This window comes from Rhizobium leguminosarum (assembly GCF_019798305.1).
GTDB classification, from domain to species: Bacteria; Pseudomonadota; Alphaproteobacteria; order Rhizobiales; family Rhizobiaceae; genus Rhizobium; species Rhizobium leguminosarum_U.
Map to the genome: position 1 here is coordinate 1 of NZ_JAAXDD010000015.1, position 54,291 is coordinate 54,291.

The window sequence follows — 54,291 nt, forward strand, 5'->3', positions numbered from 1 at the left end:
AGAGCCTGTTCATGTGCGCCTTCACGGCAACCCGGCACAATCCGGATCTGGCCTCCTTCTATGCGCGCTTGCGCAGCAACGGGAAGCAACACCTGTGCGCCGTCATAGCCGTCGCCCGAAAACTCATCATTCTCGCCAACGCCATCCTCATCCGAAAGACCGAATGGACGCCACAGTACCGGCAAAATTGAAACATGGTTGCTCCCCGCTGGGGAGAAGAGATTTGTGGCAGCGCCTCACTTCCTCTCAAAGCGTCTGTTGTGGAACCGAAGCCAATCCGCTTGCTCCCTCTTCTCCCCAGCGGGGAGAGTGGCCCGAAAGGGTCGGTTTAAGGGGGTGAGCGGCAACGCCGCGAATGCGCTGAGCGTAAGCGAAGGGCAAAGCGCGGGCCAAAACCCTCTCACCCGCAGCCCGGCACATCCTCCAGCCGGTGCCAGACCGGGATGCCACGTTCCCGGGCGATGCGGACGTCGTTGTCGGCGCCCTTGGAATCGCCGGGCAGCCGCAGCACGCCTTCGCAGAGCTGCAGCAGCCGGCCGGCGACCGGGTGGAAGATCTCTTCGTAGAGCGCATCGCCGACCGACCGGCCGCCGGCGGCGTGCCAGATCGGCAGCGCCACCCATTCGCCGATCATCGGCACATGGCCGGCTTCAAACAGCGCGTGCGAGGGCGCTTCCAGCCGCTTCAGGTTGGCAGCCATCTTTTCCGGGTCGTCACCCGTCCCTGACCGATAAGGTCCGGCAATCAAAATCAACATGATCCACTCCTTCGCTCCGCTTATGCGTGAGCACTCCCGGCCTCATGCACGGGATTTCGTGAAAATGCACGATATTTCTTGAATGTCGAGTCACTTCGTGCAATATCGGGATATTCTGTTTAATCTCGTGCAGAGAGACGATGCTGACAACGCAACGCAAGACCCTCATTCTCGACATCCTGCGCCGTGACGGTCAGGTGATCGCCAAACGCGTCGCCGAGGATTTCGCGCTTTCGGAAGACACGATCCGGCGCGACCTCCGGGAAATGGCGGCAGAGGGCCTGCTGAAACGGGTGCATGGCGGGGCGATGCCGCTGGCGCCAGATCTGCCTGACTTCACCGCACGGCGCAGCGTCTCGTCACAGATCAAGGCACGGCTGGGGGCAGCGGCGGCGGCGATGGTCAAGCCCGGTCAGATGATCTTCCTCGACGGCGGCACGACGACGGCGGAGATCGCCCGGCAACTGCCGCGCGACATGCCGCTGACGGTTGCGACCCACAGCCCGACGATCGCCGCCGAGTTGGAACACCACCCGACGGCCGAGGTGATCCTGACCGGCGGACGGCTCTACAAACATTCGATGGTGGCGACGGGAGCGGCAGCGATGGCGGCGATCTCGCAGCTTCGCCCCGACCTTTTCTTCCTCGGGGTGACGGCCGCCCATCCAGTACACGGGCTTTCCACCGGCGATTTCGAGGAAGCGGCGATCAAGCGGCACATCGCCCGCTGCGCGGCCGAAACGCATGTGCTGCTGACTGAGGAGAAGTTCGACCTCGTCTCGCCCTGCCCGGTGCTTGGCATTTCCGAGGTGGCGGGGCTGATCGTGCCCATGGAGATGACGGCCGAACAGCTGAAACCCTATCGCGATCTCAACGGCGCAATCGCCGCAGCATGATGGTGCTGCGGGAGGGCTGCGGTGCTGCAGCATGCGGCAAGAAACTTGCGGCAAGGGCCGCGATGAAGGCCGCCAGCACGGCATAGGCCGGCGCCATACTGCCGGTTCCAAAGGTCAGCATCGTCTGCAGATATGGCTGCGCCAGCGCGATGATGACGGAAAGCGCCGGCATGTCGAGCAGGGTCCCGGCGATCCGCGACAGTTCCGGCATGAAGGCTGCGCCAGAAAGCGCGCCGTAGACCGCCGTCAGGCGGAGGGTGAGGCGCAACGGCACCGAGGCTGCAAGCGGCAGCACGTCGCCATCCTCCAGGGCAAACATGAGATAGGCTGCGAAAGTCGCCAGAAACAGGAAGGCGACGGGCAGTGCGGCCAGGGTGGCGGGTTGCGTCAGCGCCGCCGGATCCCCCGCCAGGAAGAGCAGGATCGGCGTGGAAGCGACGAACCAGATGGCGACGATCGGCCCCCAGAACCGGATGAGCGAGAGAGCGTGAAGACGGAGCAGCGTCGCCATGAAGAGCACGCCGATCGCGGTCCAGATGCAGGCGGGTTTGAGCACGCCCGATATTAGCCGGAGAGCCGGCTCGCAGGCGCCGGCCATGTCGCCGCAGCCGGACAGCTGGATCGTGAGCCAGGTGATATAATCGAGGCTCAGCGCGGCGAACATGAAGATGCCGATACCCATTAGCATCCACCAGAGATAGCGGCCTGCAAACATGCCCTGCCCTCACGGCTTCCAGGACTGTGCTCACGTCGCCGCGAAAGGGTGCATCCGCGATCGCGGGACGTACTCCTTTATATTAGGCAATTCTTATTTTTCTAATAACTTATATACGAAAGCTCGACTCATCCGGCCAAGGCGGAGGTGACCCTGATATCGCCGACATGGATGCCGTTCCAATTGCGCATCGGCGTTGCGGCATAGGCCATCAGGGCCGCATGCACCTCGCTTTCCGTCTCGAAGAAACGGGCGAGTGTCGCCGCCACCATGGCTTCGGCGGCGCGGGTCGTGCCATCCTCGCATTTGAGCGCGATGGCGATGCCCTTTTCCGGGATCGCCGCGCAGAAGACGCCTTCGGCGCCTGTCTTGCAGAAGATGCGGCCGGGAGCGATCTGCATCAGCGCCGTGCAGGCGCGGCCGGAGCCCGCGACATAGAACGGCTCGGCCATGCAGGCCTCGATCAGCCGGCGGGATGCCTTGGCGCGCAAGGGTTCCAGACCAATGCCGGTCGCCATTTTGGCGAAACCATGGGCAAGGCTGCGCAGCGGCACGGCATAGGTCGGAATCGAGCAGCCGTCGGTACCACAGCTATCGGCGCCAATCACGGCTCCGGTGAGGCTTTCGATCGCCGCGCGGATCTCAACCTGCAGCGGGTGGAGATAACCGACATAGCCCTTTGGATCGAGGTCCTGATGGCAGCAGGCGCAGATGAAGCCGGCATGTTTTCCCGAGCAATTGTTGTGCAGCGCGATCGGCGCCTCGAGCGTGCGAGCCTGCTGGATCAGGATCTTCTGGCTCATCGACCAGTGGGCGCCGCATTCCAGCGCCTGGGCATCGCGCCCGGCGCGCGACAGCATGGAGTGGGCCAGTGCCACATGCTCGTCCTCGCCATTATGCGAGGCGCAGGCCAGCGCCAATTCCTTATCGCCGAAGCCATAGGCATCGGCCGCACCACTCTCGACCAGCGGCAGCGCCTGCATCGCCTTGCAGGACGAACGCGGGAAGATGGCGGCCTCGATGTCACCCAGCGAGAAGACAAGCTTGCCGTCGCCATCGACTACAACCACCGCGCCGCGATGACGACTTTCGACGAGCAGGCCGCGGGTGACTTCGACGGTGACGGGATTGGTCATGAGCTTTTGTCCGGATGCTGGCGGGATAGCGCAGTCCATAACGCGTCACGCGGCGAAAGCCAACGGGGTTGACGCTTTGCCAGGCTTAGGCGGCCGCGCGGGTGCCTGCCTGATAGAGCACCGGGTCGATATGTGGCTGGATGTCACACAGATTCCGTCCTCCTCGGCCTTGTGCCGAGGATCCATGCCCGGTGCTGATAGATGCCAGCGTGGATCCTCGGGTCAAGCCCGAGGATGACGGAGGGTGGGGTGAGCCTCGCTGCGGGCTCGTTCGGCGATCACATCGTCCGAATATTCATCACATAAATTGACCGAAGCGATCGAAAACTATCGTTTCTCTGATAGGTCAGATGCAGCTAAGAGTGGTGCATCAGGAACCGCTCCCCATGCCATCCACCTTTTCCTTGATCCTTCGCGACAACAGGATCCGCATCCCAACCGTGACACTCGTCGCGCTGGCCTTCACCTATGCTTCGACCGCGCCCTACCAGTCGATCATCGGGGTCAATGAACTCGGCTTGAGCAATGGCGCCTATTCGGCGCTGGTGTTTTTCTCGGCAATCGTCAACGTCACGACCAGCCTGACGCTCGGCATCTGGTCGGACAGGCTGAAGGAGCGCCGGCCGCTGGTGCTGGGGCTTTCCGTTGCCGGCATGCTCGGCTTCGGGTCGATCGCGCTCATTGATAGCTCCGTGGTCTTCATCTTCTCCACGCTGTTGCTGGTGCCGATGAGCAATTCCACCTATTCGCTGCTGTTTGCCAGCCTGCGCGCCAGGACGAACCAGATGGACCGCGGCCAGGGGGCGGCGATCACTGCAACGGTGCGGGCGCTGTTTTCCGGCTCATGGGCGCTGGCGCCGGGGTTGATCGGCCTCTATCTCGTCAGTTCGCCGTCGATGACGCCGGCCTATGGGATCGCGGCCTTGGCAAGCTGCACCTGCTTCTGCCTGTATTTCTTCTTCGCACCCGGAAATGGCACCGCCGGCCCTGCCCCCGATCCAGTCGGCTTCTTTGCTTCGCTGAAACGGATCTTCGTGCCGCATGTGCTGTCGCGCGTCATCGTCATGGCGATGCTGTTCGGTCTGCAGCGGCTGAACAGTATGCTCTTGCCGTTGATCATCGTCCATGCGGCCGGCGGCACCGTGGTCGATGTCGGCTTCATGGCAGGCTTGACGGCCTTGCTCGAGATGCCGTTCATGATGATGTGGGGCTTTGCGCAGCGCCGCTTCCGAAGCGCGCATGTGCTCGCCTTCGGCGCGCTGATCTATTGCGTCTATCTGCTGCTGCTCGGTTTTGCTTCCGCGCCCTGGCACATCTATGCACTGCTCCTCGCCAATGCCTGCGGGGCGGCAGCGATCCTCAGCGTGCCGATCACCTATCTGCAGGACCTGATCGCGGACCGGCCGGGACTTGGAACGTCGCTGATCTCGCTGAACACTTTCATTGGGGTTGGCATCAGCGCCGGCCTCTTCGCCTTCGGCACCGCGATCACCGATTATTCCGGCACCGCCTTCGTCGGCGCGGCCGCGGATATCGCATCGATCGGCGTGCTGCTCTATCTCGAAAGCAGCCGGTGGCAGGCGCGGCAGTTGGCTTGAACCACGACGTTCCGATCGACAGGCGTCAACGTGGCGTGATGCGATAGGCGCAACGGCGGGCGCCGGCGAGGATGTGCTCGCTGCGCTCGACGCCGGCGCCGAGGACGGCGCGGAAGGTTTCGAGTTCGGAGCGGCAGAAGCCGGCGCAGGCGGTGGCGGCGGCGCAGATCGGGCAGTGGTTTTCGACCAGCATGAAGGAGCCGTCCGCTTGCCTCCAATGATCGGCCATATAGCCCTCGCGGCTGCGGATGCCGGCAAGGGCCTCGACGCGCGAGGCTAGGTCACCGATCTTGTTGAGTTCCTGCCGATAACGCTGCAGCGTCTCGGCCTCGCGGGCGGAGATCACGGTATCGAGGGCTGCGGGGCCGAGCTGTTCGACGAGCGTGCCGAGGAGATTTGCCGTCAGCTCGGCATGGCCATCCGGGAACTGGCGGTTGCCGCTGGCTGTGAGGTGCCAGAGCTGACGCGGCCGGCCCCGGCCAGAAGCGGCAACGGTGACCGGTTCCACCAGCCCCTCCTCCGCCATCTTCGAAAGCTGCTGGCGGGCGGCTTCGCCTGATATCCCGAGCGCATCGCCGATCGCGGCGGCAAGCTGGGGGCCGTCGGTCTTTATCAGGATCAGGATCCGGATGGCTGGAGACTGACGCATATTTTCCAAGTCAAGTCTTGTTTTAATCAGCGCTACGTGTAATTTTCCAATTTATAACTTGGAAAATAATCCTTCGCCAGTAAAAATTCTCGGGGGCCTCCCATGTCGAATATCGACCAGACTGCAGCCATCCCGAACCCCAGTTCCCTTTTCCGCCTCTTTCTGCCCGAGCACCTGCCGGCAACCTTGATGCTGGCCGGCGGCGTGACGCTTTATGCGGTGGAGAGTTACATCATGGCGACGATCGCGCCTTCGATCGTGCGCGATATCGGCGGCCTTGCGCTGTTTTCCTGGGTCACCAGCCTGTTCGTCGCCGCCGCCGTGCTCGGCTCGATCTTCGTCGCCATGCGGCCGCGCGGCATAGGGCTTCGATCCATCTATGTGATTGCAGCGCTGGTCTTCGGCGCCGGCTGCCTGATTGCCGCAGCCGCACCGTCGATGCCGGTGGTGCTGATCGGGCGCTCGGTGCAGGGTCTCGGAACCGGCGCGCTGGCAGCGCTCGGCTATGCCTTCATCCGCTTCGTCTATCCCGAGCCGCTGTGGCCGAAGGCATCGACGCTCTACGCGGCAATCTGGGGGGTCTCGACCGTCATCGGGCCGACGCTCGGCGGCTTCTTTTCTTCGGGTCAGACCTGGCGCTATGCTTTCATCGTGCTCGTGCCGCTCGGCCTGCTGATGGCGTTCCTGGCGCCGCGGCTGTTGCCCGACGTCGAGGACGACCGCGAGCAGGTAAAGACGCCGGTTGCCCAGATCGGCCTGCTGCTTGCTGCCGTGTTGATGGTCAGTGCGGCCGGCGCGATCGAGACATCAGGCGCGAATATCGCTTTGATCGCGGCCTCGGTCATCGCGGTGGCGACCATGCTTCTGATCGAGCGAAAGAGCCCGAACCGGCTCTTGCCGTCCGGCGCCGTCAGCCTCTCCCGGCCGATTGCACGGGTCTACCTGACGATGTTCGCCATGACCGTCGTGCTCGTCAGCGACGTCTTCATTCCCTATTTCCTGCAGACCCTGCATGGGGTGGCGCCACTCCTATCGGGTTATTTGGTGGCGCTCGTCGCCCTCGGCTGGACATTCGCTGCCTTCCTCAGCGGCTCGCTGACCGGCAGACGGGCCTATTGGGCAATCGTCATTGGCGCCCTCATCGAGGCGGCGGCGACCGCTTGCCTCGCCGTCTTCCTGGCCAAGGACAATCCCGAGGGGCATCTGCTCCTCATCGTGCCGGCGGCGATCGGCATGTTCATGATGGGCTTCGGCATCGGGCTCGGCTGGGCGCATCTGGTCGCCATGGTGCTGAAACTCGTCGCCGACAACGAGAAGGACAAGGCCTCCGCCGCGATCCCGACGATGAGTTCGCTTGGCGGCGCTTTTGGTGCCGCCTTCTCAGGCGTCATCGCCAATGGCGCCGGCCTCGTCGATCCCGGCGGCATAGCAGGCGCGCTTTCAGCGGCGCACTGGCTCTATCTGCTGATGGCGCTGCCCGGTATTCTTGCCGTCGGCATCTCGCTAACGCTAGAGCGCCGCGCGTCCGACCGGACGCGCTAAGGACGCTCTATCTCTTTGTTTTGGCGCAATTCCCGGCAAAAGCGCTTCACGCCTTGCCTGGCAAAACCGCTGCACACTTTTGCTGGAATTGCTCTAGCCGACGCGCAGCATGACCTTGCCGACATGGCTGCCTTCTTCCAGCAACCGGTGCGCTTCGACGACCTCTTCGAAGGCAAAGACCTTGTGGATGACGGGGACGACGGTGCCGGCGGCGAGCAGCGGCCAGACCTCGGAGAGCAGATCGTCGCGGATGGCGCGTTTTTCTTCCGCCGTGCGCGGCCGCATGGTGGAGCCGGTGACCGTCAGGCGCTTGACCATGATCGGCGAGAGATTGACCTTTTCAGCAATCGCGCCGCCAAGGAAGGCGATGATCGACAGGCAGCCGTCCCTCGCCAGTGAGGCGATGTTGCGCTCGAAATAGGCGGCGCCGATCATGTCGAGGATGATATCGACGCCGTGGCCGGTCTCGGCCTTGATCACCTCGGCGAAATCTTCGGTCCGGTAGTTGATCGCGCGTTTGGCGCCAAGCTTTTCGCAGGCTTCGCATTTCTCCTTAGAGCCCGCCGTCGCGTAGACCTCGGCGCCGAAGGCGCGGGCGAGCTGGATCGCCGTGGTGCCGATGCCGCTGGAACCACCATGGATCAGCACCGTCTCGCCTTCCGTCAGCCCGGCCATCTGGAAGAGATTGGCCCAGACGGTGAAGAAGGTCTCAGGCAAAGCTGCCGCCTTCACCGCGTCATAGCCCTTGGGAAAGGGCAGGATCTGGCCTGCCGGCAGCAGGCAATATTCGGCGTAGGCGCCACCATTGGCGAGGCCGCAGACCTTGTCGCCGACGGCATGGCCGCTGACGCCCGAGCCGACGGCAACGATTTCGCCCGACAGTTCCAAGCCGAGGATCGGGCTCGCATCCTTAGGCGGGGGATAGCTACCTTGGCGCTGGGCAATATCGGGGCGGTTGACGCCGATCGCCTCGGCGCGCACCAGGACCTCTCCGTCGCCGGGCACAGGAAGCGGACGCCTGCCAATCGCCATCACCTCCGGTCCGCCGAAGGACGGCAGATCGACGAAACGCATATCCTGAGGCAAAGGCATGACCGGCTCCTCCCTAATCGTAAGCAACCGGAATAAATCAGCCCCGCAGGCTTGGGAAGGCACGATGTGGCAAAGGCGTCAATTCGCCTCGCCCACGGCATAAGTGCTACAGCGTCCTTTGCGCGTCTAAAAAGACGCGCGGCGCTGTAGGAAATGGAAGACGAGACCTTCCTCGCTGTCCTTGGCGGCCGACTTGATGATGGCGATCTCGGCGCTGACGCGGTTGATATCGTCAACAACGAGGCCTTCCGGCAGTTCGATGACGCCGATCGAGCAGCGCATCAGCGGGAACAAAGCTTCGGCGCCGGTGCGGTCGTGACCGAGGATGCGGCCGGCGGCGCGGTCCTCGTCGGAATAGAGATCCCGCACATCCTCATGAAAATCGCTGATCAGCCGATCGAGGATCTCCGTCAGCTCCTCCTTGGTCCAGCCGACAATGCCGATGAAGAAATCGTCGCCGCCGACATGGCCGAGGAAATGGCGCTCAGCGAAGAAATAGCGGCGCATCAGAGCGGCAAACAGCGAGATCGCGTGGTCGCCGAGATGGAAGCCATAGGCATCGTTGAACGGCTTGAAATTGTCGAAGTCGCAATAGCAGAAGTGGCGGAGCTCATCGCCGTCGCGGCCGGACTGACGCATGTAATCGCGGATGGCGCGATTGCCCGGCAGGCCGGTCAGCGGGTTCTGGTCCTGTGCGGTCTTCAGCTGTTTCTCGTTGATGACCTTGATCAGCGATGCAGCGGAGACGACGCCGGCATAACGCTGCCTTCCATATTGGCGAAGATGGCCATCAGCTGCTCGGCGTCGCTGTCGAGGCCGACGATCGGCGCCATGTCGACGAAATGCGAGATGCTGCGCTCATACATCTTGTTCTTCAGGAGATCGCGACCGAAGGGCTGGTAGATATATTCCTTGAGGTGATGCTCGTGGATGATGCCGCGCGGCTCGTCATTGGCATTGAGGACTGGAAAGAAGGCCTGGCGCGGATTGCGGCGGAAGAGTTCGAAGACGCTGTCGATGCTGTCGTTCTCATAAACCGTGGGCAGCAGCTCGATCTGCTTGCGGATGAGGATTTCGTCGAGCGACTGGCTGCCCCGCTTGCTCTTGCCGAGCTCCTGCAGATGCGGGAAGGACGGCGCCAGCTCCGATATATGCGTCGTTGGGCGGGAGATGAACCAGCCCTGGACGAGGTCGACGCCATATTCGCGGCAGGCGATGAATTCGGCCTCGGTCTCGATGCCTTCGGCGACGACGCGTGTGCCGAGCACGTGGGCAATATTGACGATGCTTTTCAAGAGATGACGCTTGCGCGGGCTGCGATCAATCTCGGCGACGAAATGACGGTCGATTTTGAGATAATCGACGGGATAGTCGCAGAGCAGCTTCATCTCGCCATGGCCGACACCGAAATCGTCGATCGCCAGCTTGAAACCGGCCTTGCGCAGCCTGGAAACCAGGCCGGAAAATTCCGGCACGCTGGTATTGTCGAAACGTTCGGAGAATTCGAAGCAGACGGAGGATGGCGGGATATTGGCCTTGCGCAGGTGTTGCAGCAGGGTTTCGACCAGGCTTTCGCCATGCGGGATGAGCCGGACATCGAGATTAAGGAACAGCGTCGCGGTGGAGAAATTCGACAGCGTCGCGAATTTGGCGAGCGCGCGGCTGGCGACCATCTGTTCGAGCTGCAGCAGCTGGCCCAGCTGATGGGCCTCGTCGAGGATTTCGACCGGCGTATCATAGCCGATGCGGTCCTGGCCGCGCATCAGGGATTCGTAACCGAAGACCGTGCCGGTGCCGGCCTCGACGATCGGCTGGAAGGCGTTCTCGACCACGAGCTTGGCAAGGGTTACGATCTGATCGCTGGCGTAGCGGCGCAGGACATCCGGCGCGACGGTGGCAGCCAAGGACATCCCGGTTTTCATTGGGGCTGATCTCCACTGTGACTTGTTCTTTTCGTCCGGAACATGCCGCAGAAGGGTCAATGAACTCTTTCGCCAATGTGAAAGTTTTATGAAACGCGCAAGGGTCTTGCACGCGCTCCGCGTTTATTCAATTTTTCCAATACAATCAAACGCTTGTTCAGGCGGAGCGACGGCGCTCCGCCTCGTGATCGGCGAACATGTCGGCGACGCATCTGCCGCCTGACGGAACGCCCTCGTCGTCGAGAACATCGTCCCGGAACTCATTGAGCTTGCGGGTGCTATCCCACAGGCGGAGCGCCTCGCGGACGACCTCGCTGCTCGAGGCATAGCCGCCATTGTCGACCGCGGCGCGGATGCCCGCTGCCTGTTGCGGAGAGATGGAAACGGTGACCATCGGCATGAACTTCCTCCCTTTTCTGATCAGGCAGAACCCTGCCTCTGGGGGACGCATGACCATTTTTAGCATTCTCGGCGAACTCGCCGGTGCCTTGGTGCATTCGCACTCAGACCGTTCTTGCGCGGGACCGGCCTGTAACCCGTTAAGTCTAATCCCCTGTCCTAGTCTTGTCAAAAAAGAACGGGTCTTGTCAAAAAAGAACGGTCAGCGGCATCAGTTTGAACTGCGGATGCCGAGGCCGAAGGCGATCAACGTCGAGCCTTGGACGATGAGATCGGCGGCCAGGAACAGGCCGAGGATCCACAGGCTGTTCACCGGCCAGCCGAGCGCGATGACGAAACCGGCAAGAGCGGTGATGACACCGCTTGCGACGATCCAGCGCCAGCCCTTGGTGGGCTTCATGCGCATGCCGACCCAGGTGCGGAAGACGCCGGCGACGACGAGCGCCAGCGACAGAAACAGCGTCAGCGCCGCCGAAGTCAGGATCGGGTTGATGAAGGCGCAGATGCCGGCAAGCACATAAAGCAGGCCGCTCAGTATCCAGAACAGCACGTGATCCCAGCCGCGCACCTGGAAGGCATGGACGAGATAGATCACGCCGCCGAACAGCATCAGCATGCCGACATAATAGACCGAGACGACGGTGGCGAGCATCAGATTGCCGAGCGCGATCAGACCGCAGACGAGCAGCAGAACGCCGAGACCGGCAAACCAGATCCATTTCGACTGCAGCGAAGATGTCGGCGTTCCCTCGAAGACATCGGCCATGACGCACCTCCTGACACATTCGAATATGCTGCAGCAATTCGGCAGGGAAAGATCTGCATCCAAGCAAATCGCTAAAGATTTTTATTGATTGATCAGTCAATCAAAAATAACCTGTCGCTGATTTCAAGGAGTGGTCTGTTGCCGAAGGTCGGAATGGAGCCGGTGCGCCGCAAGGCGCTTGTCGATGCGGCGCTGCGGGTGATCGGCGATCACGGCTCGCTTGCCGTCACCATGTCCGACATCGCCCGGCAGGCCGGCGTGTCGCCAGCGCTGGCGCATCATTATTTCGGCAGCAAGGAACAATTGCTGATCGAGACGATCCGCTCGCTTCTCCGACAGTTGCGCAGCGATACGGTGGCTGCGCTCAAGGCCGCCAGGACGCCGCGCGCCCGGCTTTCGGCCGTCATCCGCGTCAGCTTCCACGCCGACCAGTTCGCGCCGGGCACAATTGCCGCCTGGCTTGCCTTTTACGCCGAAGCGCAGCGTTCGGAAGAGACGCGCCGTTTCCTGGTGATCTATGCCAGGCGGCTGCGCTCCAATCTGCTGGCTGATCTGAAAGTGCTGTTGCCAGCTGACGCCGCAGAACGCATCGCCGAAGGCGCTGCGGCGATGATCGACGGGCTCTATATCAGGCAAAGTCTGAAATCGGCGCCGATCGGCATTGAAGCCTCGATCGCGCTGACGGAAGATTATCTGAATGCGCTTTTGGCCATCGCCTCCCCCTCTCCCCGGAGCGAGAAGGGAAGACCACATCGAACCACCCAAGGACAAATGACATGAAAGCCCAGCCGAAAGCCTCGCACTTCATCGACGGCGAATATGTCGAGGATACCGATGGCGCCGTCATCGAGAGCCTCTATCCCGCGACCGGCGAGGTGATCGCCCGGCTGCATGCCGCAACGCCTGCGATCGTCGAGCGGGCGATCGCCGCCGCCAAGCGCGCCCAGCCGGAATGGGCGGCGATGAGCCCGATGGCGCGCGGGCGCATCCTGAAACGTGCAGCCGACATCATGCGCGAGAGAAACCGGGCGCTGTCCGAACTCGAGACTCTCGATACTGGCAAGCCGATCCAGGAGACTGTTGTCGCCGACCCGACCTCGGGTGCGGATGCCTTCGAATTCTTCGGCGGCATTGCGCCGGCCGGTCTCAACGGTTCGCAGATCCCGCTCGGCCAGGATTTTGCCTATACCAAACGGGTGCCGCTCGGCGTCTGCGTCGGCATCGGCGCCTGGAACTATCCGCAGCAGATCGCCTGCTGGAAAGCTGCGCCGGCGCTTGTCTGCGGCAATGCCATGGTGTTCAAACCGTCCGAAAACACGCCGCTCGGGGCGCTGAAGATCGCCGAGATCCTGCTTGAGGCCGGACTGCCGAAGGGGCTCTTCAACGTGATCCAGGGCGACCGCGACACCGGGCCGCTGCTCGTCAACCATCCCGATGTTGCCAAGGTGTCGCTGACCGGATCGGTGCCGACCGGCCGCAGGGTGGCGGCGGCTGCCGCCGGCAACCTCAAGCACGTGACGATGGAGCTCGGCGGCAAGTCGCCGCTCATTGTCTTCGACGATGCCGATCTCGATTCGGCGGTCGGAGGCGCGATGCTCGGCAATTTCTATTCGACCGGCCAAGTCTGCTCGAACGGCACACGCGTCTTCGTGCAGAAGGCGATCAAGGACGAATTCCTGAAGCGGCTGAAGGTCCGCACCGAGGCGATGCTGATCGGCGATCCGATGGACGAGGCGACGCAGGTCGGCCCGATGGTCTCCTGGGCGCAGCGCGAGAAGGTGATCTCCTATATCGAGAAGGGCAAGGCCGAGGGCGCAACACTCATTGCCGGCGGCGGCATTCCGAACAACGTCTCCGGCGAAGGCTATTACGTCCAGCCGACGGTGTTTGCCGATGTCACCGACGACATGACAATCGCCCGCGAGGAGATCTTTGGCCCCGTGATGTGCGTGCTCGATTTCGACGCCGAGGACGAAGTGATTGCCCGCGCCAATGCCAGCGAATTCGGCCTTTCCGGCGGCGTCTTCACCGCCGACCTCACCCGCGCTCACCGCGTCGTCGACCGGCTGGAAGCGGGCACGCTCTGGATCAACACCTATAATCTCTGCCCGGTGGAAATCCCCTTCGGCGGCTCGAAACAATCCGGCTTCGGCCGCGAGAATTCGCTGGCCGCGCTGGAGCATTATTCCGAGCTAAAGACGGTCTATGTCGGCATGGGGCCGGTCGTGGCGCCTTATTGAATTGAAGAACAACTGCCCTGCCCTTTGCCCCTCACCCTAACCCTCTCCCCGCGCGCGGGGAGAGGGGGCGTGCCCTAAAGCAGCGTCGAGATTAAGGAAGGCGGCGCGGCATATCCCCTTCGCCCCGCAAGCGGGGAGAAGGTGCCGGCAGGCGGATGAGGGGCAGGCTCTGGGAGACACAAGACGCAGCCAGATGATGGCAGGCTCTAGGAAAGACAAGACTATGCAAGCAGATTTCGTCATCATCGGCTCGGGTTCCGCCGGCTCCGCCCTCGCCTATCGCCTCTCCGAGGACGGCAAGAACAGCGTCATCGTCCTCGAGGCGGGCGGCAGCGATTTTGGGCCGTTCATCCAGATGCCGGCAGCCCTTGCCTGGCCGATGAGCATGAAGAGATATAATTGGGGTTATCTGTCCGAGCCGGAGGCGAACCTCAACAATCGGCGCATCACCGCGCCGCGCGGCAAGGTGATCGGGGGCTCCTCCTCGATCAACGGCATGGTCTATGTGCGCGGTCATGCAGAGGATTTCAACCGCTGGGAGGAGCTCGGCGCCAGCGGCTGGGCCTATGCCGACGTGCTTCCCTATTTCAAGCGGATGGAACATTCGCATGGCGGCGAAGAGGGCTGGCGCGGCACAGACGGGCCGCTGCATGTCCAGCGTGGCGGCTTCACCAATCCGCTGTTCCGCGCCTTCGTCGAGGCCGGCAAACAGGCGGGTTTCGAGACGACGGAGGATTATAACGGCAGCAAGCAGGAAGGCTTCGGTCTGATGGAGCAGACCATCTTCGGCGGCCGCCGCTGGTCTGCCGCCAATGCCTATCTGAAACCGGCGCTGAAGCGGGACAATGTCAAGATCGTCTATGGCCTTGCCCAGAGGATCGTCATCGAGGACGGACGTGCCACCGGCGTCGAGATCGAACGAAACGGCAGAATAGAGGTGGTGAAGGCGAACCGCGAGGTGATCGTCTCGGCCTCCTCCTTCAATTCGCCGAAGCTCTTGATGCTGTCGGGCATCGGTCCCGGCCAACATCTGCAGGACATGGGCATTGCGGTGAAGGCTGACCGGCCGGGCGTCGGCGCCAATCTGCAGGACCATATGGAATTCTACTTCCAGCAGGTCAGCACCAAGCCGGTGTCGCTCTATTCCTGGCTGCCATGGTTCTGGCAGGGGGTGGCCGGCGCCCAATGGCTCCTCTCGCGCGGCGGGCTTGGCGCCTCCAATCAATTCGAGGCCTGCGCCTTCCTGCGGTCTGCAGCAGGGCTGAAGCAGCCCGATATTCAGTACCATTTCCTGCCGGTGGCGATCAGCTATGACGGCAAGGCGGCGGCGAAAAGCCACGGCTTCCAGGTTCATGTCGGCTACAACCTGTCGAAATCGCGCGGCAGCGTGAGCTTGCGCTCCGCCGACCCCAAGGCCGATCCGGTGCTGCGCTTCAACTATATGAGCCATGTGGAGGACTGGGAGAAGTTCCGCCACTGCGTGCGCCTCACCCGCGAAATCTTCGGGCAGAGCGCCTTCAACGATTATCGCGGGCCGGAGATCCAGCCGGGAGAAGGCGTGCAGAGCGACGACGAGATCGACGCCTTCCTGCGCGAACATCTGGAAAGCGCCTATCACCCTTGCGGCACCTGCCGGATGGGCGCCAAGGACGATCCGATGGCGGTGGTCGATCCGCAAACGCGGGTGATCGGCGTCGATGGCTTGCGCGTCGCTGACAGCTCGATCTTCCCGCACGTCACTTATGGCAATTTGAACGGGCCGTCGATCATGACCGGAGAGAAGGCGGCCGACCATATCCTCGGCAAGCAGCCGCTGGCGCGCTCGAACCAGGAGCCGTGGGTCAATCCGCGCTGGGCCGTCAGCGACAGGTAGTCAGTGGTAATCTTCTTCGCGCTGGTGACGGACGGCGAGGACAATGACGCTCGTTTCATTCATCACTTTGAAAAGAATGACATACCCGGCTGAACCGAATGGCACGACGAGCTCGCGCAGCAAAGGATCGTCCGCAGATGCGCGTCTGGCCATAAGCGGGAAATCCTGGAGTATCATCAGCGCTTTTTGGATGGCGTTGATCGCACGTTCCGCCAAATCCGGATCATGTTCGATCAGAAAATCGGCGAGCCGGTCCAGATCCTCATAGAAGGTCTGGGTATACTTTAGCTCGAAGGTCATTTCTGCTGCGCTGCTTTACGGGCTTTCGCCTTTTCAAGCTTTTTGCGCACCAACGCCTGAATGTCGTCCGTTGTGTAAAACACACCAGTCCGCTGCGCGTCAGCCAAGCCAGCCAGACCGCGCGCGATGAACTCCGCTTGGGTCTTTCTATAATCGATCTGGCGGCGAAGAGAGTCCTCTATCAGCGACGACAAGCTCTCGCCTTCTTTGAGAACGCTTTCGGCGGCAGCGCGCAATTCAGGATCCACGCGAAGGGACGGGAGAGATGCCGTTTTCATGACTTCCTCATGCGTTGCAATTGCAATGCAATATGATGGATCGTCGTGTTATATTCAACTCCCCTCCACTATCAGAGAAATCCGATCCAGCGTCCCGCCACAAGTGCGGCGATCCATATCGCCGCCGACAGAGCCGCCGATACTCTTATGGCAGGACGTAGAATGCCGACCGTGGTTGCCGTTCGCCAACCCTGCCCAGCGTGCACCACCAGCACGTTGAGTAATCCAAAGGCAACCAGTCCGAGCTTGGCGAGGAAGGCGGGATTGGCGGCATATTCGACCGCCCGGACGCTGAAGAGGCAGAAGCCGGTGACAATAGCCGCGGCAAGGCCGACGCCGGCGCAGCGTGACAGAAACGGCGCGACGATCTCAACCGGCACCTTGTGGACGAAGCCGGCGAGCCTCAGATCGAGCGGCAGGATGGCGCCGATGAGAAGGCCGATCGCCACGATATGGGCTGCGTTGACGAACATGTAGAGCGTTCCGGAGCGCCGGAGCGCGAGCGCAGGCGTGGTAGCCGACAGCCATTCGAGAGTGTCCATCACGACAGGTCAGTTCGCCCAGAGGTCAGTTCGTCTTGATGCGGTCGGGATAGATATCGTAGCGCTTCTCTCCGATAGTGAGACGCACCGCCTTCATCCGCTTCTCCTTTGCATCCTGCGAACGGTTTCCAAGGGCCACCACCTGGTCGCCGGGCTTGGCCACGCCTTCGACGAAGCCGGAGCGTTCCGTCTGGCGCGGATTGCCGAGCTCGATAAGCCAGACGCCGTCATCGGCGGTGGCGACATCGAGCGTCGGATGTGGTCCGCCCATGGAGATCTTCTCGATGGTGCCACGCAGTTCGATCTGGTCCGCCTCGGCCCAGGACCAGCCGTGATGAGCGGCCGCGCCTGTCGCTATGGCCGCCGAGAGTATGGCAGCAGCCAGTATCCGCTGTGCTGAAATCATAGACATGATATTCTCCCTACCAGCATGAGCAGGCAGTTGGAGCATCGGAGCCGGAGGAAAAGGTATTTCACCAAATCTTGAGAAAGAGGCGGGCGTATGCTCAGGCCAGCAGCCGGGTGACTTCGGCGCTGTGCTTTGGGGCGATGGCATCGGCGATCGTTGTCGAGAACAGCACCTTGCGGGTGGCGTCGGCGACTTTGGCGAAGACGTGGCGGATCTGGCAATTCTGTTCACCGTCGCAATCGTCGCATCTGCGGTAAGCAGTGATCGAGAGGCACGGCAGCGGCGCGATCGGGCCGTCGATGATGCGCAGGATCTCGCCGAAGGTAATCGTGTGGGCGGGCTTCAGCAGGAGATAACCGCCCTGCTTGCCGCGACGGCTGACGACGACGCCGTGATGTTTCAGGTCGAGCAGGATCTGTTCGAGGAACTTTTTCGGGATCTTTTGCTGCGCCGCGATATCGGAAATCATCACCGGTTCGTCGGCATCGGCATCAGCCAAGACCGTGAGCGCTCGCAGCGCATATTTCGCCTTTTGCGTAATCATTTTTGACCATCGACACACACAGGCGGCGCGAATTTCCGCACCGCTACGGAAGTACTTTCACCTCTATGGCACAACCAGCATGAACGGAATTTGAACGCGCCGGAAAAACCCTTGAGAGACAAGCGTTTTGGCCTTGTTTTTCGCCCTCGGCCAAGCGCGCTTAATCTATGCCAAAAGCGCGCCTTCTGCACCATTTTCGGAATCACTTCAGATTTCGGATTGACAGGCTGCGTGTAACTCTACTATTTCTATAGACATTCGAGCTGCCGATGTGGATTTTCATCCGCAGGCGGCTGCTTTTCTGCATCGCGGCAGCTTCGGAGAGATATTTGCTCCTCCGGCCGCAGCTTTCGAAATCCCTTTTTCTGTCCGATCCATGCGGGAACTGCGATACTCCCGTCAACAAAGGACAGGAATCTCATGACTGCTATCAATACGATTGCGGAAGAAGGGCCGATTGCGGAAGCCGAGGCGCTGAACGACAGACTGACAGGCCTCGACCTTGCCGGACGTCTGTCGCTGGTCTCCGGTCTTGGCGGCCGCGTGGTGTTCACGACGTCGCTCGGCATCGAGGACCAGGTGATCACCGCCGAGATCGGCACGCACCGCCTGCCGATCGATATCGCGACGCTGCAGACCGGCCGGTTGTTTGCCGAGACGCTGTCGCTGATCGACGAGACCGAAAGTCAGTACGACATCCATATCCATCGTTTCGAGCCCGAGAAGGCCGATATCGACGCCTATGCGGCGCAATACGGCCTCAACGGTTTCTACGAGAGCGTCGAAGCCCGCCATGCCTGTTGCGGCATGCGCAAGCTGAAGCCGCTTGCGCGTGCCCTCGAAGGTGCTGCGATCTGGATCACCGGCCTGCGCCGCGGCCAATCGGCCAACCGGGCCGAAACGCCCTTTGCCGAATACGACGCCGAGCGCCACCTGCTGAAGGTCAATCCGCTCGCCGACTGGGACCTGGAGGCGATCAAGGCCTTCGTTTCCGCAAATGGCGTGCCGGTCAATCCGCTGCACGCCCGCGGTTATCCCTCGATCGGCTGCGAGCCCTGCACCCGGGCGATCAAGCCCGGCGAGCCGGAACGTGCGGGCCGCTGGTGGTGGGAGCAGGACGAAACGCGCGAATGCGGCCTGCATGTCGCCGAAGAGGCCGCAGCGATCGCCGCACAGTAAATCACCCCACGGCTTTCCCAATCAGGGCGCGGCGACCGCCGCAGCCTTGGGAAAGTCAACATTCCCTGGGAAAGCCAACATCAAGGAATTGCTTTGCGGGCACCCGCAAACGACCGATAGCCTGGAGTAACACATGCCCGATAGCCGTCCGGATACGGAACTCAGCAATCCGCAGAGCGCCAAGGCGCCGCTCGACCCGCATCTGAAAGCGCTGGAAAACGAATCCATCCACATCTTCCGCGAGGTTGCGGCCGAATTCGAGCGTCCCGTCATGCTCTATTCGATCGGCAAGGACTCCTCAGTGCTGCTGCACCTGGCGCGCAAGGCCTTCTATCCCGGCCGCGTGCCCTTCCCGCTCTTGCATGTGAACACCGGCTGGAAATTCTCCGAGATGATCGCTTTTCGCGACGAGACCGCGAAGAAGTATGATCTCGATCTGATCGAGCACATCAATCCGCGCGGCAAAGCCGAAAACATCACGCCGTTTACGCATGGATCGGCCGCCTTCACCGACATCATGAAGACCGAGGGGCTGCGCCAAGCGCTTGATGCCGGCCAGTTCGACGCCGCTTTCGGCGGTGCGCGGCGTGACGAGGAAGCCAGCCGCGCCAAGGAGCGCATCTATTCCTTCCGCACGCCCGACCATCGCTGGGATCCGCGCAACCAGCGGCCGGAACTCTGGAACATCTATAACGGCATGATCCGCAAGGGCGAGAGCGTGCGCGCCTTCCCGCTGTCGAACTGGACCGAAGTCGATATCTGGCGCTATATCCAGGCCGAGGACATTCCGCTGGTGCCGCTCTACTACGCCAAGAAGCGGCCTTTCGTGGAGCGCGACGGCATGATGATCCTGGCCGAAGATCCGCGCCTCGAACTGCTGCCCGGCGAAGTACGCCAGGAAGGCATGATCCGCTTCCGCACCCTCGGCGACTTCCCGCTGACCGGCGCCATCCGCTCACAGGCCACCACCCTCGAAGAGGTGATTGCCGAACTCGAAATTGCAACGGTGTCCGAACGCCAGGGCCGCGCCATCGATCGCGACCAGTCCGGGTCCATGGAAAAGAAGAAGCGTGAAGGATATTTCTGAGATGACTGCAGCCCAAACCGCCGTCTCGGCCGCCACCGTCGTCAGCCTGCCCGCCGCCGAGCCGCTCAAGGCTCAGCGCGATACCAGGCCGCTGCGCCTCATCACCTGCGGCAGCGTCGATGACGGCAAGTCGACCTTGATCGGCCGCTTGCTCTGGGACACCAAGGCGGTCAAGGAAGACCAGGCCGCCACCCTGCAGCGCGATTCCACCGGCAAGCAGAACGATCTCGGCCTGCCCGACTTCGCGCTGCTGCTCGACGGCCTGCAGGCCGAGCGCGAACAGGGCATCACCATCGATGTCGCCTATCGCTATTTCTCGACCGACAAGCGCTCCTTCATCGTCGCCGACACGCCCGGCCACGAGCAATATACCCGCAACATGGCGACCGGCGCCTCGACCGCCGATCTCGCCATCCTGCTCGTCGATGCGCGCCTCGGCATTCTCGAGCAGACGCGCCGTCACGCGACGATCGCCTCGCTGCTGGGGATCAAGCAGTTCGTGCTTGCCGTCAACAAGATCGACCTGACGGGCTACGACCGCGCCGGCTTCGACAAGATCAGCCATGATTTCCGGGAATTTGCCCTATCGCTCGGCGTCAAGCAGATCACCGCCATTCCGATGTCGGCGCTGAAGGGCGAAAACGTCGTCTATTCCGGCCAGGCCGCCATGCCCTGGTATACCGGCCCTTCGCTGGTGGAGACGCTGGAGCTTGCCACCGTGCGCTCGTCGCAGACGGTCGGCTTCCGCCTTTCCGTGCAGCGCGTCTCGCGTCCCGGCGAAAGTTTCCGCGGCTATCAGGGCACGGTTGCCGGCGGCTCGGTCAAGCCGGGCGACAGTGTCATGATCTTACCGTCGGGCATGGTCGCCAATGTCTCGAAGATCGTCACCTTCGATCTCGTCCGCAACGCAGCCGTTGCCGGCGACGCGATCACCCTGGTGCTCGACCGCCAGGTCGATGTGGCGCGCGGCGACATGATCGTCTCGATCGACGCCCAGCCGCAGGTCGGCCTTGCCTTCGACGCACAGATCGTCGCGCTGCAGCCCGAGGGTATCGAGCCCGGCAAACGCTACTGGCTGAAGAGCGGCAGCCGCCGCCAGCGTGTCCAGGTGCAGCCGCTCAGCCAGTTGGAGCTGAAGACCGGCACCTGGAACGCCGCCCAGCGGCTCTACATGAACGCCATCGGCAAAGTCCGGCTCATCTTCGACGAAGCGGCGATCTTCGACCCCTATGAGCAGAACCGGCTTTCCGGCTCCTTCATCCTGATCGATCCGGAGACCAACAACACGGTCGCCGGCGGCATGGTGACCGGCAAGCGCAGCGAACTTGGCGGCCTGCACAATGGCGAAGCCCGCGTCATCCTCTCGCTTCCGGCCGATCTGGCCGAGCAGATCATGGCCAGCGAACTCTTCGCCAGCCGCAGCCACGAGGCCGAGGTGCGGCGCATGACGGCCGCCGAAGCGGCCGACCTCTGGTCGAGCGCTGCTAGCGATATCTGAAATAGGTAAGGGGCCAGCAAGGCTGGCCCCTTATGCGGGGCCGGATCCGCCTGCTGCGCCCGGCGGAGTCTTCGCGAACGGCGCTGTCGCAAATTTCAGTGATGAAATTGATCAGATCCTCGGACGGTGCGGCAAGCTCTCCACGCCCGTTATTGGCCCTTAGCGGACTTCCGCCGCCTCCAACAAGCAGGTGAGAGACGCGGAAGTGGGTGGGGTTCGCCAGACCGTCTTCAAGTCAGAAACGGCATGATGTCTACACCGTCACCAGGAAACACATTGAAGTGCGGATGGTCCTGGAATAGGCGAGCGGCGGCATCAGCGGTTTCCGCCTCCACGACCAGGTAGCCACAGAACTGGTTCTCAGCTTTTTGCACCCCGTCCTTCGTCACGCGTGTCGTTTTGCCCACCATGCCACCGCGATCAAGAATGCATGCAGCATTATGTTCCTCCCAGGCTGACCACTGGGGTATGCCGGCGGCATCGACGGCATCCTGCTCGGCTTTAGGCAAGCTTCGGAACGACGCGAGGGCTTCTGGTTTCATGGTGTAGACCGCAAGAAATCTGGGCACCGGCGTTACCTCCATCGGTTTCATCGTCATCAGCTAACATGCGGCGCGTGGCAAATCACTTCTTACAGTACAACTGGTGGTGCGGCGTAGGATGGCGACTGGCACGAATCCGCCGAAAACTGGACGTGCTGTGACAGCAGGGCGAGAAACTCAAAGCGACTGGCGAAACCGCCGCAGTGATCAACAGCAATGACTTTCCCTATCAATGTGATCGAGCCGCTCTGTGTGCCACTTCCGCTACGCGGCCCCACGCCGCTTGAACACAAAATTGGCAGGTCCCCCAGCTCATTTTTGAGTCGGCCTCTCCGGCCGCTAAAAAACAGAATCTGCAGAAACCGGACTTTTTCAATTCAATACTCGCTGTTTTCCGCTTGCCCGCGGGCCAATGTGGGGTCATTCTTAGATCGGATCCTGGCGGTGCGGTAAGACGAGAGGTCAGGCCTTGCAACACTCAATCTAGACCTCGAAGCATTTGACGTGGCGCCTTTTCTCGACTGATCCCCGAGCGAGGAGGTTGTCCATGTCCACGCTCTATGTCGACCATCCGCTACAACCGGGCGACCGGGTCCCGAACGTTGTGTTTGATGCGATCTCGCGCGAGGGGAAGATCGCACTTGATGATTTTCGTGGCCGAAGCCCATTGTTGATCGGTTTGTTTCGAGGCCTGCATTGTCCGTTCTGCCGGCGGCATGTCGCGGCCATGGCATATCTCAACCCGGTGCTGCGTGAGAAAGGCGTCCAATCCCTGGCGGTGGTAAACACCCCGGTCGAGCGCGCACGGCTCTATTTCCGTTACCATCCGATACCCGATCTTCTTGCTGCTTCCGACCCGGTACGGGCTTCGCACCAAGCCTTTGGCTTACGCGAGGTCGGGATCGACACGGCCATGGCGATACGGATCGATCTTCCGGGCGAGTTGCCCGAGCCTATGGGGGTGATGGCAATGGACGAATTTTTAAACAAGAAGGAAGGATATCAAATTACGGAAGCCGATCAGCAGATGATGACTGCCGACCACGGGCAGCTTGTCGGTCAGTTCCTAATCGACCGGGAGGGTATCGTACGCTGGAGCTTCACTGAAGTTCTGGAGGCTGGGCTCCAGACATTCCAGGCACCGAATTCCCAGGAATTGATGTCGGTTGCTTCCCAAGTCGTGCATTGACAACGAAAACTCGCTCGACGACCTAACGCCCGGGTGGTGCTCACGAGGGTATCCGATAAAGTCCTGAAAGGCGCCGCCGACGATGCGACGGGGCCGATGAGGGCTCCGCATCCGCTTCCGGCCCGTAGCGGTCAGATGGCTTTCTTCTAGACTTCAACATTTCCGCGATCTACATTTGAGCTTCTGTGAGGCTGAAATTATATCGGGTCTCAGCCCCTTCGCATCGCCCACCCTCACCATTTGCGGTTCGGGCCTGCGCTTTCCCCCATTCAACTTAATTTCAACGTGCAAGCGGGAGGAGTTTCCATGGCCAATGCCCAATGCGCCTGCGGCGCTCTGAGACTGATACTCAGCGAGCCGCCACAACTGACAGCTCTCTGCCACTGTTTGGCCTGCCAGCGCAGAACGGGTGCGCCGTTCAGCGCAAATGCTTTCTACTCGATTGCCTGTGTCGAAATATCTGGAACATCTACAGAATTCATTCGTACCGCCGAGAGCGGTCGCAAGGTTCGAATGCATTTTTGCCCAACATGCGGCTCGACCGTCTATTGGAAGGCCGATGCTGCGCCGTCCTGGATCGGGGTGGCGGTAGGCTCCCTTGCCGACCCGGCCTTCACGCCACCTGCCCTATCAGTCTTCGAACAATCGAAACATAATTGGGTGCAACTTGACGAAACGGTAGAACACTTTCAAAGCCTTCCAATCCGCCAATTGGAATGAATCGACTCGGGAAGGTCGGTGAGCGCGAACTTCGGCTTTCGGCATGAAGCGGACTTTGGATCATCGGCAGCGGAAGTTCTTTCACTGCCTGCTAGACAACCACTTCGCGCCGACCATTGATCGCTGACAACACCGCTGGCTTCGGACCGAACCGTCTCGGCAGATAGTCGCGCAAAACTCAGAGTGATCGTTCGAAAAGAAGCTCATTCTCCTTTTCGCCGACATGTTCCCAACCAGCCGCTCGATAAAATCTCTCGGCTCGGGTGTTTGGATCGGTGGTGAGCCAAGCGCGTTCGATGCCCGCAGATTTGAGGCAGGCGCAGGCTTCGGCCAGCAGAATCGAGCCAATTCCTTTTCTTTCGAATCCGGGAGCGACAAAGAGCGCCCAAATGTTTCCGTTGCGTGGGTCAGCCGCAGAAAAGCCGACCAAATCGCCGTTCTCTTCCCAAACAGCCACACCCGGATTTCTCACATACCACTCATAATCATGATCTGTGACCATTGAGGGGTTAGCCAATACGTTTTCGACGACGGAAGAACGGACAACTTTGAGCGCCATGAGGTCACTCGCGACCGCTTTTCGGAGCATGCAACGATCTCTCGATAGCTTTGTGAAGGCTTGCAGAATGCCTCTTTATGGCGACCTGTTCAATGACTGCTTCCAGCCCACTGCGGCCGGCAACTGAGCACTACTTCCCCAAAGCGTTTTTCAGCGAATCGACGACGACGCGGACGGAGGGGACGTCTTTGATATCCGAATGCACAACCAGCCAGACCTCTCTTGTCAACGCCTGTTCGGTCTCGATGCGCTGGAGACCGCTGGACTCCGGGGCGGCGAAATCGGGGAGCATGACGACGCCGGCGCCAAGGCTTGCGGTTGCGGCCTGGAATTCCAGAACGGACGACCTCACGGCGATCGGCCGGCCGGCGGCCAGTTGGATCAGCCGCAGCTGTTGCGGCGAGGCGTTCATGGTTTCGTCGTAACCGATGAAGGTCCAGTCCGACGGTGGAACCGTTTCGAGATAGGTCTTTGATGCGTAGAGATGGAAGCTTGTCTCGCCGAGCTTGACGATGGCGTAATCGCCGTCCTCGGGACGCGACATTCGCACGGCAATATCCGCCTCTCGTCTGTTGAGGGAGGCGAGGCGCTTTTCTCCGACAAGCGTGATCTCAACACCGGGATGGTCTCGCCTGAGGGCCGCGATCGGCTTTGCCAGGAGCACGCTTGAGAGCGCGGGAGGCGCGCTGATCCTCACATGGCCGCGCAATTCCGTGGCGCTGCTGCGACCAAGCTGCTCGATTGCCGCGGTCTGCGCCGCGACAAGAGCAGCGTGCCTGGCAACCTGCTCTCCGTCCGAGGTCAATATGATGCGCCTTCCGCGGCGGTCCACGAGCTTGCGTCCCAGACTGGCTTCAAGCGACGAAATGCGCCGGCTGATCGTCGCGTGTTCGACGCCGAGTTGCTTTGCGGCACCAAGCAAGGTTCCGGACTGCGCGAGCGCCAGGAAATGCCGAAGGTCGTCCCAGTCGATCTTTGTGAATTCTCTCCCAATCATTGTGAATCAATAGGGAATTTTCACACATTAAGCCATCGGATAATTTGTGCCCATGAAGGAGCACTGGAGATGACCGACCAAATCATATGGCTGAACGCCCCCGGTGACGTCACCCAGTTCCATGTCGAGGAGCATCACCATTCTGAACCTCCCGGCGATGGCGAGTTAAAAATCCGTCATCAGGCAATCGGAACCAACTTTCTCGACGTCTATCACCGCAAGGGCATCTACCCCATGCCTTCTTACCCCTCGGTGATCGGCGCCGAGGCGGCGGGTATCGTCGAAGACGTCGGCCCTGGCGTCTCCATGTTCCAAATGGGTGACCGCGTTGCTTATGCCGGGCCTCCGGTTGGCGCCTATCGCTCCACGAGGAACATTGCCGCCGAAAGGGCGATCAAGCTTCCGGATGCCGTTTCAGCGAAAACGGCAGCGAGTTCGCTCCTCAAAGGCATGACCGCCTACATGCTGTTGAAGAAGACCTATGATGTGCGCGCAGGAACCCAGGTTCTGGTCCATGCGGCCGCGGGCGGTCTGGGGAGCATCCTCGTTCGTTGGGCCAGATCGCTCGATGCCACGGTGATCGGGACGGTCGGCTCCTCCGAAAAGGCTGCCCTCGCCGCATCTTACGGAGCCGATCACCTCATTGTTGGACGAGACGCCGATATCGTCGCGGACGTGAAGCGGCTGACGAACGGGCTTGGTGCCGACGTCGCCTATGACGGGATCGGCGGCGACACGCTTCTCAAGAGCATACGCTCCGTCCGCCCATTCGGCATGGCTGTCACCATCGGTCAGGCCGCCGGTGCTATTCCACCAGTGCCCGTCGAGGAACTTCGCCCGGGCAAGGCGCTCTGCCATCCGAGCATCATGGCCTGGTGCGCTGACGTCGGACAGTATCGCGAGGCTGCTCTGGCTGCCGTCGGCGCGATGGAAACAGGGATCGTCTCGCAGATCGGTGCCGAATATCGTTTGGCCGATGTTGCGAAGGCGCACGAAGAGATGGAATCCGGACGCTCGGCGGGCAGTATCCTGCTGATCCCTTGATCGGTCAGAGAAAGAGCGCCGGCAGAAGTCCATGGGCCGCTTTAGGCGCTTCCGATCCAGAGGCGAACCGATTTGTATCGGCGCCTGGCCGGCAGCCATCTATCCATAAAATGGCATTATGTTATGCATTTCAGATTTCTACAGCAATAGAACCTGTTGCGATAAGGTGCCCGCCATTGAGGTGGGCTCTCGGCACAGGTCGACCGCTCTCCCGCAAAATGACGCCCGGCACCGCAGTCGGCGTCAATGACAGGGAAAGGTTCAAAACTCTATGTCTGCACATGAAAAACCACTGATCGCGATTGTCGGTGCAACGAGCAAACAGGGGCGCAGCGTCGCCGCGGCACTCCTTGAGAGCCAGCGTTTCCGGGTGCGTGCTTTCACCCGAAAGAAGGATTCGCCTGAAGCGTTACGTCTGGAGGAATGCGGTGCTGAAATCCTAGCCGTCCCTCTCGAACTTGGCCGTCAAAGGGACCTCGTTGCCGCCTTCAAAGGCGCGGATGGCGCATTTCTGATGACACCGCCGATCGCCCCGCCGGAGACGATCGAGGCTCCTCTCGGCAGGCAACTGGCGGATGCCGCCGTTGAGGCCGGCGTCGGGCATATTGTTTTCAGCACGCTTGAGAATGTCGACAAGATCACCAGTGGCACGAAATATGCACCGCATTTTACCGACAAGGCGCGCGTTGCAGACTATATTCGCGGCCTGCCGATCTCTCATTACTTCGTCATGCCGGCATTCTTCTACACGAATCTGCTCGAATATTATGTGCCGCGCATGGAGGGCGATACGCTGCTCCTGCCGGTCTATCTTCCTGAAGATTTCCGAGCGCCTTTTGTCGATCCGCTGACGGCGACCGGGCCGGTCGTGCTTGAAATTTTCGCAAACCCCGAGCGTTACAACGGCAAAACGCTGCCGATCGTAGGCGACATCATTTCTCCGCGCGAGATGGTCGAAACCTTTCAGCGCGTGACCGGGCTCAAGGCCGCGTATCGAAACGCTTTCACCCGGGATGGCCTGCTGCACTATTTTCCAGAGTTTGGCGCCAACGAACTTCTCGTTCGAGAGATTCTGGGGATGGTCGAATATGCTGTCGACTATGGCTATTTCGGCAAGGAGCACGATCTTGAATGGAGCCGTCGCCTGAACCCCGACACGCTCAACTGGGAGCAGTTTCTAAGGAAGACGGGGTGGCGTGGCGATAAGCGGTCCTTCGGACTTTGAAGCATGTTGCGTAAATATGGCAGCGATTTGCGATAACGACATGCTCATAAACAAAGACTTACGACGGCCGGATTCCCGGTAATCTGGAAATCTCGGCGACGAGAAAGTCGACCAGAAGCCGAACGCGAGCAATGGCTGCACGCTCCGGAACGATCAGCAAGCTCACCGGAACCGGTAAAGGACGATAGTCGCCAAGCACGACCTCGAGCTCGCCGTCATCCAGAAGATCGTGGACCAACCAGAGGTGTGCGGGACCAATGCCGCGTCCGGCGGCAAGGGCTTCGCGCGCCGCAAGCCCGTGATCGACGCGCAACTTGCCGCTGACAGGGATCATCAGGCTTGTGCCATCAGGAGAGGAAAGAACGAGCTGATCGCTGCCGGCCACATTGGACATCACCACGGTTTCGTAGCGTGACAGATCGGCTGGGCGTTCGGGCCGTCCATGGACGGACAAATAGGTCGGAGCGCCCACCAGCAGCCGATGGCTTTCTCCGAGCGCATGAAGTTTCATCGCGCTGTCGGCGAGAGGCCCGAGACGGAGTGCGACGTCGACGCCTTCGCGAACCAGGTCGATACGCTCGTCCGTCAGGTTGAGGTCGACCCGGATGTCCGGATGCTTGTCCTGGAAATCAAAGATCAGGCGCGTGATGTGCATCACGCCGAGCGCTGCCGTACAGGAAAGCCGAACAGCGCCCGCGGGGGCCTGACGGGCATCTCTTGCTTCTTCAGCAGCCTGTTCGACCAGGCGTAATATCTGCAGGCAATTGGTATAATAGCGGCTGCCTTCATCCGTAAGGGTGACGCGGCGCGTGGTGCGGCTGAGAAGCGGTACGCCGACAGCCTGCTCCAGTTCATTGAGGTGCCGCGTCACGGTGGATTGACCGATACCCAGCTCTCTTGCGACCATCGACAAGTTGCCGCGTTCGGCGACGCGGACAAAGGTGCGCATTCTGTCGAGAGACAGTCCCGTATTATCCATTTTTCAGCACAGTGATCATCATTCCCTCGATATAGGGAATGATCTGGGCTGTGCCTAGCTCGAGCATATGCCGACAGTTCAGTGGCATTTCATTCGGCAGATCGTCTCGGATTATCGCGTCGAGCCGCGTGGGATGATCGAGAAGCCGCAATCGACCTTGTCTTCGCCGGGCGGTTCGTCGCGGACGGCGCGCAGCAGCATGTCGGCGACGCGGTAGCCGATTTCGTAGCGTGGAATCTGCACGGTCGTCAGCGTCGGCTGGGTGAAGGCTGAAAATTCCAGATCGTTGAAGCCGCAGATGCCGACATCCTCCGGCACGCGGATGCCGCGCGCGGTGCATTCGATGAGGACGCCGAGCGCCAGATCATCGCTTTGGGCAAAGACGGCATCGATATCGGGCACGCGCTGCAACAGACGGGCAAACAATTCCCTGCCAAGGCCGGTGCTGCTTCCCTCATTTCCGCCAACGGCAAGATCGGGATCGAAACGGCCGGCTTCCCGCATCGCGGCCTGATAGCCTTCCTTTCGGCGGCGCGAGCGAATATCCGTGCCGCGGCCGATGAAGCCGATCCGCTCATAGCCCCTCGACAGCAGGAAGCGGGTGGGTTCGGCACCTGCCTCATGATGATCAAGGCCGACGACCAGCCTTGCCGGCTCCTGGCTGAGATCGGTGATATGGGCGATCGGACAGGTGGCATTCTCGATCAGCGGCAGGAGATCACCATAGGATTCGGCGCCGGCGATGATGACGCCGGCCGGCTTCTGCGTCAGGAAGGACCTGAGCTCGCCGGCCTCGCCGTCGGCGTGGTGGAGCGTACTGGAATATTGCACGCGGAATTCGGTGGCGCGCAGGCAATCCTCGATGCCGATCATCAAGCCGGCAAAGCCATGCTGGTGCAAAGCGGGCGTGATGACACCGATGATGCCGTTATGACGGCCGGCCAGAGCCCGGGCGGCAAGATTGGGGATGTATCCCATCTCGTCTACCGTGCGCAGGATGGTCTGGCGCAGATCCTCAGAGACGATTTCAGGATTGCGAAGCGCGCGCGAAATCGTGATCGGGCTGACCCCCACCTTCTTCGCCACATCGCTCAACTTCACATGCGCGCCGCGCCTGGCTTTCCGCCCCCGCTCCACTGCTGCCCTCATCCCCCCTTTATATGTCCCGCGAGACTCGCCTGCCCTCGAATCGCGGCCTTTACTTTTTGAAGAAGAAATAATTTAGAGTCTACTAACATTTTATATTCGCAACAGAATCCGGAATACAATTCCAGAAAGAGCAGCAGGATCGTCTGACGGCAAATTACGAGCGCATGCGGCGATCGGATCACCGCCTCCGTGACTAAGTCTATTTTATTGTCGAATAAAAACATCGCGGGAGGACGAGAAGCCAGGCAAAGCCGGCCGGAATATCCGAGGGCGTGGCAGCCGGCCCGAAAGCATCGGGGCGAAGATTAAATTCCAGTCATATCTTACAAATCGGCAATATAAACATGATCAAACTTTAATTTGTAAATCGGATTGGTGGGATCATATGAATCCCGAGCGCCAATTCTTCTCTCACCCGGTCGCCGCCCCTCGACGACTGCGCGTTTCCAGGAGGAATTGGGCGCCAAACGCCATCCGACGCCAGGTCCCAGGACATGGAACCACGACGCCATCCAAAGCCAACGCTCTCGCCAGGGACCACCGTCCAAGGGATCAACACTCCGCAACCATCGCACTGCCGCCCTTGTCGGGGCCGCCATCATCGCCGGCGCAGCCTGCCTGCCCTTCGCCATCAGCGCCTCCAATGCCGTTGCCGCGCCTTCCGACGCCGGCGGCGTTCTTGCCCCCAGCGGCTCCTTCGCCTCCATCGTCGATGCCGACAAACCTGCCGTCGTCACCGTCACCACGACTGTCAAGACAACCGATGTCAGCGCTGGAGAGCAGGAGTCGCCGATGGACGAGCAGTTCCGCCAGTTCTTCGAGGACCAGGGCATCCCGCTGCCGCGCCAGGCGCCGAAAAACCGGCCGTCGCAGCAGGCAATGGCGCTCGGCTCCGGCTTCATCATCAGCCCCGACGGGGTGATCGTCACCAACAACCATGTCATCGACAATGCCGTCGACATCAAGGTGACGCTGGATGACGGCACCGAACTGCCGGCCAAGCTGATCGGCACCGACCCGAAATCCGATGTCGCCGTGCTGAAGATAGAGGCGGGCAAGCCGCTGCAAACCATTGGCTGGGGCGATTCCGACAGGCTGAAGCTCGGTGACCAGATCCTGGCGATCGGCAACCCCTTCGGCATCGGCACCACAGTAACGGCCGGCATCGTCTCGGCGCGCGGCCGCGACCTGCACAGCGGGCCCTATGACGATTTCATCCAGATCGACGCGCCGATCAACCACGGCAATTCCGGCGGCCCGCTGGTCGACCGCAGCGGCAATGTCGTCGGCATCAACACCGCCATCTATTCGCCGAACGGCGGCAGCGTCGGCGTCGGTTTCGCCATTCCCTCCGATGAGGCGAAGGCAGTCGTCGCCAAGCTGCAGAAGGACGGCTCGATCGATCACGGCTATCTCGGCGTGCAGATCCAGCCGGTCACCAGGGATGTCGCCGATGCCGTCGGCCTCGACAAGACCGGCGGCGCGCTGGTCGCCGCCGTCACCGACGATACGCCGGCGGCCAATGCCGGCCTGAAGCCCGGCGATATCGTCACCTCAGTCGGCGGCGAGAGCGTCAAGACGCCGAAAGACCTGTCGCGCCTGGTGGCCGACCTTTCGCCGGGTGCTAAGGAAGCTCTCAGCGTCTGGCGCGACGGCAAGAGTATCGATCTCAACGTCACCGTCGGCACCAATCAGGACGGCCAGAAACAGGCCGCGGCCGAAAGTCCCGCCAGCAAAGGCGAGAGCAGCGGCCAGCCGAGCCTTGGCATCGGCCTTGCCGACCTGACACCCGACGTGCGCCAGCAGCTCAACCTGCCGCGCTCGATCAGTGGCGCGGTGGTCGCCAAGGTCGCCCCGGACAAGTCGGCGGCTGCCGCCGGCATTCAGTCCGGCGATGTCATCGTCGCGGTGAATGACAGACCGGTCCATAACGCCCGTGACGTCAAGACCGCGATTGCCGACGCCGGCAAGGCCGGCCGCAAGTCGGTGCTGCTGCTCGTCGAACGCGACGGCAACAAGACCTTCGTCGCCGTGCCGTTTGGGGCAGCGTGACGGTCGCCCGAGCTTTTGCCGCATACAGGAAAAGCCTGCCTGAGGCGGGCTTTTCGACGGACCGGTGCGGAAAGACCTTGGAGCCAAGCACCGCTCAGTCGGCGAAGAAATCTTTAGGACGCCACCCGCTCTTCTATTTGCTGCTCAGGGAGATTTCAGCTTCGTGCTCTTTGCGCGCATGCGGAATCTGCCGCTTTGGCGGTTTGCTTCCTGCTGTTTTGCCGCATCGGATTGGCTGCGTTGCGCGGCCTCCAATTGCTGCCGCGTCGGAAGATCATGGTCGTAGCTGGAAGCGCTGAATGCGGTCGCGTTATCGAACGCACCTTTGTGTGGACGCGCCAGACCATAGGCTTGCCTGTCGGCGCTATCGATCCCCTCCTCCGCCGACGATGACCGCGCTTGACGCGCCTGCGCTATGAGATCGTCTGCAGTCGGGCTTAAGGTTGCGATTTTCCGCAGGAAGGCGATGATTTTGCTTTTCCTGGCCCTGTCCTTTTGATCGGCGGGAATCCCAGACATGTCTTCTTCCTTGTCCGTCATGTCATCGCGACGATCGATCGAGGGGTATCGGCGACATCGCGGCAGGCCCGTTCACGGGATCTCGGACATTCGTTCAGGCAGTCTGGTTTTGGGAAAACGATAGCCTGACGACCGCAGCGATGCGTCCGCACGCCCGGACGCCGTATACCGCGCGATCCGATAGGCTTTCACCGGGGCGCCGCCGTCATCCTGCCATCGGGCAAAGGAGGCGTCTTCCATTGCCTGCGGAAGCGGGCCCGAACTCAACTGTGTCGCGAGATACATTTTCAGCGACGACCTCAACGCGGCCTCATCGACGATGCCCATCTGGAAACAATCGATGAGGAAACTTGTGGCGGTGATCTCACCCTCATCGGCCGCGTGGGTTTCGCCGCCGCGAAAGCCGGCCTTTCGCAGGATACGATCGAGCATCCTCAAATTGTCGACACCGAAAAACTGATCTGATGTGGAAGACATGGCGTCCTCCTTCGTTGGGGCTAGGGTTGACTGGCGTCAGGGTTTACTGCCGCGCCCCAAGCAGCGGTGCCCGTATCGTGCCCGCCGATGAATCAGCTTGCGCTCATTACCACCTCACCGCAACCTCATTCGGCGGCAGCCATTGATAATGCCGTGGCGGAACCCATTTTAGTGACAGGAGGATTCGCATCATGCAGTTCAACGATGAAGCGACCCTCACGAAGCCGTCGGCACTGCCGATGGAAAGGCGTGCACTGGTCGATCACCTGAGGGAGGCGATCGCGCGCTTGACGCACGGGCTGGCAGCCGCCGGATTGGTGGAATTCGTGCCGCCACTGCTGGAGATCAACAAAGTCCTCCGCGATATGACGGACGAAATTTCCCGTGCGGATTCGCTCTATTCCGATGAGGTTATCACGGGTACGATGCGCTTGATCAAGACATCGGAAGCTTTGCTTGAAAACCGGGTGATCGTGCAGACGATCCATTAAGATCTGCCGACGCTCGGACATGCAGGCAGGCTGATGGCCAACCATCTGGCATCAAGCTGCTCGCTCCCTCGTGCATCCATCATCATCACCGGTGCCCGAGTTCCGCAGGTCGGCCGCGCCCACTTCCAAGGATAACCGCAATGACACTTATTTTCCCCAACAGAAGCCGCAGCTTCGACGAAGCGCGAAAAGGTGTCCGCTTCACCGGCTATGACGGCATGTTCGAAGTCAGGTTTCTGGTCGAAGAAGCAGCCCTCGGCAGCGCGATCACCCACAATTCTTCCGAGGCCGCATACCTCAATGCCTTTGATGCCGCGCGTTCTTCCATTCAGGAAGCCGCATCGCGGGCCTATCAGCATAGGCGCGGAAACAACTTCACGCTCACGGCCGCAGATTTTCGTTGACCGCTGGCAGGCGTGCGGTCGGCGAACTGAAGCGGCGATCATCCTGCTACTGCCGGATGAGACAGGGGGAGAAAAGAATGGTTTCGACACGATACCGCCCGAAAGACTTGAAGCTGGCACGTCGCCATATCGTGAAGGCGGCGCATCGCGTTGCCGATCAGGAAATGCTGATCAGGAAACTATTGCGCAAAGGCAGACCCTCCGGATCGGCCTATGCGCTGCTCAGCAGGCTCTACGACGATCAACGGCGGAAGCTCGATCGGCTGAAACTGATCGAAGCAATGGTTGAGGTAGAAGCGCAATTCTGTATGGAAGTGCCCAGCAATCCTGGCACCTGCGCGCCGCCCCTTGCGATCGTGCACAGCAGCGGGATCTCACTGTCGGACCGGCAATCCGCCACGCCTTGCAGCGCAGATGTTTGGCGCCCATATCTGGTGTAGTGGCAGTTTGTGAACGGGTGCTGCTTCCCGGGGTAATCAGAGTTACCCGGCCCCAACCAAAGGAGGGCATGATGTCTTCCACGGTAAACATCCATTCGTGGAAACGCGTGGCTCAGCATATCGGCAGGTTCCGGTATATCGACTTTCTGGTGAAATCGACACCGGCAATCTGTCTTGCCTTTATCGTCTATATCATTCTCAACGATGTCTTCTGGTAAGCGCTGGAAGACTGTTGCGGCGAGCCAAGACGCTCTGCTGCCGATCGAGCCAAGGGCTGAAACGCTGACGGAATTGGATAATGCGATGCAACTGCGAGAAATGGGTGAACAAGACTGCCTCGCCTTTCTGGCAGGCCACACCCGTGGCCACCTGGCATGTCTCGGCGAAAAATATCCCTATATCGTTCCCATTCAGTATGCCTATGAAAAAGACCGGCTTTTCATGTTTTCCATGCCGGGCCTGAAGGTTGATCTATTGCGGGCCCATTCACCCGCCTGTGTTCAGGTTGAAGAATTCGGCGAAAACCGAACGTGGAAGAGCGTGCTTGTTCAAGGCACCTATGATGAGCTGCCCGATACGCCGGCCCGGCATGACGAACGCCTCCACGCCTGGTCTCTGCTGCAAAAGCAACCGTTTTGGTGGGAACCCGGATCGCTTGCTCTAAACTCGGAAAACGAAGACAACCCTGCTCCCTCCATATTCTTCGGCATTTCGATTGACGTGGTATCGGGACGGCAAGTGGTTTAAGGTGGCGTCTTCAGACCTGCCGCGCCTCCACCATCGATTCACGGCGCGGCTTTGCTGCACGATATATGGAACTCCAGACAGACACGGCTAAGCGCTGTCCGATACCAGCCTTCCCATAGGGGCGCGGATTGCTTGATGCATCTTACCAACGCGGCTTGCTGAACCAGCATCGCGTTCAATGCCACACGACCACCCACAGGGAAAACGATGACAGACACACCCGAGAATGAAGCCCTTTTCAACATCACCGGACACTATGTGCAGGAATTGAAGGCCGTTCTTCAAAGCGAGAGCATTGTCGAAGGCTCCGACTACGAAAACAGCGCCTTCGACGAAAAACGACGCAACGAAGGACTTCACCTGCTGCGCTTCCACAAGACCGGGATCGCAGCGCAGGCGACGCAGATCTGGGAAAAACACAAGACGGCCCGGGCGCATCGATAAAACGGCACGAAGCCGGTTCTTCGACCGATGCCGGTTTGAGAGTGCCGGTTCTCCGATCCTCGTTGCGGAGAGAATAGGCGCCGAGATGACCTGATGTCCGGCGCCACATTGCCTTGAAAGGAAAAATCATGACCAATGACACAACGAAAAAGGCCCAGCCGGCCAAAGCGGCCGCGACTGACGGGCCCTACGACGTCATCTACTTCGCGAAGAAACACCGCATTTCCAACGAGGATGCCAAGGGCATCATCGAAAAGCACGGCGCCAATCGCAAAGAGGCTGACAAGGCCGGCCGGCGCATCAGCGTCTGAAGCCGCGCAGGCGTGAATGCATGCCGTCGTCCCAAAACCACTGCACAGTTTTGAGCGACATGCATGACAGCGCCGCGCGTCTTTTCAGACGCGCGGCGCTGTAACACTTTGGATCGACGCATCGTGCTTCCGAAGATCGATTCCGATTTTCGGGCCGATGCGTTAGCCGCGGCTGGCCCGCATCTGCTTTCGATGCCACGATGCAACATAAGCGGACGAATTAACCCTACTGGCTTACCTTAATATCAGCATGCGCTTGAATACATCGGGGCCTATGCCATCGTAGCTTCAGGAAAACACTTCTGGTTCCTGAAGCAGCTCGCCGGAACCGTTGCCTGCCTTTCCGTGGAAAGGCCGGCTTCCATGCATAGGGGCCGAGCTCAATCAAAATGGAGGGTATGTCATGAACAATGTCTTGGAATTTCGTGCAAAATGCCCGCATGTCGAAACTCTGTCCGACTGTCGGGAAGCGCTTGAGCCGGCCGTCATGAAAATCGTCAGCGACGCCATCGGCAAGGGATATACGGCGGCTGAAGCCGCCATGGTGGTTGCCGATATCGCCGACGATTACATCCTCATGCTGTCGCGGCGCCCACGGCATTGACACGCTTTCGTGGCCCGCACCTGTGCCTTCGTGGGCCAGCGCAGGTGCTGAGGTCGACGCGGATCGGGGCCTCTTCGAAGGCGGGAACTTCTAACGCCGAGGTGACGAACGACCGCTGGCGACAGCCGGGAGCAAAGCGCCTACCATCGTGCTTGCATCAGTGGATCGCGCAGCAACTGCAGGGGTAGCAGTGGTACAGGAGACGAGACCTGCCGCGCGATCCGCCGCCAAAACCCCTGACCTTGTCCGAAGTTCCCCCGGAAAAATGCGACGCCACGACCCCGCAAAGTTCGCCGAGGGATCATCAACAACCTGCCCGGGCACGTTGCGACCGTCACACTGATAAGCTCCCGCCGAGCGAAAACCGACAGGCCCATCGCACCGCCAACGAAAACCCCGCCGGAGCGGGGCTTTCAGCGAATCCAGATGGAGCAAGCCGAGCAGTTCGGTCCAGGTCCCAAACAAAATCGATTGTTGAAAATCCGGGCAAGACAAGCTCTTTCACCCGCCTTCGCGGCACTTTCCGTTTCGCTCAATCTTTGAATCATTGCCGTAATGCGGCGTGAAGCACTCATCTGCGCCGCCTTTCGCGACCCCCTCACGTAGGAGAGCGGTTCAGCTTTCGTGGACTGAACCGCTCTCACCTTCTGTTCGATGGCTTCCTGGAGAACGTCTTCTGGACTAACGCCACTTGGGTTGGGGCGGCGGAGCATTGGCGTGGATTTCATGGAGCGGCGCGCGGGGGCCGAGAAGCTTCTTCAGCTTCTTCTCCTCCGCCGGGCCGATCCCGAACTTGCGGCAATGTTCGGCAACATCGTGCTCTCGCGGGCCGGGAATGCGAACTTGGCGATTGTTCATGGTCTTCATGTCTGTTTCCTCCTTAAGAGGAAAACCTGCACGCCGCCATTTTGTTCGTTAGCATATGCTAAAATTTGATCTTTACAGAGGGTGGCAAGAATTTCGTGTAGCCAGGTTTCGTTTGCTCCGTCTCTTGAAAGCTCGCGGGCTTCGCCGCGTTCTGGAAAATTTCAGAGATTTGTATCGGCAGCTGGAACTTTTCCGCCGCCGCCGAGTTACGCGCGAGGATGATGGGAATGCACGCCCCAATCCGCCTTTCCATCCTTGCCCCGCTCACGCGGGGCTTTTTTTGCGCCGGCGCGACGCCAGGCGACAATTAGCTGACGTCGGTGCGTCGGAGACCGGCAGCCTGCAAATCGTTGAGGCTATCCCTCGTGCATTTGCCGGCGGCAGCAGAACGATTGCTGCGATGAATGGAAAAATGCGGTCGGCCGGGAACAATAGCCTTGCGCCGGCGTAAGGGCGCCGGGTCGTGCGGAGGCAGGTTTAACGACCATGCACTTCGATTTCTCCGTGCGGCCCACCAACTCCCAAGAAAACCAAACTCGCCCCGCTTTGGTGGGGCGTTTTTTGTAACAACGCTCTGTGCCCTGCGGTGGAACTCGTCTGAAGATCGGGAGGAACAATTTGTCGCGCGCGGAGTTAGGCGGGCCATCTCAATTGATGGAGGAACACAAATTGCCAAGATATTTTTTCCACGTCCGCAGGAATGATGTCTTCGAGGAAGATTCGGAAGGCATTGACCTCGCTTCACCTGAACTTGCTTGCGAGGAAGCAACCCTTTCCGCCCGCGAGATCGTTGCAGAGAGGATCCGTACCGGCAATCCGGCAGACGGAGGCGCGTTCGAGATCATGACTGAGGACGGCTCGCTGGTCGCGACAGTCCCCTTCCGATCCGCTATCCGCCTGGACTAAATCACCTAAACGCGCGGCAGCGGGCAACGCGCTGCAGGAGATTGGCTCGTGTCGCGCTGCGGCTCTCCAGGACATCGTCGGTCATTGCAATTGTCAAAACCGCACAGAACGTGAAATCCCTGAACCAAGGGATTAACCTCGCGTTTGTCATTCAGCAGGCGGTTGGAGTCATGACAATGATGATGCAGAGCGGAGTGAAGAACAGGCTGTTGCGCTCTTTTCCGAGGGATGCCTTCGAGCTTCTCGCGCCGCTTCTCGAGCCCATCGATCTTCCCGTCAACCGTTCGCTCGTGCGGCCGCGCCAGCCGATCGAGCATGTCTGTTTTCTTGAAAGCGGCCTCGCCTCGATGGTTGCGGAAAGCGCCGACGGCAAAAGCGTTGAAATTCGCCACATCGGTCGCGAGGGCATCGCCGGCTACCCGGTCGTCCTCGGCGTCGAGCGAACGCCGAACAAGACCTTCATGCAGGTGCCGGGCCACGGACTTCAGGTGGCAACGGAGGATTTTCTTCCGATCCTTGACCATCCCGAGGCGCGGCAGCTGCTGCTGCGCTATGTGCATACCTGCGAACTGCAGCTTGCCCACAGCGCGCTGGCAGCGGCAAAATTCAACATGCATCAGCGGCTGGCCCGCTGGCTGCTCATGTGCCACGACCGCATCGACGGCAATGATCTGCCGCTGACGCACGAATTCCTGGCGCTGATGCTCGGCGTCAGGCGGGCGAGCGTCACCGATGAGCTGCACATTCTTGAAGGCATGCACGCCATCAGATCGACACGCGGCAACGTCCGCATCACGGACCGCAGCAAGCTGATCGAGATCGCAGGCGGCTGCTACGGCGTGCCGGAGCAGGAATACGAGCGGCTGATCGAGATCCCGGGGCCGCAAAATGGTTCATTCCCTCGAGCGAAATATGAAGGGGCGGACAGCATCGGGATCGCATCCAGCAACATGCCCTGATCAGGTTTCGGCTGGCGGTAGGGCGGCCACTGGCGTTGCGCCAGGCCGTTCACCGCGATGAAATGGCGAAGTTCAATTGATCTTCAACCAATGCCTGAGTGCTGCCACCGCGCCGTCGCTGGCATAGGCAATGATGCCGCCGATCGTCAGCCCCGCAAAGGCGATCAGCCCCGATATCCCGTACCCGATCGTCTTCATCCGTTTCCACTCGTCAAGCGCCGGCGCGACTGCCTCCTGGTTCTTCTCGACGGTCTCCTTGAGGGTTTTGATTTCCTCACGGATCTGCGCGTCCGCACCGCCGCTGATCGCCATCCTGGTGTCGAGGTGGGCGATCTGCCTGGCCTGCTCGTCGAGCCGCTTGTGGAGCACGGCGCGGCTGTCGTGGGCACTCACCTTTTCGTCGCTCACCTCCTTGCGCAGAAGCGCGACGTTGTCCTCGATGCCGGTCAGCCTTCCCTCGACGCGCCCGAGAGCGCGGAGAATATCGTCATTGGATGTCATCTATCTCCCCTCTGGGGATGGAACGTTTTCAACCGGAGAATGTTGAATCCTAGAATTTTGCGTAGAAGTTTACATGCCGCAAGACAGCGTCGATCGGTATGGCGCGAGGCAAGGCCATGAGAATGTTATTGATGATCATCATCGGGGTTATGGTCGCGTCGATCCTGAGCATTCCGGTGATCAAGCCGTTCATTCAAGGCAGCGGCAAGAGCGAGACACCGCCGCCGGTCATCCAGCAGCCGGAGCCGAAGTGACGAAGGCTCCGCTCGCCGGCTCTGCCTCAAGCGTGCCGCTATCCTTCAGATTGCATCCTCGTCTTTTTTGCGCGACACGCTTAGGGGTAAAATTTCAGCTTTTCCGACTGGGGAATGCGGCTCACGGTCCGCAGGACCCCGTGGAGCACGGGGTGGACATAGGAGCTGGTGTCGAGGTTCATGCCGTGGGCCAAGAGGGTCGCATTGTCCTGGACGTTGGTGGCGAAGATTTCGGAGACCTTGTAGTCCGCCGTTCCATCGCCATTGTCCGCTCTCCCGATCAGCGTGCGCGAGGTCCACAGGCCGGGCTGGTATTCGAAGATGATGCGGGATCCCAGAGGCACCGCAGCGGGCAGCGTCATGGTGTCCCATGTGGTGACGCCATCCTGGTTGCCGGGGTGCCCGACGACGTTGCCCAGAGGAAACAGCTCGGCCGCCGGACCCTTGGTCGGGTCGGCGTCCGACATGAAGGCCGGCACCATGTCGATGACCCCGGCGTAACGCGCGCTGGCCTTGATGCTGTTGTTGACGGTGGCAAGGGTGCCGGTCACAGGGTTCCACAGGGTCGCGACCGCGAAGCCTGCCACGGTGCGGCCTGCATCGGTGGAGGCGAAGGTTGGCATGAGGGTGATGCCGACCACGTGGGTGCCTGCCCCATAGCGGGTCTTCACGCGGTCCACGAGGCCGAACTTGGCGTTGGACCAGGTGCTTGCCGTCGCGTTGTTATCGTTGCGGCCCGACTGGTCGAGCACGAAGGTCCAGATCGGCTTGCCGCCGTTATAGGTGGTGGCGATGGCATCGATCATATTCCAGCGGAGGGTGGCCGAGGTGGCCAGCTCCTGGACCGATTTCGAGCCGGGGACGCCCATGACGAGCGGGATGCAGCTTCCCCAGACGGGATCTCTCTGGTCGAGCCAGCGCCGCCAGATACCCATGTTGCGGCGCGCATCGGCCGAAGCGGCAAGCTCCTGCCGCTCCACCAGGGAATCGGCCAGAACCAGGGGAACCGGCCTGCCGTCCCACCCCTTGGCCAGCACCATGGCGGGGCCATAGGCGAGCGGCTGGGAGTTCGAGACGTTGCCGGCCGTGTTGTAGAAGGCATCGGGGTCACGGTCCGGGGTGCTTGCCGCGTTGGCCGCCGCAAGCGCCTGGACGGAGGCGAGATCGGTTGCCGCCCAATATTTCTCCCCGCGGTGGCGCTGGCAGCGATAGCCGCCGATATAGCTATTGCCCACCGAGCCATGCCAGACAGTTCGGATCCCGAAGATGGACCAGGCCGGCAGAGGCGCGGAAAGCGTGACCTGGCCGTAGACAATGCCCGTCGCTGCCGTGACGGTCGCGGCTGCAAGCCCACCGAAAAGCACCGGATATTCCGTGCCATCGGGATGGATGAAGAATACCTCGTCGATCTCGATATTCGCATTCGGGTTCACCGTCTCCTGAGGCGCGGTGCCACCCTCGGTCAGTCCAAAGCCGGTAAAGGGGATGAGGAAATCATTGGTCGGGTAGTCGGGCGAACCGAAGAACAGCTTCGAACATTGATAGTTCAGGCCGGCCGCGTAAGTCTGCGTGAAACCCGCCGGCCAGCGGGTGCCGGTGGCGGCCGGCATATAGCGGCTGGCATCCGGCACCCATGGCGGGGGTATCGCAGGGGCCCCGCCCATCGGCTTCGTCAGGGCAAGCGAGATGGCATTCATCATCGGCGTGTTCCGTATCTGCTGGTGAGGTCGTCGTAGAATTGAGTGGTGCGCCCCTGGCGGGCATTGGCGCGGTCGAGCGCCTGGCGCTCGCGGGCGAGGATCGCGATGGCAGGCTCGCCCTCGACGACAGGCGCATGCGATTCTCGCCGGCGCAGATCATCGGGTAATGGCGGCAGGACGATGCCGGCCGCCGCCTGCCCCTTCGTCATCGCCGCCTTGTTCAGGCGCTCAGTGGCGGAGCAGCCACTGACGATCAGCAGCAGTGACAGCGCAAGCGCGGTTCTTTTCCGAAAGCTGAAGCTCATAGGATTGGATCTCGGTTTCGAGTGTGTCTCTGGCCGCCTGCTCGGCGGCTTCTGCGGCCGCAAGGCGCTTGCGGTGCTCTTCGCCGGCCTTAGCCGCCGCATTGCGCTGGCGCTCCATCTCGGCCGCCTGGGCCTCGGCTGCGCTCTTTTCGGCAACAAGGACATAGCCGGCGCGCGCCTGCCTTGCCGCCGAGGGATAGCCGATCGAGACGGCGTAGAGGTGATAGAGCATCAGGCCGGCGGCGATGCCGGCGCCCATCTTGAGCGTGTCGAGGATAGAGAACATCAGATGCCCTCGAGGCAGAACTGGCGCTCTTTCTGCCGGCGCCGCGTCAGGCCCGGAAAGACGATGCCGGCGGCGCGGTTCCACTTCAAAAGCGACTCGCAGCCCTCGGCCGCCCTGCCCTCATTGATGAGCTTGATGGCGCTCGAACCGCAGGCCGCCTTGACCCCGATATTATAGGCAAAGGAGGTCAGCGCCACGAACCGGGCATCCGGCAGGGGCACGCGCACGCAGCTTTCGATGCCCCCCGAGTAGGTCCTGAGCTCCAGCGCCAGGAGCGCCTTGCACTGCTCCACCGTCTTGCGGTCCCCCGGCTTCACACCATTGGTGCTGCCATAGCAGATCGTCCAGGGCTGCCCTCCGGTCGCGGGATCGGGATAGGCATTCTGACGCAGCCCCTCAAAACTTCCGACGAGCGCCACGGCCATGGCCGCGGCGGCACTACCCTTCTGCAGGCGGTTTGCCATTCAAGTCTCCTGAGATTTTCTGCTGGACGAAGATGCGGGCGATGATCGCCGCAACGGCCAAGAGGCCTGTGATCGCCGACATGGCGAGCTGGATGTAGATGTTGCGCGACACCCAGGTGGCGGCGACGAAGGTGTAGATCGGCTCAACGATGATGAAGAGCAGCGCCAGCGCCATCAACCGCACCGACCAGGCACGCTTCAGCACCTCGCGCCAGTTATGGACGAGCATGGGGTGGGCTCCGGATTCCGAATGTTGGCGAGGCACCCGGCCCCTGCGTGGAGACGGAGTGAGAGTTGACGTTCAATAATACGTGGTGGTCTTCCGTCGAGCGGAAAAGGACGGGTGTGTAGTCCCTGAGTGTGATGGTGCATCATTGATCCTGGGTCGTCAGGAAGAGGACGCACTATGGGAAATGTTCTTCACGGCAGCGCCCGCACGACGCCGCTCTTCGAGCCATCCTTACTGGCAATTGACAAAGAGGAAAATTTTTCATTTATGCCGGGCGGTGCCCGCGGCGGCAGGGAGAACGATCACTATCCGGTCTTGACGATCGGAATTGAGACCGCGCCGTGACGGGTCGTTGCTGTTTGAGTTTTTCATTTCCGATCTGATGGTTCGCGAGCTTACATCGATGCCGCCCATGAGCGGGAACGCACTAGGGGGAACATCCGGTCATGACTGTGCTCGCCGCCTGGCTTGTCATTGCAGCGATTTTACTATTCGGTCTGACCCTTCATCGTGCGCTTGTGCTTCGGTTGAACCGCGGCGTTGATCCTTATTTTCGTGACGGAACGGATCTGCTTCTTAGCGGCGTCTTGCCGGGACTTGCGCTCGTCGGCGGTTTGGCAACTGCTCTTGGGGCGTTTCATTTGTTGCGCGCGGAAGTCGTGCTGCCCCTTGCTGCCATGTTGATGATCTGGCGCCGGGATGATGTGCTGGCGATTCTTGGCGATTTGCGCAATTTGTCCGCGGTGGGCGTGCGGGCGACTGCCAAGGGCAATCCATTCCCGCTTTTAGCCTCAGCTGCATTTATTGCTTTGATTGGGGTAATGTCGGTTACAGCGTCTTTCCCGGCAGGAACAGCTGACGTTTGGGCTTTTCAGATCCCACTCGCCCAAAGCATCGTTTCCCATGGCGGATTCGTCTCGCCGCAGATGAACAGCAATTTTTACGGAAACATACCGCTTTTCTTCAATGTACTTTTTGCTTGTTCATTATTGTTCGTCGACCACTGGGTCGCTGCAGGTCTGATGAATGTGGCGATCTTCCTCGGATTCCTGCTGTTACTCACAAGTTGTGCCTACCGCTGGCGGGCCGCTGGATTATTGCTGGTTTTCTTCCTGATCGCGTTCCAGGGCTTTTTTACACCAGGCGCCGCAGTTCCTCTAACAGACCTTCCCAGATCCTGTTTTTCGGTTGCCGCCGTCCTTTATCTTTGGCGCTACCTTGAGACCCGCAGGCCATCAGAGATCGTCTCTTGTGCTTTGCTCTTGGGTGGGGCAGTCGGTGGCAAATATACCGAGCTACAGATGGTTGGATTGATCGGCTTGGCACTCATGCCTTCGTTCTTTCGCGGCAAACTGCCACTTTCGCTTTTTTTGACCTGCCTGACCGCGTTTTTATCCCTTGCTGGCTACTGGTACGTCAAAAATCTTATTGTGCTGGGGAACCCGATCTATCCTTTCTTCTTTGGGCATCCCGGCCTTTCAGACGAATGGATGGCGGCTTATCGCGTTGAACTCGGCCGTGCAATGGATCCGGCAAGCCGGGTTTTCGTCACCGATCTGACGACCCCCCAAGGCTGGCACGATTTCTTCTTCATCCTGTATTATTGGTTTCTGGATCAACGCCAATATGCGATCGTCGCTCTCGTCCTTATCGTCGGTGCGTTGCTTGTGTCATTTAGAAGGATTTTCCTGCTCGTCGCGATGACTGCTGCGATGTTCATCATCTGGTACGCCGTCATGTTCAACCACATACGATGGGCAACGCCAGCTTACCTACTGTATTTCTCCACTGCGTATATCGGCGCGAGCTTGATTGCCGAGAAAATTGTAACGAGCAGTGCTGCCCAGTCGGGTGGAATTTTATTCGAAATGTCGGCACGTCTGCGGGAAGGACAGAGGGCCGTAAACGGCCATTTGTTTGCGTTTGCGGTGGTGCTCGTTACTCTCTATGTGTTCTGTCTTCCTGCCGTCAAATTCATGTCTCGCCCCCAGCCCAAACGCCAACCCTATTCCTGGATGGAGCAGGGAGTGATGGATGTGCTTATTGGCCGGCAAAAACTCGATGATTTTCTGGGAGCCCAGCGTGAAGGTTACATCATCTATCGCTATGTCGCGGCAAATGATTTGAGGATCGTATTTCAACCATTCGATACGGGTAGTACTTTATTTGCGGCCGCCTATACGGGAGGCAGAGATAAGGGATGGTTGCTGCCGCCTTATACCTTTCCTGAATCCGAAAACGATGTGGACGCCTTCATCAAGCGCAATCACATCCGGTACTTTATCCGGGTGACAGAGAAACAGCAGTTGGTGGCCGAGCGCATAGGCGCCGCCAAGTTTGCGTTGGCGGAAAAAACCATATCGCGAATGTTGCCGGAATCGACTTTGCTGCTGAAAGACGGATTTGGGTGGGAACTGTACCGATTCAACGGTTTTCCTCCACAATGAAATCGGACGCGTCTTCCGCAATTTGTTTAGGTGTTTGGTCCCGGAATTGAGCTGGTCCGGATTGATTTTGAAGATTGAGGGGTCTTTTGTCCAGGCATCGCAGATTGCCTGGTAGGGCGTTCGCCATCGCAATTCCTTGAGGTGCTTGGCGCAGCTATAGGCTGTGACGAAGGTAAGGACATGGGCTTTCAGGCTTTCGAGATCGTCGTAGTGGTAGATCTTGACGGTGGCATCCTTGATTGTTCGGTTCATGCGCTCGGCTTTCGCGACTTCTAACTTCATTGCCTCCTTTGGTGATTTCGTCGGAGGTTATGTGACCTGTGCTTTTCGCGATGATCTCGCAGCCGCGTTCTGGCTGTGTCAGACCATGGAATGTCAGCGCGATCGGACGAGCCGTGTCTGACGGCTATTCACGATATTTGACAACCTTTGCCGGCGAACCGACCGCGATTGCATATTCCGGGATGTCGCTTATCACAACGGCGTTCGCTCCAATCACGGCGCCATTGCCGATTTTGACGTTCATCAGGATCTTCGCTCCGGCGCCTATCCAGACATCGTTACCGATCTCAACTGTACCGATCTCAGCCTTCTGAAGCCTAATCGGCACATCGCGCCTCATGCCGTGGCCGTGATCGATGATCTGTACATCAGAGCCGATCAGGACATCATTTCCGATCGATATCCGGTTCTTCGCCGTGATGATGTTGCGCCGGCCGATGACGGTGTTGTTGCCGATGAAGACTTTGGGCTCTGGCATTGTAAGTTGAAAGAACGACTGATCTTGGATGGTGACGTTATCGCCGACCTCAAGGACGGCATGACCGACCAGGCGAAACTCAGCGCTTCGCTTCACCACGAGATTTTCGCCGGCGACGGTGAAGTAGCGGAAACGTTTATAAGCAGTGACGAGCCGCTGGATTACGCCGCCTCGATTGCGATATGATGCCTTGTCGACCTGTGCCATTTCTGCTCCTGGCGTGATGCCAGCATGTCAAACACAGGAGTGGAGCTTATTCAAGAGCTCCTTCCGCAAGGGAAATGGAAGCCATCGTTCCAGATCCAGATGCTGCCGGTAGAGCCGCCCAATACCATGCGAATTTGCCGACTTGTATTTGTCCATATCTCTTGCGATCCCAATGCAAAACTGCTCGCTACCTGGATAGAGCCGACGTTGGCGCCATCATTGTTGGCGCCCGCAACAAGCGCACCTTGCGCAGGGTCGGATAGCAGAGCTGCGTTAGTCGTTACCGACGATGTGATCTCGAAACGCAACTTTGCCTTAACCTTCACCCCATTCGGCAATGTCAGCGCCAGGAGTGTCGAAGTCGTAGAGATAGCGGCACTGACAGCGTCTTTGACCGGCGTCACGAAGGTATATTCGTCACGCGGATACAGCACAAACGGCCGAATGTTCGAGCTTCCATCGGTCAGCACGACGCCGATGCATTTCACGATGGTATAGCCGGTGAGCAGGTTCGTGGTGATGCCGCCGATTGTTGCCGATGTCGAGAGAACAACGTCGAAAGACAGGTCTGCGTCCTTGCGGAGGGCATAGGCAAAGTATGTCGCATTTGCTGCCACCGCGCCGGCGTCGAGGCCGCCGGCGCCCGTTCCAGCCGCAAATGTTCCCGTCACCCGCTTCGTCAACGAGGTTGCGTTGGAGACGAAACTCGATCCCGTCCTGGCAGATCCTGCAGCAAAATCAACATGGCTGTTCGGGCTGCCGGCGTTATTGGAAAGGATGAGCCCGACGACGAAATCGCCGACAGCCGAACTGTCAGCTTTGTTCTGGATCCTGGCGAAGAGCTTGTTGGTGAAGAAGACGGCGCCGGAACAGATGATTTCGACGCTGTAGCCGTCCTTGAGGACGAGCGTGGCCGCGCCATCGATCGTCTCTGAGCCATTCGGATCAATCGTCACATCGCCGCCATCGGCAATGACGGCATAGTGCCAGTTTGCACCGAGCGTTGCGGCTGCGGTCAGGGTGAGCGTGGCTGCCGCGGTGAAGCGATGGATAGCGTTATCGTCCGACGCAAGCGCTGTGTAATCACCCGATTTGGCCGCGTAGACCGAAGCCTTGTCGAAGGCGACGTCGACGCCGTTCTGGGTGAACCCCAGCAACCCGCCACCCTTGAGATAGAGACCGGTTTGCGGGTTCGAAGCGAAGCCGAGGCCCGGCGCGGACACCGTTCCGCCTGCGGCCTTCAACGGCGCGACCATCGGCGCCGAGCCGTCGCGCGGCAGCGAGTTGGTGATTTCGTTGCCGAGGTCGGTGGTCAGTGCGTTCCACGGCACGGGGTCGATGACTTGGCCGACCGAGGGTGTCGTTCCGGCGGGCTTGGAATAGACGCCGGTTGAGGGGTTTCTGGGCATTGACCTTCTCCAAAAGAAAAAGGCCGCGCGAATTGCGAGGCCTCGAATCGTATAGTATCGGTTGCGGCATGGAGAGTGATCACGAGCCGAACCAACCGTCACACAGAGCGATCAAGATCGTCGCGATGCTCATCGCGGTCGTCACGCTTGCCTCATGGTCCCCGCTCAGGACGGGCCCCGCCAGCTGGGTGGTCGATCAGTTTCCGATCGAGTTGACCATGTTTCTCGCCGGCGCTTTGACGGCAGGGCCGGCCTGTTTTTTTATATGGAAGCAGGTGCGGGTTAATTGCGAGGGACTTTATTTCAACGGCACCACCTGCCTGCCCGGCGCCACCCTCGGCCTGATGATCACGCTGGCAACATTGCTGCTGGTCGCTATCCGGATCCAGATCGTCCTTGATAACCACTGACATCATGTACCCCTCAGGCCCGCAAGCTTCCAGGAAGGATTTTTAATGAGGAAATTCATATCCATGACACTGGGGGCGATGATGGCCATTGGCGGAGCATCAGCGGCCGCTTACATGTTCCTGTACGCCGGCCAACCCGTCAAATTGATCATCTGGGCCATACCGATAAGCGTGATGGCACTAGGGGTTGCCATTTTGTGGGACGATCTGCGGGGATAGCTCACCAGCCACCACCGCTATTTTTGCTGCTTCCGAGCAAGCAACGGAGCGGAAGTTCATATCCATGGGTCACCGCCATCTTGCTTCTGTCGAGAAAGCAATAGAGCCCGTATGAGTGCCTCCGCCATCGGTTGGCGGACGACTTCCTTGGGGGCGGCATTCAGCGTGGCCTGATAAAGCGGAGAACGTTGCCGAACCATTCGATCAACGGAAGACAGCGCCCGCGATGTCAGAATGTTGGACAGTTCCTTGCTGCCTTGGCCCAAGACTGTCGGGACCAATGCCCCCACAGCCGCGCCGCTGGCGGCGGCGCCGGCGCCACCGGTGCTGCTCGCCGCCGCTCCAGCGGCGCCGCCCGCTGCCGTGCTCAGCATCCGAGCGAGACCACTTCCGCCCTCCAAAAATTTTCCTATGCGGCGCGTGACGTTTTGGGCCGCGCTTCCCCCGGCAATAGTTTTGAGCGCTTCTATTTCCTCGGGAGAAAAACGGAATATCTCCTTGTCCTGAAGAAGGGTTGAGGCGGCGCGTTGACGAATCACATCTACAGTATTTGTAGCGGAAGTGTTTGGTACAGCGCGGAAATCTGGGGATCTGTCGATACCGTTCACAATATCGGAACGCTTTGCGGCTGCGAAATTACCACTTGCTGCCTTGAGCGCGTCGGCTGCGTCAGTCGCCTTTCCAGCCACGACGGTCGCCGGATCGCCGGCACCAATGAACTCGTCCAACTCTCGAATAACGCGGGACGCAGCAGCTTGATCGTTCGGTTCTTTGACGTATTGGACTATTTTTCCGAACGTCTTGCGGGCTGAGTCTAACCCCTCGATGCTCGCCAAGCTGTTTTCCGGAGGGTTAAAGAGTTTTGCGAGAATCTTGTGAGTCTTTCCGGCGAGCTCTGGGTCAAAACCTTCTTTCTCGAGCTTCGATTGAACTGCCTCTGCCATTGTTTTAACGGCATCGGAGGAGTAATCAACACCACTGTTTCGCATCGCCTCGAAATTGCGTTCTGCCTCGGCATAAAGAGCGTTGCTAGATGGCGGCTCTACGCTATTTGGCCTTCGCAGGCTCTTGCTCAATCCTGGGACTAGCCCCTCTCCTGCGCGGAGCCCCGGCGATGCCGGGATGAAAGTCGACGCAAACTCCAACGAACGACCAATCGCCTCTGGGCTTATTCTGCCATCTGGGCCATTCATCTGCACTTTGCCGCTGTAGACGTCACCCGGAAGCATGACGGAGCGTTTTAGCGCTCCCAGAATGCCGGCGTCGCTATCGAAATATCTGTTCCCGTCGGCGTCCCGGCTGATTGGCCAAAGCTGTCCGATATGACTCTTATCTACAGGTGGAGGGAGGCTATCTACAGGCGGGGGGAGGCGCCGCGATAACTCGTCAACTAGAAAATTCTGGTCGTCCGGAGAGAGGCTCAAAAAGCTGTCGTCGACCGTTAACTGCTGACCATTAACCAAGATTGTCGCCATTACTGTTCAATGCTCCATGTGGTGCCGTTCGATGTTTTGCGCATGGTTGAAGGCGTTGTGGTTCCAGCAAGAGCGATAGGGGCTGCCCGCTGTCTCGGAGCGACCGAGGCGGCGACCGGCGGAGTTAGCGCGTTCGGTTGTGCAGATGTTCCAAAATCGGGAACGACATCGGTCGGGTTGAGCTCGTCGCGCTCAACGATATCTCGATATTGTGTAGTGTTCGCGTTGAATGCTTCGTCGGGCGAAACCGCAGACGAGGTGGTAGACGCGTTCTTCGATGCGGCGAGACCTTCAGCCGCACCTGCACGTTTCTCCTGCTGCCTGATCGCCAGGCCGCCCATCAGCGCCTGCGCCAGCCGCGCCGCCCCTTGCCACGGGGATTGCACCGGGCTCGTGTCCATGCCCTGCTGCAGCATGGCGTAGGCCAGCCGCTTGCGCTGGTCGCTGATGTTGCCCTGTGTCTTGCCGGTATCGCCGCCGAAGATGAATCCCATCAGCCTACTGCCCTTTCGTAAGAGACGCGGTCGAAGCCGTCGGCGTGTTCGGACACGGCGTCCGGATGGATTTCTCTGACATCGTCGGACATCAGGCCGATCTGCGTCGGGCCGCCGTCCTTGTAGCGGAAGGCGTAGACCGGCAGGCCATTGTCCAGCGTGCCGACGCGTTTGATGTCTTCCTTCAGCCGCCGGTCGGATTTCGCCCAGCCGCCCAGCAGCGAGCCGCCGAGGCCGAACAGGCCGCCCATGGCGGCGTTCGACTGGGCGAGCTGCTGATTGTAGAGACCCATCTTCTGATTGAAATTCTCGTTGATCAGCCCAGCCTGGTCGACGGTCGGCAGTTGCGTCGTCGGCGTGTTGACATAGCTCGGCTGGTGGACCTGCGAGCCCGACATCAGCGCCGAAATCTCGTTCAGCGGCTGGTTTCGCTCGGCCAGGATCGAATTCTGGGCATTCGAATACATGTCGCCGAGATACTGGTCGGATGCGGCCTGCTTGCGCGTCGAAAAATCGCGCAGCGCATTGTCATAGGCGGCCGAGCCCATCGAGATGCCCTTGTCGGCAAGGCTCTGATCGAGGCTCGCCTGATCGCGGTCCCACTGGTTGTTGAAGCCGGACTGCCAGTGATCGTTGACATATTTGTCGACATTGCCGGCGCTGAGATCGACATTGGTGCCAAGAACGCCCGAAATCTTGCCGGTCTGGTCGTTGGCGAGCCTGGCAAGGCCGAGCTGCGTCTGCTGCGTCTGGTCGTAGATCGCCTGGTTCTCGGGCGAATAGGTCTGATAGGCCGAATAGGTCGGCAGCCGATAGGTCTTGCCGTTCTGGTCGGTCATCGTCTGATAGCCGGTGGTTTTGTATTCCAGCGAACCATCCGGCGTATACTGATTGGTGTGGCTGAGCCCCGCATTGGCGATGGCGGTGTCGACGTTGGTGGCCGTCTGTGCCGCTGCGGTCTGTGTCGGATCAGGCGCCTTCGGGGCCTTCGGCGTGGAGACCATAGGGAAAATCCTCTTTCATGATTGCGTAAAGCAGCGCGTCGCAGTCGCCGAAATAGGCTTGCTGGCGGCCTTCCAGCCGGGCGCCCAATCTTGCCAGAACCTTCTGGGCTTCGACATTGTCGGCATGGGTCCTTGCGGTAGCGCGGCGGCAGCCGAGCTGATGCACGACATAGCGAAAGACCGATCGCATCAGCGTCAGCGTCAGCCGGTCGGCGGCGAGCGAGACCTCGACGTCATGCTCGGTCCAGACGTTGAAGACGAAGCCGGCGATGATCCGGCCGCGGTCGATATGGGCGAGCGTGGTGTAAGGCGGGTGGAAGGTCACGCCGATCCTGTTGCCGACCCAGGTCGCGATCTGCTCGCGTGGTTCGGAGACGATCAAATCGGCGTACCTTTTTCATAAAGCACCGAGCCGCCGACCACGGCGGCTTCGGAGACGGAGCCGGACGAGCCCGAGATCAGCGCCCGGATCGTCGGCGCCAAGGCCGAACCCGCACCGCCGGCGGAGGCGAATTTGCGGACGAGCGAAATGCCGGGGAATTTCGCGACACCCCAGACCGCCGTCCCCCACTTCGCCGCCGCATTGTTTTCGACCGAGGACAGAAGCGCTGTCGGAATCTTGGTCTGGTAGTCCACCGAGATGCCGGCATACATCAGCGTGGAAACCCCGATCTGCGCCGTCACCCCGATCAGCTTCGAGAGCTTGGTCGAGAGGCCGTCGCCATAGCGGCTCCAGGCGCCGACCATCAGCGCGTCGATCGCCACGCCATTGTCGTTGGCGCCGACCTCGGCCTCATAAACCGTGCCGTCGCCCGCCCCGAAGAACAGCCGGTCCTGCCATGTCGCCCAGCAGGAGGCGGGCATGCCGACGAAGCGGCACCAGGCCCCGGTTTCGGTGTTCATCACATATTGGTAGGGGCCGAAGGAGGACGGCAGGTTGACGATCGCCATCTGCCGCGCCGGAAAGCTCGAAAGCTGCCACTCCTCAGAGGTCGTGCCGGCCGCCGCTACGGTCTCGCGCCAGGTCGGGCCGATCTTGGCGGTGATCGCCCCGAGGCTGGTGGCGCCCCGATCGAGCTGCACGGCCTTGGTGATCGGCACGATGCCATCCGTCGTCATGATCGCCAGATCGGCGCCGACCGACAGCAGGCATCGATCGGTGCCGAGCGGCCGGCCGAGCTTGAAGGTGCCGATCAGGCCCCAATTGGAAGCACTCGAAGGATCGGACCCCTGGAAGACGATCACTTCGCCTTCCGAGGAGATCAGCACCAGGCACTGCTGCAGGCCCGTCGCAACGGGGATGGTCCAGACATTGATCGCAATCAGCGTGCCGCCATATTTCATGTTGCCGCCGACCGGCAGAACCGTCGCCGCGCCGCTGACGGCATCGGTGGCGAGATACCAGACATTGGTCGAATTCTTCTCGATGAACCAGAGGCGCGAGCGATAGGCGGTGACGGCGATCAGCAGCGAGGCGTCCGGAATGCCCGTGATCATCGTCGAGGGGACGTAAGGTGTCGCGACCGAACCCTTTTCAAGCTGCGCATTGGTGACCGTTCCCGAGACGGTGACGACAAGCGTGCCGGCCGCCGGCGTGAAGGTCAGCGACACCCGGTTGGCGACGCCTGTGCCGCTCAGCGAGCCGGTGAAGGCGCCGGAAAGGGTGACGGAGCCGGTGCCGAAGAAACTCAGCGTATAGGCCGTGTTCCTGACGCCGACGTTCTGGGTGGCGAGCGTTGCCGTGCCTACCAGAAAATTGTTGGTCCAGGCGGTGCCGTTAAAGAGCAGCGGCGTGTCGAGGCCGTTGACGAGGCGCAAAAATTCCTGGCCGGCCGGGTTGGTATATTGCTGCACCGACCAATGAGCGCTTGCCATGCCGGAGACGACTGGTGCAGCGACGGCGCCGCCCGACGTCACGTCGAAGATCTTGTCGCCGGCCGCGGCAAACAGCCTGTTGCCGACGCCGGAATAGGGAATGACCGTCTGCACGTCGGCGCCAAGGCCGGTGGCGAAAGCGAGGAAGCCGTAACGGGCCCGCACCCGGTTGGCTTCCGGAAAGAAATTGTCGAGCTGGAACGCCGCATCTTCAGGCATATCCGCCATCTCGACATCGGTTCGCCAGCCGCCGATCGGCGCGATCCAGTCTTTGCCTGGCGAAACGCGGCGGGTGCGCCCGTTTTGAGGGACAGGTCTGCGGGTCATGGGTTGGACACCGTAATCGTGCCGGGCCAATAATTCTCGGGCGCCTGCCCCCTTACCGGCAGCGAGAGGTCGACGGGCGCTGCCGCCCGATCGGCGCCGATCGCGGCTTCCTTGGATCGCTCGAAACTGGCGATCTCCTCGCCATAGTCGAGCCCCTTGGCCCGCTTCCAGCGCCAGATCAGCGAGAGTTCGAGAAGGTCTTCGGGGAAACGGGCGGTATCGGTATCGTTTGCCCAATTTGCGGCATAGGTCGCCTCGCCATTCAGCGCCACCCAGAAGCCGGAAATATACGCATAAGCCATCGTCTCGCCTGCAGCATTCGGGTGGATGTCGAGCTTGCCGCCGACCATGCGCCAGATCTCAGGCACCGGGTTCGAATTGAGGATGGTGTTGCGCTGCCAGGTCTGCGGCTCCACCGGGCCATTCAGCTGCCGGAGGCGCGAGGCATTCCAGATCTTCGAATTGGCAGCAAAACGGTCCCAGTCGGCGGGCGGCTCGGCCGGCTCAGGGTTGGCGCCCGTCGTTGCGAATTGCCGCTGCACCATCAGCGTCGACCAGTCATGCTCACGCATCAGGTCGCGGCCGGCACGGGTGGAGAGGATGCGCAGCTGCATGATCTGCGGATCCGCCGAGGACATGACAGCCGTCGGCGGATCGAGGTCGATTTCCGCGCAGACATTCTGAATGATGGTCAGGAGCGACATGCGCGGATCTCCGGTTCAGGCGGCGATGTGGCCGCGGGACTTGGTCCCGGCTTGACGTTCGTTTTCCAGCGACTCGAAGCGCAAGGCCATCTCCTTCATCTGCTCCTGCAGCCGCGTCACCTCGTCCTTCAGCCGCTCGTTTTCGGCGGCAAAGGCCGAGGCAGCACTCGAGTT

63 protein-coding genes and 3 pseudogenes (1 of these 66 only partly in view) are annotated in these 54,291 nt (G+C 60.5%); 29 read left to right on the top strand and 37 right to left on the bottom strand.

The window, feature by feature from the left end:
• Positions 1-191 (top strand): annotated as a pseudogene (locus HFO99_RS24615) (IS110 family transposase); the annotation flags it as partial.
• A gap of 209 nt (positions 192-400) precedes the next feature.
• Here HFO99_RS24615 and HFO99_RS24620 read toward each other — a convergent pair.
• Entirely contained in the window at positions 401-757 is a 357-nt protein-coding gene (locus HFO99_RS24620; protein ID WP_003546432.1) for a hypothetical protein, read from the bottom strand.
• 140 nt (positions 758-897) lie between these two features.
• On the opposite strand from HFO99_RS24620, the gene HFO99_RS24625 reads away from it, so the two are divergent.
• Positions 898-1,653, top strand: a complete 756-nt coding sequence (locus tag HFO99_RS24625; protein ID WP_222253826.1) for a DeoR/GlpR family DNA-binding transcription regulator — start codon at positions 898-900, stop codon at positions 1,651-1,653.
• Here HFO99_RS24625 and HFO99_RS24630 read toward each other — a convergent pair.
• Complete coding sequence (locus HFO99_RS24630) at positions 1,628-2,368, bottom strand: hypothetical protein (RefSeq protein WP_222364163.1); 741 nt, start codon at positions 2,366-2,368, stop codon at positions 1,628-1,630. The two genes, HFO99_RS24625 and HFO99_RS24630, sit on opposite strands and share 26 nt — an antisense overlap.
• Positions 2,369-2,496: 128 nt before the next feature.
• A complete protein-coding gene (locus tag HFO99_RS24635; RefSeq protein WP_222364164.1) occupies positions 2,497-3,504 on the bottom strand; it encodes an asparaginase in 1,008 nt (335 codons plus the stop codon).
• A 386-nt stretch (positions 3,505-3,890) separates the two neighbouring features.
• On the opposite strand from HFO99_RS24635, the gene HFO99_RS24640 reads away from it, so the two are divergent.
• Entirely contained in the window at positions 3,891-5,102 is a 1,212-nt protein-coding gene (locus HFO99_RS24640) for an MFS transporter (RefSeq protein WP_222364166.1), read from the top strand.
• 25 nt (positions 5,103-5,127) lie between these two features.
• Here HFO99_RS24640 and HFO99_RS24645 read toward each other — a convergent pair whose 3' ends face one another.
• Positions 5,128-5,751, bottom strand: a complete 624-nt coding sequence (locus HFO99_RS24645; protein WP_222364168.1) for a helix-turn-helix transcriptional regulator — start codon at positions 5,749-5,751, stop codon at positions 5,128-5,130.
• A gap of 102 nt (positions 5,752-5,853) precedes the next feature.
• Between HFO99_RS24645 and HFO99_RS24650 the strand changes: the two genes are divergently transcribed.
• Positions 5,854-7,293: an MFS transporter gene (locus tag HFO99_RS24650; protein ID WP_222364169.1), complete on the top strand. Its 1,440-nt coding sequence runs from the start codon at positions 5,854-5,856 to the stop codon at positions 7,291-7,293.
• Between the two features lie 93 nt (positions 7,294-7,386).
• Here the strand turns inward: HFO99_RS24650 and HFO99_RS24655 are convergent, their stop codons facing one another.
• The 4 genes and pseudogenes from HFO99_RS24655 to HFO99_RS24670 form a co-directional block, all read right to left on the bottom strand.
• Positions 7,387-8,385 (bottom strand): NAD(P)H-quinone oxidoreductase, encoded by a 999-nt coding sequence (locus HFO99_RS24655; RefSeq protein WP_222364170.1) that lies wholly within the window; start codon positions 8,383-8,385, stop codon positions 7,387-7,389.
• A 126-nt stretch (positions 8,386-8,511) separates the two neighbouring features.
• Positions 8,512-10,307 (bottom strand): annotated as a pseudogene (locus HFO99_RS24660) (bifunctional diguanylate cyclase/phosphodiesterase).
• 157 nt (positions 10,308-10,464) lie between these two features.
• On the bottom strand, positions 10,465-10,707 hold the full coding sequence (locus HFO99_RS24665) for a type II toxin-antitoxin system ParD family antitoxin (RefSeq protein ID WP_003546415.1): 243 nt from the start codon (positions 10,705-10,707) through the stop codon (positions 10,465-10,467).
• Between the two features lie 210 nt (positions 10,708-10,917).
• Positions 10,918-11,472 (bottom strand): HdeD family acid-resistance protein, encoded by a 555-nt coding sequence (locus HFO99_RS24670; protein WP_029874334.1) that lies wholly within the window; start codon positions 11,470-11,472, stop codon positions 10,918-10,920.
• Between the two features lie 153 nt (positions 11,473-11,625).
• On the opposite strand from HFO99_RS24670, the gene betI reads away from it, so the two are divergent.
• The 3 genes from betI (at position 11,626) to betA (ending at position 15,585) form a co-directional block, all read left to right on the top strand.
• Complete coding sequence (betI, locus tag HFO99_RS24675) at positions 11,626-12,252, top strand: transcriptional regulator BetI (protein ID WP_222364470.1); 627 nt, start codon at positions 11,626-11,628, stop codon at positions 12,250-12,252.
• Positions 12,249-13,712 (top strand): betaine-aldehyde dehydrogenase, encoded by a 1,464-nt coding sequence (betB, locus tag HFO99_RS24680; protein ID WP_222364171.1) that lies wholly within the window; start codon positions 12,249-12,251, stop codon positions 13,710-13,712. Before betI ends, betB begins: the two co-directional genes overlap by 4 nt.
• A gap of 223 nt (positions 13,713-13,935) precedes the next feature.
• Positions 13,936-15,585 carry a choline dehydrogenase gene (gene betA / locus HFO99_RS24685; protein WP_222364172.1) on the top strand — a complete coding sequence of 550 codons (1,650 nt, stop codon included), beginning with the start codon at positions 13,936-13,938 and terminating at the stop codon, positions 15,583-15,585.
• On the opposite strand, the gene HFO99_RS24690 is transcribed toward betA, so the two are convergent.
• From HFO99_RS24690 to HFO99_RS24710, 5 genes are all read right to left on the bottom strand, one after another.
• Positions 15,586-15,885 carry a type II toxin-antitoxin system RelE/ParE family toxin gene (locus HFO99_RS24690; protein ID WP_020049057.1) on the bottom strand — a complete coding sequence of 100 codons (300 nt, stop codon included), beginning with the start codon at positions 15,883-15,885 and terminating at the stop codon, positions 15,586-15,588.
• On the bottom strand, positions 15,882-16,163 hold the full coding sequence (locus HFO99_RS24695) for a YlcI/YnfO family protein (protein WP_027664997.1): 282 nt from the start codon (positions 16,161-16,163) through the stop codon (positions 15,882-15,884). Before HFO99_RS24695 ends, HFO99_RS24690 begins: the two co-directional genes overlap by 4 nt.
• 71 nt (positions 16,164-16,234) lie before the next feature.
• Positions 16,235-16,708: a DUF6644 family protein gene (locus HFO99_RS24700; RefSeq protein ID WP_222364173.1), complete on the bottom strand. Its 474-nt coding sequence runs from the start codon at positions 16,706-16,708 to the stop codon at positions 16,235-16,237.
• Positions 16,709-16,730: 22 nt separating this feature from the next.
• Entirely contained in the window at positions 16,731-17,117 is a 387-nt protein-coding gene (locus HFO99_RS24705) for a DUF6152 family protein (RefSeq protein ID WP_222364174.1), read from the bottom strand.
• A gap of 94 nt (positions 17,118-17,211) precedes the next feature.
• Positions 17,212-17,658: an RrF2 family transcriptional regulator gene (locus HFO99_RS24710; protein WP_017963424.1), complete on the bottom strand. Its 447-nt coding sequence runs from the start codon at positions 17,656-17,658 to the stop codon at positions 17,212-17,214.
• A 420-nt stretch (positions 17,659-18,078) separates the two neighbouring features.
• On the opposite strand from HFO99_RS24710, the gene HFO99_RS24715 reads away from it, so the two are divergent.
• From HFO99_RS24715 to cysN, 3 genes are all read left to right on the top strand, one after another.
• Positions 18,079-18,837, top strand: a complete 759-nt coding sequence (locus tag HFO99_RS24715; protein ID WP_222364176.1) for a phosphoadenylyl-sulfate reductase — start codon at positions 18,079-18,081, stop codon at positions 18,835-18,837.
• Positions 18,838-18,970: 133 nt separating this feature from the next.
• Positions 18,971-19,924 (top strand): sulfate adenylyltransferase subunit CysD, encoded by a 954-nt coding sequence (cysD, locus tag HFO99_RS24720; RefSeq protein ID WP_003546395.1) that lies wholly within the window; start codon positions 18,971-18,973, stop codon positions 19,922-19,924.
• A gap of 1 nt (position 19,925) precedes the next feature.
• Positions 19,926-21,422, top strand: coding sequence for a sulfate adenylyltransferase subunit CysN (cysN, locus tag HFO99_RS24725; RefSeq protein ID WP_222364177.1), 1,497 nt, complete (start codon positions 19,926-19,928; stop codon positions 21,420-21,422).
• 230 nt (positions 21,423-21,652) lie between these two features.
• Here cysN and HFO99_RS24730 read toward each other — a convergent pair whose 3' ends face one another.
• On the bottom strand, positions 21,653-21,991 hold the full coding sequence (locus HFO99_RS24730; protein WP_222298997.1) for a hypothetical protein: 339 nt from the start codon (positions 21,989-21,991) through the stop codon (positions 21,653-21,655).
• A 520-nt stretch (positions 21,992-22,511) separates the two neighbouring features.
• Between HFO99_RS24730 and HFO99_RS24735 the strand changes: the two genes are divergently transcribed.
• Together HFO99_RS24735 and HFO99_RS24740 are read left to right on the top strand one after the other, a co-directional pair.
• Positions 22,512-23,153: a peroxiredoxin-like family protein gene (locus HFO99_RS24735; RefSeq protein ID WP_221940234.1), complete on the top strand. Its 642-nt coding sequence runs from the start codon at positions 22,512-22,514 to the stop codon at positions 23,151-23,153.
• 306 nt (positions 23,154-23,459) lie between these two features.
• Complete coding sequence (locus HFO99_RS24740; protein ID WP_222364179.1) at positions 23,460-23,873, top strand: GFA family protein; 414 nt, start codon at positions 23,460-23,462, stop codon at positions 23,871-23,873.
• A gap of 178 nt (positions 23,874-24,051) precedes the next feature.
• Here the strand turns inward: HFO99_RS24740 and HFO99_RS24745 are convergent, their stop codons facing one another.
• Both HFO99_RS24745 and HFO99_RS24750 read right to left on the bottom strand, forming a co-directional pair.
• Positions 24,052-24,432, bottom strand: coding sequence for a GNAT family N-acetyltransferase (locus tag HFO99_RS24745; RefSeq protein WP_245305781.1), 381 nt, complete (start codon positions 24,430-24,432; stop codon positions 24,052-24,054).
• Positions 24,433-24,562: 130 nt separating this feature from the next.
• Positions 24,563-25,429, bottom strand: a complete 867-nt coding sequence (locus tag HFO99_RS24750) for a LysR family transcriptional regulator (RefSeq protein ID WP_222364181.1) — start codon at positions 25,427-25,429, stop codon at positions 24,563-24,565.
• 69 nt (positions 25,430-25,498) lie between these two features.
• Between HFO99_RS24750 and HFO99_RS24755 the strand changes: the two genes are divergently transcribed.
• The gene (locus HFO99_RS24755; RefSeq protein ID WP_222364182.1) at positions 25,499-26,473 is read left to right on the top strand and encodes a quinone oxidoreductase family protein; all 975 of its coding nucleotides are present in this window, start codon (positions 25,499-25,501) and stop codon (positions 26,471-26,473) included.
• 271 nt (positions 26,474-26,744) lie between these two features.
• Positions 26,745-27,698, top strand: coding sequence for an NmrA/HSCARG family protein (locus tag HFO99_RS24760; RefSeq protein ID WP_222364183.1), 954 nt, complete (start codon positions 26,745-26,747; stop codon positions 27,696-27,698).
• Between the two features lie 58 nt (positions 27,699-27,756).
• Here the strand turns inward: HFO99_RS24760 and HFO99_RS24765 are convergent, their stop codons facing one another.
• Positions 27,757-28,677, bottom strand: coding sequence for a LysR family transcriptional regulator (locus HFO99_RS24765; RefSeq protein WP_222364184.1), 921 nt, complete (start codon positions 28,675-28,677; stop codon positions 27,757-27,759).
• A gap of 111 nt (positions 28,678-28,788) precedes the next feature.
• The gene (locus HFO99_RS24770; protein WP_222364186.1) at positions 28,789-29,826 is read right to left on the bottom strand and encodes a LacI family DNA-binding transcriptional regulator; all 1,038 of its coding nucleotides are present in this window, start codon (positions 29,824-29,826) and stop codon (positions 28,789-28,791) included.
• A gap of 510 nt (positions 29,827-30,336) precedes the next feature.
• Between HFO99_RS24770 and HFO99_RS24775 the strand changes: the two genes are divergently transcribed.
• Positions 30,337-31,878 (top strand): DegQ family serine endoprotease, encoded by a 1,542-nt coding sequence (locus HFO99_RS24775; protein WP_222364472.1) that lies wholly within the window; start codon positions 30,337-30,339, stop codon positions 31,876-31,878.
• Positions 31,879-32,022: 144 nt separating this feature from the next.
• Here the strand turns inward: HFO99_RS24775 and HFO99_RS24780 are convergent, their stop codons facing one another.
• Both HFO99_RS24780 and HFO99_RS24785 read right to left on the bottom strand, forming a co-directional pair.
• On the bottom strand, positions 32,023-32,397 hold the full coding sequence (locus HFO99_RS24780) for a hypothetical protein (RefSeq protein WP_222364474.1): 375 nt from the start codon (positions 32,395-32,397) through the stop codon (positions 32,023-32,025).
• Positions 32,398-32,469: 72 nt separating this feature from the next.
• A complete protein-coding gene (locus HFO99_RS24785; protein WP_170258692.1) occupies positions 32,470-32,874 on the bottom strand; it encodes a hypothetical protein in 405 nt (134 codons plus the stop codon).
• Positions 32,875-33,065: 191 nt separating this feature from the next.
• Between HFO99_RS24785 and HFO99_RS24790 the strand changes: the two genes are divergently transcribed.
• The 8 genes from HFO99_RS24790 (at position 33,066) to HFO99_RS24825 (ending at position 36,315) form a co-directional block, all read left to right on the top strand.
• A complete protein-coding gene (locus tag HFO99_RS24790; protein ID WP_168272371.1) occupies positions 33,066-33,365 on the top strand; it encodes a hypothetical protein in 300 nt (99 codons plus the stop codon).
• A gap of 140 nt (positions 33,366-33,505) precedes the next feature.
• Entirely contained in the window at positions 33,506-33,769 is a 264-nt protein-coding gene (locus HFO99_RS24795) for a DUF1488 domain-containing protein (RefSeq protein WP_017963411.1), read from the top strand.
• Between the two features lie 77 nt (positions 33,770-33,846).
• Positions 33,847-34,209: a hypothetical protein gene (locus HFO99_RS24800; protein ID WP_222364188.1), complete on the top strand. Its 363-nt coding sequence runs from the start codon at positions 33,847-33,849 to the stop codon at positions 34,207-34,209.
• A 71-nt stretch (positions 34,210-34,280) separates the two neighbouring features.
• Positions 34,281-34,427 carry a hypothetical protein gene (locus tag HFO99_RS24805; RefSeq protein ID WP_168272369.1) on the top strand — a complete coding sequence of 49 codons (147 nt, stop codon included), beginning with the start codon at positions 34,281-34,283 and terminating at the stop codon, positions 34,425-34,427.
• 85 nt (positions 34,428-34,512) lie between these two features.
• Positions 34,513-34,956: a pyridoxamine 5'-phosphate oxidase family protein gene (locus HFO99_RS24810; protein ID WP_222333081.1), complete on the top strand. Its 444-nt coding sequence runs from the start codon at positions 34,513-34,515 to the stop codon at positions 34,954-34,956.
• Between the two features lie 207 nt (positions 34,957-35,163).
• Positions 35,164-35,400, top strand: a complete 237-nt coding sequence (locus tag HFO99_RS24815) for a hypothetical protein (RefSeq protein WP_162119610.1) — start codon at positions 35,164-35,166, stop codon at positions 35,398-35,400.
• 128 nt (positions 35,401-35,528) lie between these two features.
• Complete coding sequence (locus HFO99_RS24820; protein WP_017963406.1) at positions 35,529-35,711, top strand: hypothetical protein; 183 nt, start codon at positions 35,529-35,531, stop codon at positions 35,709-35,711.
• Between the two features lie 403 nt (positions 35,712-36,114).
• A complete protein-coding gene (locus HFO99_RS24825; RefSeq protein WP_164578204.1) occupies positions 36,115-36,315 on the top strand; it encodes a hypothetical protein in 201 nt (66 codons plus the stop codon).
• 681 nt (positions 36,316-36,996) lie between these two features.
• Here the strand turns inward: HFO99_RS24825 and HFO99_RS24830 are convergent.
• Positions 36,997-37,182: a hypothetical protein gene (locus tag HFO99_RS24830; protein ID WP_222298712.1), complete on the bottom strand. Its 186-nt coding sequence runs from the start codon at positions 37,180-37,182 to the stop codon at positions 36,997-36,999.
• A gap of 669 nt (positions 37,183-37,851) precedes the next feature.
• Here HFO99_RS24830 and HFO99_RS24835 point away from each other — a divergent pair.
• Together HFO99_RS24835 and HFO99_RS24840 are read left to right on the top strand one after the other, a co-directional pair.
• Positions 37,852-38,088 (top strand): DUF6894 family protein, encoded by a 237-nt coding sequence (locus HFO99_RS24835; RefSeq protein ID WP_409994945.1) that lies wholly within the window; start codon positions 37,852-37,854, stop codon positions 38,086-38,088.
• A 170-nt stretch (positions 38,089-38,258) separates the two neighbouring features.
• Complete coding sequence (locus tag HFO99_RS24840) at positions 38,259-39,047, top strand: Crp/Fnr family transcriptional regulator (protein WP_222253791.1); 789 nt, start codon at positions 38,259-38,261, stop codon at positions 39,045-39,047.
• 72 nt (positions 39,048-39,119) lie between these two features.
• Here HFO99_RS24840 and HFO99_RS24845 read toward each other — a convergent pair whose 3' ends face one another.
• Positions 39,120-39,548: a DUF1515 domain-containing protein gene (locus tag HFO99_RS24845; protein ID WP_222253790.1), complete on the bottom strand. Its 429-nt coding sequence runs from the start codon at positions 39,546-39,548 to the stop codon at positions 39,120-39,122.
• A 128-nt stretch (positions 39,549-39,676) separates the two neighbouring features.
• Between HFO99_RS24845 and HFO99_RS33620 the strand changes: the two genes are divergently transcribed.
• Positions 39,677-39,802, top strand: a complete 126-nt coding sequence (locus HFO99_RS33620) for a hypothetical protein (protein WP_257785316.1) — start codon at positions 39,677-39,679, stop codon at positions 39,800-39,802.
• Positions 39,803-39,882: 80 nt separating this feature from the next.
• On the opposite strand, the gene HFO99_RS24850 is transcribed toward HFO99_RS33620, so the two are convergent.
• The 5 genes from HFO99_RS24850 to HFO99_RS24870 are packed head-to-tail and all read right to left on the bottom strand — an operon-like array spanning position 39,883 to position 42,786.
• A complete protein-coding gene (locus HFO99_RS24850) occupies positions 39,883-41,502 on the bottom strand; it encodes a hypothetical protein (protein WP_222364190.1) in 1,620 nt (539 codons plus the stop codon).
• Positions 41,499-41,711, bottom strand: a complete 213-nt coding sequence (locus tag HFO99_RS24855; RefSeq protein WP_222364192.1) for a hypothetical protein — start codon at positions 41,709-41,711, stop codon at positions 41,499-41,501. Before HFO99_RS24855 ends, HFO99_RS24850 begins: the two co-directional genes overlap by 4 nt.
• A 19-nt stretch (positions 41,712-41,730) precedes the next feature.
• Positions 41,731-42,093, bottom strand: a complete 363-nt coding sequence (locus HFO99_RS24860) for a hypothetical protein (RefSeq protein WP_222364194.1) — start codon at positions 42,091-42,093, stop codon at positions 41,731-41,733.
• Complete coding sequence (locus HFO99_RS24865) at positions 42,093-42,557, bottom strand: lysozyme (protein WP_222364197.1); 465 nt, start codon at positions 42,555-42,557, stop codon at positions 42,093-42,095. Before HFO99_RS24865 ends, HFO99_RS24860 begins: the two co-directional genes overlap by 1 nt.
• Positions 42,532-42,786 (bottom strand): hypothetical protein, encoded by a 255-nt coding sequence (locus HFO99_RS24870; RefSeq protein ID WP_222364199.1) that lies wholly within the window; start codon positions 42,784-42,786, stop codon positions 42,532-42,534. Before HFO99_RS24870 ends, HFO99_RS24865 begins: the two co-directional genes overlap by 26 nt.
• Positions 42,787-42,963: 177 nt before the next feature.
• Between HFO99_RS24870 and HFO99_RS24875 the strand changes: the two genes are divergently transcribed.
• Positions 42,964-43,131, top strand: coding sequence for a hypothetical protein (locus HFO99_RS24875; RefSeq protein WP_222364201.1), 168 nt, complete (start codon positions 42,964-42,966; stop codon positions 43,129-43,131).
• Between the two features lie 101 nt (positions 43,132-43,232).
• A complete protein-coding gene (locus HFO99_RS24880; protein WP_222364202.1) occupies positions 43,233-45,233 on the top strand; it encodes a hypothetical protein in 2,001 nt (666 codons plus the stop codon).
• Between the two features lie 26 nt (positions 45,234-45,259).
• Here HFO99_RS24880 and HFO99_RS24885 read toward each other — a convergent pair.
• The 3 genes and pseudogenes from HFO99_RS24885 to HFO99_RS24895 all read right to left on the bottom strand — a co-directional run.
• Positions 45,260-45,497: pseudogene (locus tag HFO99_RS24885) on the bottom strand (IS481 family transposase); the annotation flags it as partial.
• A gap of 142 nt (positions 45,498-45,639) precedes the next feature.
• Positions 45,640-46,200 carry an acyltransferase gene (locus HFO99_RS24890; protein ID WP_222364204.1) on the bottom strand — a complete coding sequence of 187 codons (561 nt, stop codon included), beginning with the start codon at positions 46,198-46,200 and terminating at the stop codon, positions 45,640-45,642.
• Positions 46,201-46,250: 50 nt separating this feature from the next.
• Positions 46,251-47,609: a hypothetical protein gene (locus HFO99_RS24895; RefSeq protein ID WP_222364205.1), complete on the bottom strand. Its 1,359-nt coding sequence runs from the start codon at positions 47,607-47,609 to the stop codon at positions 46,251-46,253.
• Here HFO99_RS24895 and HFO99_RS24900 point away from each other — a divergent pair.
• Positions 47,609-48,019 carry a hypothetical protein gene (locus tag HFO99_RS24900; protein WP_261323314.1) on the top strand — a complete coding sequence of 137 codons (411 nt, stop codon included), beginning with the start codon at positions 47,609-47,611 and terminating at the stop codon, positions 48,017-48,019. The two genes, HFO99_RS24895 and HFO99_RS24900, sit on opposite strands and share 1 nt — an antisense overlap.
• 275 nt (positions 48,020-48,294) lie before the next feature.
• On the opposite strand, the gene HFO99_RS24905 is transcribed toward HFO99_RS24900, so the two are convergent.
• The 7 genes in view from HFO99_RS24905 to HFO99_RS24935 are tightly spaced (at most 15 nt apart) and all read right to left on the bottom strand, a layout consistent with a single transcriptional unit that may run on beyond the window.
• Entirely contained in the window at positions 48,295-49,713 is a 1,419-nt protein-coding gene (locus HFO99_RS24905) for a hypothetical protein (RefSeq protein ID WP_130689527.1), read from the bottom strand.
• A complete protein-coding gene (locus HFO99_RS33625) occupies positions 49,713-50,207 on the bottom strand; it encodes a hypothetical protein (protein ID WP_226307172.1) in 495 nt (164 codons plus the stop codon). Before HFO99_RS33625 ends, HFO99_RS24905 begins: the two co-directional genes overlap by 1 nt.
• Positions 50,207-51,211, bottom strand: coding sequence for a tail fiber domain-containing protein (locus tag HFO99_RS24915; RefSeq protein ID WP_222364208.1), 1,005 nt, complete (start codon positions 51,209-51,211; stop codon positions 50,207-50,209). The genes HFO99_RS33625 and HFO99_RS24915 overlap by 1 nt, the downstream gene beginning before the upstream one ends.
• On the bottom strand, positions 51,177-51,593 hold the full coding sequence (locus HFO99_RS24920) for a GNAT family N-acetyltransferase (protein WP_222364209.1): 417 nt from the start codon (positions 51,591-51,593) through the stop codon (positions 51,177-51,179). The genes HFO99_RS24915 and HFO99_RS24920 overlap by 35 nt, the downstream gene beginning before the upstream one ends.
• Complete coding sequence (locus HFO99_RS24925) at positions 51,590-53,413, bottom strand: hypothetical protein (RefSeq protein ID WP_222364211.1); 1,824 nt, start codon at positions 53,411-53,413, stop codon at positions 51,590-51,592. Before HFO99_RS24925 ends, HFO99_RS24920 begins: the two co-directional genes overlap by 4 nt.
• Positions 53,410-54,117, bottom strand: a complete 708-nt coding sequence (locus HFO99_RS24930; RefSeq protein WP_222336264.1) for a hypothetical protein — start codon at positions 54,115-54,117, stop codon at positions 53,410-53,412. The genes HFO99_RS24925 and HFO99_RS24930 overlap by 4 nt, the downstream gene beginning before the upstream one ends.
• Before the next feature lie 15 nt (positions 54,118-54,132).
• Positions 54,133-54,291, bottom strand: the 3' end of a protein-coding gene (locus HFO99_RS24935) for a hypothetical protein (protein ID WP_222364479.1). The gene runs 414 nt beyond the window's last position; the window shows 159 of its 573 coding nt (coding positions 415-573); the start codon falls outside the window, past its right edge; it ends in the stop codon at positions 54,133-54,135.

Bases quoted from the DNA above. Each gene is read 5' to 3' on its own strand.
- HFO99_RS24840 (WP_222253791.1), top strand. From the start codon at position 38,259: ATGACAATGATGATGCAGAGCGGAGTGAAGAACAGGCTGTTGCGCTCT.
- HFO99_RS24765 (WP_222364184.1), bottom strand. From the start codon at position 28,677: ATGGATAATACGGGACTGTCTCTCGACAGAATGCGCACCTTTGTCCGC.
- HFO99_RS24640 (WP_222364166.1), top strand. From the start codon at position 3,891: ATGCCATCCACCTTTTCCTTGATCCTTCGCGACAACAGGATCCGCATC.
- HFO99_RS24695 (WP_027664997.1), bottom strand. From the start codon at position 16,163: ATGAAAACGGCATCTCTCCCGTCCCTTCGCGTGGATCCTGAATTGCGC.
- HFO99_RS24755 (WP_222364182.1), top strand. From the start codon at position 25,499: ATGACCGACCAAATCATATGGCTGAACGCCCCCGGTGACGTCACCCAG.
- HFO99_RS24735 (WP_221940234.1), top strand. From the start codon at position 22,512: ATGTCCACGCTCTATGTCGACCATCCGCTACAACCGGGCGACCGGGTC.
- HFO99_RS24650 (WP_222364169.1), top strand. From the start codon at position 5,854: ATGTCGAATATCGACCAGACTGCAGCCATCCCGAACCCCAGTTCCCTT.
- HFO99_RS24715 (WP_222364176.1), top strand. From the start codon at position 18,079: ATGACTGCTATCAATACGATTGCGGAAGAAGGGCCGATTGCGGAAGCC.
- HFO99_RS24790 (WP_168272371.1), top strand. From the start codon at position 33,066: ATGCAGTTCAACGATGAAGCGACCCTCACGAAGCCGTCGGCACTGCCG.
- HFO99_RS24905 (WP_130689527.1), bottom strand. From the start codon at position 49,713: ATGGCGACAATCTTGGTTAATGGTCAGCAGTTAACGGTCGACGACAGC.
- HFO99_RS24855 (WP_222364192.1), bottom strand. From the start codon at position 41,711: ATGACGAAGGGGCAGGCGGCGGCCGGCATCGTCCTGCCGCCATTACCC.
- HFO99_RS24750 (WP_222364181.1), bottom strand. From the start codon at position 25,429: ATGATTGGGAGAGAATTCACAAAGATCGACTGGGACGACCTTCGGCAT.
- HFO99_RS24740 (WP_222364179.1), top strand. From the start codon at position 23,460: ATGGCCAATGCCCAATGCGCCTGCGGCGCTCTGAGACTGATACTCAGC.
- HFO99_RS24625 (WP_222253826.1), top strand. From the start codon at position 898: ATGCTGACAACGCAACGCAAGACCCTCATTCTCGACATCCTGCGCCGT.
- HFO99_RS24795 (WP_017963411.1), top strand. From the start codon at position 33,506: ATGACACTTATTTTCCCCAACAGAAGCCGCAGCTTCGACGAAGCGCGA.
- cysN (WP_222364177.1), top strand. From the start codon at position 19,926: ATGACTGCAGCCCAAACCGCCGTCTCGGCCGCCACCGTCGTCAGCCTG.
- HFO99_RS24655 (WP_222364170.1), bottom strand. From the start codon at position 8,385: ATGCCTTTGCCTCAGGATATGCGTTTCGTCGATCTGCCGTCCTTCGGC.
- HFO99_RS24630 (WP_222364163.1), bottom strand. From the start codon at position 2,368: ATGTTTGCAGGCCGCTATCTCTGGTGGATGCTAATGGGTATCGGCATC.
- HFO99_RS24710 (WP_017963424.1), bottom strand. From the start codon at position 17,658: ATGATTACGCAAAAGGCGAAATATGCGCTGCGAGCGCTCACGGTCTTG.
- HFO99_RS24670 (WP_029874334.1), bottom strand. From the start codon at position 11,472: ATGGCCGATGTCTTCGAGGGAACGCCGACATCTTCGCTGCAGTCGAAA.
- HFO99_RS24760 (WP_222364183.1), top strand. From the start codon at position 26,745: ATGTCTGCACATGAAAAACCACTGATCGCGATTGTCGGTGCAACGAGC.
- HFO99_RS24785 (WP_170258692.1), bottom strand. From the start codon at position 32,874: ATGTCTTCCACATCAGATCAGTTTTTCGGTGTCGACAATTTGAGGATG.
- HFO99_RS24810 (WP_222333081.1), top strand. From the start codon at position 34,513: ATGCAACTGCGAGAAATGGGTGAACAAGACTGCCTCGCCTTTCTGGCA.
- HFO99_RS24815 (WP_162119610.1), top strand. From the start codon at position 35,164: ATGACAGACACACCCGAGAATGAAGCCCTTTTCAACATCACCGGACAC.
- HFO99_RS24870 (WP_222364199.1), bottom strand. From the start codon at position 42,786: ATGCTCGTCCATAACTGGCGCGAGGTGCTGAAGCGTGCCTGGTCGGTG.
- HFO99_RS24825 (WP_164578204.1), top strand. From the start codon at position 36,115: ATGAACAATGTCTTGGAATTTCGTGCAAAATGCCCGCATGTCGAAACT.
- HFO99_RS24800 (WP_222364188.1), top strand. From the start codon at position 33,847: ATGGTTTCGACACGATACCGCCCGAAAGACTTGAAGCTGGCACGTCGC.
- HFO99_RS24830 (WP_222298712.1), bottom strand. From the start codon at position 37,182: ATGAAGACCATGAACAATCGCCAAGTTCGCATTCCCGGCCCGCGAGAG.
- HFO99_RS24875 (WP_222364201.1), top strand. From the start codon at position 42,964: ATGGGAAATGTTCTTCACGGCAGCGCCCGCACGACGCCGCTCTTCGAG.
- HFO99_RS24880 (WP_222364202.1), top strand. From the start codon at position 43,233: ATGACTGTGCTCGCCGCCTGGCTTGTCATTGCAGCGATTTTACTATTC.
- HFO99_RS24645 (WP_222364168.1), bottom strand. From the start codon at position 5,751: ATGCGTCAGTCTCCAGCCATCCGGATCCTGATCCTGATAAAGACCGAC.
- HFO99_RS24805 (WP_168272369.1), top strand. From the start codon at position 34,281: ATGTCTTCCACGGTAAACATCCATTCGTGGAAACGCGTGGCTCAGCAT.
- HFO99_RS24635 (WP_222364164.1), bottom strand. From the start codon at position 3,504: ATGACCAATCCCGTCACCGTCGAAGTCACCCGCGGCCTGCTCGTCGAA.
- HFO99_RS24770 (WP_222364186.1), bottom strand. From the start codon at position 29,826: ATGAGGGCAGCAGTGGAGCGGGGGCGGAAAGCCAGGCGCGGCGCGCAT.
- betA (WP_222364172.1), top strand. From the start codon at position 13,936: ATGCAAGCAGATTTCGTCATCATCGGCTCGGGTTCCGCCGGCTCCGCC.
- HFO99_RS24665 (WP_003546415.1), bottom strand. From the start codon at position 10,707: ATGCCGATGGTCACCGTTTCCATCTCTCCGCAACAGGCAGCGGGCATC.
- HFO99_RS24620 (WP_003546432.1), bottom strand. From the start codon at position 757: ATGTTGATTTTGATTGCCGGACCTTATCGGTCAGGGACGGGTGACGAC.
- HFO99_RS24845 (WP_222253790.1), bottom strand. From the start codon at position 39,548: ATGACATCCAATGACGATATTCTCCGCGCTCTCGGGCGCGTCGAGGGA.
- HFO99_RS24925 (WP_222364211.1), bottom strand. From the start codon at position 53,413: ATGACCCGCAGACCTGTCCCTCAAAACGGGCGCACCCGCCGCGTTTCG.
- betI (WP_222364470.1), top strand. From the start codon at position 11,626: ATGGAGCCGGTGCGCCGCAAGGCGCTTGTCGATGCGGCGCTGCGGGTG.
- betB (WP_222364171.1), top strand. From the start codon at position 12,249: ATGAAAGCCCAGCCGAAAGCCTCGCACTTCATCGACGGCGAATATGTC.
- HFO99_RS24930 (WP_222336264.1), bottom strand. From the start codon at position 54,117: ATGTCGCTCCTGACCATCATTCAGAATGTCTGCGCGGAAATCGACCTC.
- HFO99_RS24865 (WP_222364197.1), bottom strand. From the start codon at position 42,557: ATGGCAAACCGCCTGCAGAAGGGTAGTGCCGCCGCGGCCATGGCCGTG.
- HFO99_RS24850 (WP_222364190.1), bottom strand. From the start codon at position 41,502: ATGATGAATGCCATCTCGCTTGCCCTGACGAAGCCGATGGGCGGGGCC.
- HFO99_RS24820 (WP_017963406.1), top strand. From the start codon at position 35,529: ATGACCAATGACACAACGAAAAAGGCCCAGCCGGCCAAAGCGGCCGCG.
- HFO99_RS24780 (WP_222364474.1), bottom strand. From the start codon at position 32,397: ATGTCTGGGATTCCCGCCGATCAAAAGGACAGGGCCAGGAAAAGCAAA.
- HFO99_RS24915 (WP_222364208.1), bottom strand. From the start codon at position 51,211: ATGGTCTCCACGCCGAAGGCCCCGAAGGCGCCTGATCCGACACAGACC.
- HFO99_RS24745 (WP_245305781.1), bottom strand. From the start codon at position 24,432: ATGGCGCTCAAAGTTGTCCGTTCTTCCGTCGTCGAAAACGTATTGGCT.
- HFO99_RS24860 (WP_222364194.1), bottom strand. From the start codon at position 42,093: ATGTTCTCTATCCTCGACACGCTCAAGATGGGCGCCGGCATCGCCGCC.
- cysD (WP_003546395.1), top strand. From the start codon at position 18,971: ATGCCCGATAGCCGTCCGGATACGGAACTCAGCAATCCGCAGAGCGCC.
- HFO99_RS33625 (WP_226307172.1), bottom strand. From the start codon at position 50,207: ATGGGATTCATCTTCGGCGGCGATACCGGCAAGACACAGGGCAACATC.
- HFO99_RS24895 (WP_222364205.1), bottom strand. From the start codon at position 47,609: ATGCCCAGAAACCCCTCAACCGGCGTCTATTCCAAGCCCGCCGGAACG.
- HFO99_RS24705 (WP_222364174.1), bottom strand. From the start codon at position 17,117: ATGTCTATGATTTCAGCACAGCGGATACTGGCTGCTGCCATACTCTCG.
- HFO99_RS24890 (WP_222364204.1), bottom strand. From the start codon at position 46,200: ATGGCACAGGTCGACAAGGCATCATATCGCAATCGAGGCGGCGTAATC.
- HFO99_RS24690 (WP_020049057.1), bottom strand. From the start codon at position 15,885: ATGACCTTCGAGCTAAAGTATACCCAGACCTTCTATGAGGATCTGGAC.